The 57,671-nt window shown below is 55.6% G+C and carries 50 protein-coding genes and 7 tRNA genes (2 of these 57 running past the window's edge); 37 read left to right on the top strand and 20 right to left on the bottom strand.

Going from position 1 to position 57,671, the window contains the following annotated elements; all coding sequences use genetic code 11:
- The 5 genes from sucA to sdhC all read right to left on the bottom strand — a co-directional run.
- A protein-coding gene (sucA, locus tag HB664_RS09465) for a 2-oxoglutarate dehydrogenase E1 component (RefSeq protein ID WP_033144953.1) crosses the window boundary here: on the bottom strand, positions 1 to 2,363 show its 5' portion. It extends 445 nt beyond the left edge of the window; only the first 2,363 of its 2,808 coding nucleotides appear in the window; the start codon lies at positions 2,361 to 2,363; the stop codon falls past the left edge of the window.
- A 219-nt stretch (positions 2,364 to 2,582) separates the two neighbouring features.
- Entirely contained in the window at positions 2,583 to 3,299 is a 717-nt protein-coding gene (gene sdhB, locus HB664_RS09460) for a succinate dehydrogenase iron-sulfur subunit SdhB (protein WP_008501090.1), read from the bottom strand.
- 15 nt (positions 3,300 to 3,314) lie between these two features.
- A complete protein-coding gene (gene sdhA, locus HB664_RS09455) occupies positions 3,315 to 5,081 on the bottom strand; it encodes a succinate dehydrogenase flavoprotein subunit (protein WP_023310789.1) in 1,767 nt (588 codons plus the stop codon).
- Positions 5,081 to 5,428: a succinate dehydrogenase membrane anchor subunit gene (gene sdhD / locus HB664_RS09450; RefSeq protein ID WP_008501088.1), complete on the bottom strand. Its 348-nt coding sequence runs from the start codon at positions 5,426 to 5,428 to the stop codon at positions 5,081 to 5,083. The genes sdhA and sdhD overlap by 1 nt, the downstream gene beginning before the upstream one ends.
- Positions 5,422 to 5,826 carry a succinate dehydrogenase cytochrome b556 subunit gene (gene sdhC / locus HB664_RS09445; protein ID WP_219940817.1) on the bottom strand — a complete coding sequence of 135 codons (405 nt, stop codon included), beginning with the start codon at positions 5,824 to 5,826 and terminating at the stop codon, positions 5,422 to 5,424. Before sdhC ends, sdhD begins: the two co-directional genes overlap by 7 nt.
- 639 nt (positions 5,827 to 6,465) lie before the next feature.
- Here sdhC and HB664_RS09440 point away from each other — a divergent pair.
- Positions 6,466 to 7,749, top strand: coding sequence for a citrate synthase (locus tag HB664_RS09440; protein WP_023334930.1), 1,284 nt, complete (start codon positions 6,466 to 6,468; stop codon positions 7,747 to 7,749).
- A 99-nt stretch (positions 7,750 to 7,848) separates the two neighbouring features.
- Here the strand turns inward: HB664_RS09440 and nei are convergent, their stop codons facing one another.
- The 7 genes from nei to HB664_RS09405 all read right to left on the bottom strand — a co-directional run bounded on the left by nei (position 7,849) and on the right by HB664_RS09405 (position 13,748).
- Positions 7,849 to 8,640: an endonuclease VIII gene (nei, locus tag HB664_RS09435; RefSeq protein ID WP_219940700.1), complete on the bottom strand. Its 792-nt coding sequence runs from the start codon at positions 8,638 to 8,640 to the stop codon at positions 7,849 to 7,851.
- Positions 8,641 to 8,659: 19 nt separating this feature from the next.
- Positions 8,660 to 9,400 (bottom strand): 5-oxoprolinase subunit PxpA, encoded by a 741-nt coding sequence (pxpA, locus tag HB664_RS09430; RefSeq protein ID WP_033144950.1) that lies wholly within the window; start codon positions 9,398 to 9,400, stop codon positions 8,660 to 8,662.
- Positions 9,387 to 10,319 carry a 5-oxoprolinase subunit PxpC gene (gene pxpC / locus HB664_RS09425; RefSeq protein ID WP_033144949.1) on the bottom strand — a complete coding sequence of 311 codons (933 nt, stop codon included), beginning with the start codon at positions 10,317 to 10,319 and terminating at the stop codon, positions 9,387 to 9,389. The genes pxpA and pxpC overlap by 14 nt, the downstream gene beginning before the upstream one ends.
- The gene (gene pxpB, locus HB664_RS09420) at positions 10,313 to 10,969 is read right to left on the bottom strand and encodes a 5-oxoprolinase subunit PxpB (RefSeq protein ID WP_039261304.1); all 657 of its coding nucleotides are present in this window, start codon (positions 10,967 to 10,969) and stop codon (positions 10,313 to 10,315) included. The genes pxpC and pxpB overlap by 7 nt, the downstream gene beginning before the upstream one ends.
- A 14-nt stretch (positions 10,970 to 10,983) precedes the next feature.
- Complete coding sequence (locus HB664_RS09415) at positions 10,984 to 11,727, bottom strand: type 2 GTP cyclohydrolase I (RefSeq protein WP_023310783.1); 744 nt, start codon at positions 11,725 to 11,727, stop codon at positions 10,984 to 10,986.
- Positions 11,728 to 11,737: 10 nt separating this feature from the next.
- Positions 11,738 to 13,150, bottom strand: coding sequence for a deoxyribodipyrimidine photo-lyase (gene phrB, locus HB664_RS09410; protein ID WP_219940699.1), 1,413 nt, complete (start codon positions 13,148 to 13,150; stop codon positions 11,738 to 11,740).
- 391 nt (positions 13,151 to 13,541) lie between these two features.
- The gene (locus HB664_RS09405) at positions 13,542 to 13,748 is read right to left on the bottom strand and encodes a YbfA family protein (protein ID WP_023310781.1); all 207 of its coding nucleotides are present in this window, start codon (positions 13,746 to 13,748) and stop codon (positions 13,542 to 13,544) included.
- Positions 13,749 to 14,056: 308 nt separating this feature from the next.
- Here HB664_RS09405 and kdpF point away from each other — a divergent pair, with 308 nt between their 5' ends.
- From kdpF to potE, 9 genes are all read left to right on the top strand, one after another.
- Positions 14,057 to 14,146 (top strand): K(+)-transporting ATPase subunit F, encoded by a 90-nt coding sequence (gene kdpF / locus HB664_RS09400; protein WP_014069365.1) that lies wholly within the window; start codon positions 14,057 to 14,059, stop codon positions 14,144 to 14,146.
- Entirely contained in the window at positions 14,146 to 15,825 is a 1,680-nt protein-coding gene (kdpA, locus tag HB664_RS09395) for a potassium-transporting ATPase subunit KdpA (RefSeq protein WP_182931640.1), read from the top strand. Before kdpF ends, kdpA begins: the two co-directional genes overlap by 1 nt.
- Positions 15,826 to 15,843: 18 nt before the next feature.
- Positions 15,844 to 17,892, top strand: coding sequence for a potassium-transporting ATPase subunit KdpB (gene kdpB, locus HB664_RS09390; RefSeq protein WP_219940698.1), 2,049 nt, complete (start codon positions 15,844 to 15,846; stop codon positions 17,890 to 17,892).
- Positions 17,893 to 17,904: 12 nt separating this feature from the next.
- Complete coding sequence (gene kdpC, locus HB664_RS09385) at positions 17,905 to 18,480, top strand: potassium-transporting ATPase subunit KdpC (protein WP_023310778.1); 576 nt, start codon at positions 17,905 to 17,907, stop codon at positions 18,478 to 18,480.
- Complete coding sequence (gene kdpD, locus HB664_RS09380) at positions 18,481 to 21,168, top strand: two-component system sensor histidine kinase KdpD (RefSeq protein WP_023310777.1); 2,688 nt, start codon at positions 18,481 to 18,483, stop codon at positions 21,166 to 21,168.
- Positions 21,165 to 21,842, top strand: a complete 678-nt coding sequence (gene kdpE, locus HB664_RS09375) for a two-component system response regulator KdpE (RefSeq protein WP_219940697.1) — start codon at positions 21,165 to 21,167, stop codon at positions 21,840 to 21,842. Before kdpD ends, kdpE begins: the two co-directional genes overlap by 4 nt.
- Positions 21,843 to 22,121: 279 nt before the next feature.
- A complete protein-coding gene (gene speFL, locus HB664_RS09370) occupies positions 22,122 to 22,226 on the top strand; it encodes a leader peptide SpeFL (protein WP_003858645.1) in 105 nt (34 codons plus the stop codon).
- Positions 22,227 to 22,480: 254 nt separating this feature from the next.
- Positions 22,481 to 24,679, top strand: a complete 2,199-nt coding sequence (speF, locus tag HB664_RS09365; protein ID WP_219940696.1) for an ornithine decarboxylase SpeF — start codon at positions 22,481 to 22,483, stop codon at positions 24,677 to 24,679.
- Positions 24,676 to 25,989, top strand: coding sequence for a putrescine-ornithine antiporter (gene potE, locus HB664_RS09360; RefSeq protein WP_023619027.1), 1,314 nt, complete (start codon positions 24,676 to 24,678; stop codon positions 25,987 to 25,989). The genes speF and potE overlap by 4 nt, the downstream gene beginning before the upstream one ends.
- A gap of 143 nt (positions 25,990 to 26,132) precedes the next feature.
- Here potE and pgm read toward each other — a convergent pair whose 3' ends face one another.
- Both pgm and seqA read right to left on the bottom strand, forming a co-directional pair.
- Positions 26,133 to 27,773 carry a phosphoglucomutase (alpha-D-glucose-1,6-bisphosphate-dependent) gene (pgm, locus tag HB664_RS09355; RefSeq protein ID WP_219940695.1) on the bottom strand — a complete coding sequence of 547 codons (1,641 nt, stop codon included), beginning with the start codon at positions 27,771 to 27,773 and terminating at the stop codon, positions 26,133 to 26,135.
- Positions 27,774 to 27,797: 24 nt separating this feature from the next.
- Entirely contained in the window at positions 27,798 to 28,346 is a 549-nt protein-coding gene (seqA, locus tag HB664_RS09350) for a replication initiation negative regulator SeqA (protein WP_008501070.1), read from the bottom strand.
- A gap of 183 nt (positions 28,347 to 28,529) precedes the next feature.
- Here seqA and ybfF point away from each other — a divergent pair, with 183 nt between their 5' ends.
- The 4 genes from ybfF to fur all read left to right on the top strand — a co-directional run bounded on the left by ybfF (position 28,530) and on the right by fur (position 31,142).
- Positions 28,530 to 29,303 carry an esterase gene (gene ybfF / locus HB664_RS09345; RefSeq protein ID WP_033144939.1) on the top strand — a complete coding sequence of 258 codons (774 nt, stop codon included), beginning with the start codon at positions 28,530 to 28,532 and terminating at the stop codon, positions 29,301 to 29,303.
- 128 nt (positions 29,304 to 29,431) lie between these two features.
- Positions 29,432 to 29,719 carry a LexA regulated protein gene (gene ybfE / locus HB664_RS09340; protein ID WP_028019455.1) on the top strand — a complete coding sequence of 96 codons (288 nt, stop codon included), beginning with the start codon at positions 29,432 to 29,434 and terminating at the stop codon, positions 29,717 to 29,719.
- A gap of 155 nt (positions 29,720 to 29,874) precedes the next feature.
- The gene (fldA, locus tag HB664_RS09335; RefSeq protein ID WP_008501067.1) at positions 29,875 to 30,405 is read left to right on the top strand and encodes a flavodoxin FldA; all 531 of its coding nucleotides are present in this window, start codon (positions 29,875 to 29,877) and stop codon (positions 30,403 to 30,405) included.
- A gap of 290 nt (positions 30,406 to 30,695) precedes the next feature.
- On the top strand, positions 30,696 to 31,142 hold the full coding sequence (fur, locus tag HB664_RS09330; RefSeq protein WP_014169146.1) for a ferric iron uptake transcriptional regulator: 447 nt from the start codon (positions 30,696 to 30,698) through the stop codon (positions 31,140 to 31,142).
- A gap of 138 nt (positions 31,143 to 31,280) precedes the next feature.
- Here fur and chiQ read toward each other — a convergent pair whose 3' ends face one another.
- The 4 genes from chiQ to nagE all read right to left on the bottom strand — a co-directional run bounded on the left by chiQ (position 31,281) and on the right by nagE (position 37,359).
- Positions 31,281 to 31,607, bottom strand: coding sequence for a ChiQ/YbfN family lipoprotein (gene chiQ / locus HB664_RS09325; protein WP_033146507.1), 327 nt, complete (start codon positions 31,605 to 31,607; stop codon positions 31,281 to 31,283).
- A gap of 47 nt (positions 31,608 to 31,654) precedes the next feature.
- Positions 31,655 to 33,052 carry a chitoporin gene (chiP, locus tag HB664_RS09320; RefSeq protein WP_219940694.1) on the bottom strand — a complete coding sequence of 466 codons (1,398 nt, stop codon included), beginning with the start codon at positions 33,050 to 33,052 and terminating at the stop codon, positions 31,655 to 31,657.
- Between the two features lie 448 nt (positions 33,053 to 33,500).
- The gene (glnS, locus tag HB664_RS09315) at positions 33,501 to 35,168 is read right to left on the bottom strand and encodes a glutamine--tRNA ligase (RefSeq protein ID WP_029740147.1); all 1,668 of its coding nucleotides are present in this window, start codon (positions 35,166 to 35,168) and stop codon (positions 33,501 to 33,503) included.
- 169 nt (positions 35,169 to 35,337) lie between these two features.
- Positions 35,338 to 37,359, bottom strand: a complete 2,022-nt coding sequence (nagE, locus tag HB664_RS09310; protein WP_024907027.1) for an N-acetylglucosamine-specific PTS transporter subunit IIBC — start codon at positions 37,357 to 37,359, stop codon at positions 35,338 to 35,340.
- 328 nt (positions 37,360 to 37,687) lie between these two features.
- Between nagE and nagB the strand changes: the two genes are divergently transcribed.
- From nagB to HB664_RS09250, 12 genes are all read left to right on the top strand, one after another.
- Positions 37,688 to 38,488, top strand: a complete 801-nt coding sequence (gene nagB / locus HB664_RS09305) for a glucosamine-6-phosphate deaminase (RefSeq protein ID WP_023310765.1) — start codon at positions 37,688 to 37,690, stop codon at positions 38,486 to 38,488.
- 55 nt (positions 38,489 to 38,543) lie between these two features.
- Positions 38,544 to 39,692 carry an N-acetylglucosamine-6-phosphate deacetylase gene (nagA, locus tag HB664_RS09300; RefSeq protein ID WP_219940693.1) on the top strand — a complete coding sequence of 383 codons (1,149 nt, stop codon included), beginning with the start codon at positions 38,544 to 38,546 and terminating at the stop codon, positions 39,690 to 39,692.
- Positions 39,693 to 39,700: 8 nt separating this feature from the next.
- Complete coding sequence (locus tag HB664_RS09295; protein WP_219940692.1) at positions 39,701 to 40,921, top strand: N-acetylglucosamine repressor; 1,221 nt, start codon at positions 39,701 to 39,703, stop codon at positions 40,919 to 40,921.
- Positions 40,922 to 40,966: 45 nt separating this feature from the next.
- A complete protein-coding gene (nagD, locus tag HB664_RS09290) occupies positions 40,967 to 41,719 on the top strand; it encodes a ribonucleotide monophosphatase NagD (RefSeq protein ID WP_023310763.1) in 753 nt (250 codons plus the stop codon).
- A gap of 249 nt (positions 41,720 to 41,968) precedes the next feature.
- Positions 41,969 to 43,633: an asparagine synthase B gene (gene asnB, locus HB664_RS09285; RefSeq protein ID WP_023310762.1), complete on the top strand. Its 1,665-nt coding sequence runs from the start codon at positions 41,969 to 41,971 to the stop codon at positions 43,631 to 43,633.
- 226 nt (positions 43,634 to 43,859) lie between these two features.
- Positions 43,860 to 43,936: transfer RNA gene (locus HB664_RS09280), tRNA-Met, on the top strand.
- A gap of 8 nt (positions 43,937 to 43,944) precedes the next feature.
- Positions 43,945 to 44,029 (top strand) — tRNA-Leu (locus HB664_RS09275).
- 23 nt (positions 44,030 to 44,052) lie between these two features.
- A tRNA-Gln gene (locus HB664_RS09270) sits at positions 44,053 to 44,127 on the top strand.
- Between the two features lie 32 nt (positions 44,128 to 44,159).
- A tRNA-Gln gene (locus HB664_RS09265) sits at positions 44,160 to 44,234 on the top strand.
- A 17-nt stretch (positions 44,235 to 44,251) separates the two neighbouring features.
- Positions 44,252 to 44,328 (top strand) — tRNA-Met (locus HB664_RS09260).
- Positions 44,329 to 44,368: 40 nt separating this feature from the next.
- Positions 44,369 to 44,443, top strand: a tRNA-Gln gene (locus HB664_RS09255).
- A 36-nt stretch (positions 44,444 to 44,479) separates the two neighbouring features.
- Positions 44,480 to 44,554: transfer RNA gene (locus tag HB664_RS09250), tRNA-Gln, on the top strand.
- Between the two features lie 110 nt (positions 44,555 to 44,664).
- Here the strand turns inward: HB664_RS09250 and ubiF are convergent.
- Entirely contained in the window at positions 44,665 to 45,840 is a 1,176-nt protein-coding gene (gene ubiF / locus HB664_RS09245; RefSeq protein WP_219940691.1) for a 3-demethoxyubiquinol 3-hydroxylase, read from the bottom strand.
- Positions 45,841 to 45,975: 135 nt separating this feature from the next.
- On the opposite strand from ubiF, the gene miaB reads away from it, so the two are divergent.
- The 10 genes from miaB to rihA all read left to right on the top strand — a co-directional run bounded on the left by miaB (position 45,976) and on the right by rihA (position 56,201).
- Positions 45,976 to 47,400 (top strand): tRNA (N6-isopentenyl adenosine(37)-C2)-methylthiotransferase MiaB, encoded by a 1,425-nt coding sequence (miaB, locus tag HB664_RS09240; RefSeq protein WP_033144935.1) that lies wholly within the window; start codon positions 45,976 to 45,978, stop codon positions 47,398 to 47,400.
- Between the two features lie 163 nt (positions 47,401 to 47,563).
- Positions 47,564 to 48,610 (top strand): PhoH family protein, encoded by a 1,047-nt coding sequence (locus HB664_RS09235; protein WP_008501053.1) that lies wholly within the window; start codon positions 47,564 to 47,566, stop codon positions 48,608 to 48,610.
- Positions 48,607 to 49,074 carry an rRNA maturation RNase YbeY gene (gene ybeY, locus HB664_RS09230; RefSeq protein WP_008501052.1) on the top strand — a complete coding sequence of 156 codons (468 nt, stop codon included), beginning with the start codon at positions 48,607 to 48,609 and terminating at the stop codon, positions 49,072 to 49,074. Before HB664_RS09235 ends, ybeY begins: the two co-directional genes overlap by 4 nt.
- An 89-nt stretch (positions 49,075 to 49,163) precedes the next feature.
- Positions 49,164 to 50,042: a CNNM family magnesium/cobalt transport protein CorC gene (corC, locus tag HB664_RS09225; RefSeq protein ID WP_021242574.1), complete on the top strand. Its 879-nt coding sequence runs from the start codon at positions 49,164 to 49,166 to the stop codon at positions 50,040 to 50,042.
- Between the two features lie 5 nt (positions 50,043 to 50,047).
- Positions 50,048 to 51,586, top strand: coding sequence for an apolipoprotein N-acyltransferase (gene lnt / locus HB664_RS09220; protein WP_193138912.1), 1,539 nt, complete (start codon positions 50,048 to 50,050; stop codon positions 51,584 to 51,586).
- Positions 51,587 to 51,938: 352 nt separating this feature from the next.
- Entirely contained in the window at positions 51,939 to 52,844 is a 906-nt protein-coding gene (locus HB664_RS09215) for an amino acid ABC transporter substrate-binding protein (RefSeq protein ID WP_008501049.1), read from the top strand.
- Positions 52,845 to 52,999: 155 nt separating this feature from the next.
- A complete protein-coding gene (locus HB664_RS09210; protein ID WP_023310756.1) occupies positions 53,000 to 53,740 on the top strand; it encodes an amino acid ABC transporter permease in 741 nt (246 codons plus the stop codon).
- Positions 53,740 to 54,414, top strand: a complete 675-nt coding sequence (gene gltK / locus HB664_RS09205) for a glutamate/aspartate ABC transporter permease GltK (protein ID WP_014883002.1) — start codon at positions 53,740 to 53,742, stop codon at positions 54,412 to 54,414. The genes HB664_RS09210 and gltK overlap by 1 nt, the downstream gene beginning before the upstream one ends.
- Positions 54,414 to 55,139, top strand: coding sequence for an amino acid ABC transporter ATP-binding protein (locus HB664_RS09200; protein ID WP_014883001.1), 726 nt, complete (start codon positions 54,414 to 54,416; stop codon positions 55,137 to 55,139). The genes gltK and HB664_RS09200 overlap by 1 nt, the downstream gene beginning before the upstream one ends.
- Before the next feature lie 120 nt (positions 55,140 to 55,259).
- Positions 55,260 to 56,201 carry a pyrimidine-specific ribonucleoside hydrolase RihA gene (gene rihA / locus HB664_RS09195; RefSeq protein WP_047061346.1) on the top strand — a complete coding sequence of 314 codons (942 nt, stop codon included), beginning with the start codon at positions 55,260 to 55,262 and terminating at the stop codon, positions 56,199 to 56,201.
- Positions 56,202 to 56,257: 56 nt separating this feature from the next.
- Here rihA and HB664_RS09190 read toward each other — a convergent pair whose 3' ends face one another.
- Positions 56,258 to 56,740: a zinc ribbon-containing protein gene (locus tag HB664_RS09190; RefSeq protein WP_029740138.1), complete on the bottom strand. Its 483-nt coding sequence runs from the start codon at positions 56,738 to 56,740 to the stop codon at positions 56,258 to 56,260.
- Between the two features lie 214 nt (positions 56,741 to 56,954).
- On the opposite strand from HB664_RS09190, the gene leuS reads away from it, so the two are divergent.
- A protein-coding gene (gene leuS / locus HB664_RS09185) for a leucine--tRNA ligase (RefSeq protein WP_033144930.1) crosses the window boundary here: on the top strand, positions 56,955 to 57,671 show its 5' portion. 1,866 nt of this gene lie beyond the right edge of the window; 717 of the gene's 2,583 nt are visible here — the first part of the coding sequence; the start codon lies at positions 56,955 to 56,957; its stop codon lies off the right edge, out of view.

Below are 57,671 nucleotides of genomic sequence, written 5' to 3'. Positions count from 1 at the left end.
AGCGGGTGACGCAGCAGGGATTTCGGCGACATCACCACCAGCGGACGGCGCATACCGCGCAGCGCCTGACGACGCAGCATGTGGTAGACCTGAGCCGGGGTGGACGGTACGCAGACCTGCATGTTCTGCTCGGCGCAGAGCTGCAGATAACGTTCCAGACGCGCGGAGGAGTGCTCCGGACCCTGACCTTCATAACCGTGCGGCAGCAGCATCACCAGGCCACACATGCGGCCCCACTTCTGCTCGCCGGAGGAGATGAACTGGTCGATAACCACCTGCGCGCCGTTGGCGAAGTCACCGAACTGCGCTTCCCAGATGGTCAGGGTGCGTGGTTCAGCGGTGGCATAACCGTATTCGAAGGCCAGAACCGCTTCTTCAGACAGCACGGAGTCCCAGACCTTGAACTGGCCCTGACCGTTGTGCACGTGCTGCAGCGGGGTGTAGGTTGAACCGTTGGACTGGTTGTGAACAACCGCGTGACGGTGGAAGAAGGTCCCACGGCCCGCATCTTCACCGGACAGACGAACAGGAATGCCTTCGTCAACCAGCGTTGCGTAAGCCAGCGTTTCAGCGCCGCCCCAGTCGAACAGCTTCTCGCCTGCCGCCATGGACTGACGGTCAGCGTAAATTTTCGCCACGCGAGACTGCATCTCGATAGCGTCCGGTACGGTGCTGATGCGTTTAGCCAGCTCCTGCAGGCGCTTCATCTCAACCTTGTTCGGGTAGCTCTCATCCCACTCGTGGTTGAGGTACGGCGACCAGGTAAAGGAGTGCATGTTCATCGGGCGCAGTTCTTTCACCACGCATTCACCCGCATCCAGCGCGTCGCGGTAGAGGTTGACCATTTCGGTCGCATCTTCCAGCGTCGTCACTTTGTCGCTCTCCAGCTTGTCAGCATAGATTTTGCGCGGGGTCGGGTGTTTTTTGATTTTCTGATACATCAACGGCTGGGTTGCACTTGGCTCGTCCGCTTCGTTGTGGCCGTGACGGCGGTAGCAGAAGAGGTCAATGAACACATCGCGTTTAAAGGTATTACGGAAGTCCAGCGCCAGACGGGTCACGAAAGCAACGGCTTCCGGGTCATCCGCGTTAACGTGGAAGATCGGTGCCTGCACCATCTTACCGATGTCGGTGCAGTACGGGGTAGAACGCGCGTCCAGCGGGTTAGAGGTGGTGAAGCCCACCTGGTTGTTGATCACGATGCGAACGGTACCGCCCACTTCATAACCACGCGCTTTCGACATGTTCAGGGTTTCCTGAACCACGCCCTGCCCTGTTACCGCCGCATCGCCGTGGATGGTAATTGGCAGAACTTTATTGCTGCTCGGCTCGTCCAGACGATCCAGACGCGCACGCACGGAACCGATAACCACCGGGCTAACGATTTCCAGGTGTGACGGGTTAAATGCCAGCGCCAGGTGAACCAGACCGCCTTCGGTTTCGATATCCGACGAGAAGCCCATGTGGTACTTCACGTCGCCGGTGCCGAGGTGTTCTTTATGTTTGCCCGCGAATTCGTCGAACAGGTCCTGCGGTTTTTTACCCAGCACGTTGACCAGCACGTTCAGACGACCACGGTGCGCCATGCCCAGTACCACTTCACGGGTGCCGCTCTTGCCTGCGTGACGAATCAGCTCTTTGAGCATCGGCACCAGCGCGTCGCCGCCTTCCAGCGAGAAGCGTTTTGCGCCCGGGAATTTCGCGCCCAGATAGCGCTCAAGCCCTTCCGCTGCAGTCAGTTCGTTCAGGAAGCGTTTTTTCTCGTCAGCCGAGAAGGTCGCGTGGCCCGCTACGGATTCGATGCGCTGCTGGATCCAGCGTTTCTCTTCGGTAGAGGTAATGTGCATGTATTCCGCGCCGATGGAGCCGCAGTAGGTTTGCTTGAGCGCGTCAATCAGATCGCCCAGCTTCATCGTGTCTTTGCCGATGGCAAAGGAACCTACGTTAAAGCTTTCCTGGAAATCGGCCTCGGTCAGATCGTGATACGCCGGATCGAGATCGGCCACACGGTCTTGCTGCCACAGTCCCAGCGGATCGAGATTCGCATGCTGGTGACCGCGGAAGCGATAAGCGTTGATAAGCTGCAGGACTTTTACCTGCTTCGCATTAGTGTCAGGGTCGGAAATCGCAGAAGAGTAACGTGAGGCATCCTTCGCCAGACGACGGAAATAATCACGTGTTTTGGAATGGAATTGATCCGGTTTGACCCCTGTGCCAGGCAACTGCTGGAACATGGAACGCCAGTTTGCGTCCACTGAGTCAGGATCGGTTAAGAAGTCTTCATAGAGCTGTTCAATCCAGCTCTGGTTCGCACCAGAAAGGAAAGAAGAGTCCAGCCAGGCTTTCATTGCGCCGTTCTGCATCGTGATCCCTTAAGCATTTTTATGCTTACTTTCGCCGTAGAAACTACCACGCACACCACGTGTACGTGCCGGGGTTCACCTGCGAGCTCTTTGTGGCCCGCGAAGGAACCTTTAGAAACTGTCTAGACTTCAGGGCAGTTTTTAAAGGTTTCTGCAAACTGTCCCCTCTCCCTTGGGGAGAGGGTTAGGGTGAGGGGAACAGCGCTCCCCTCTCACTACTTACGCACTGCGCTGCAACAGCATCGACTTAATATGGCCGATGGCGCGCGTCGGGTTCAGCCCCTTCGGACACACACTGACGCAGTTCATGATGCTATGGCAGCGGAATACGCTGAAAGCGTCACTCAGCCCTTCCAGACGGCTGTCGGTTTCGGTGTCGCGGCTATCGATCAGGAAGCGATAGGCAGCCAGCAGACCGGCCGGGCCGATAAACTTGTCCGGGTTCCACCAGAACGACGGGCAGGACGTTGAACAGCATGCGCAGAGAATACACTCGTACAACCCATCGAGTTTTTCACGCTGCTCAGGAGACTGTAAGTGCTCGCGAGCGGGTGGATTTTGCCCATTATTCAATAAGTAAGGCTTAATCTTCTCATATTGTGCATAGAATTGCCCCATGTCTACCACCAAATCACGCACGACCGGCAGGCCTGGCAGAGGACGGATAACAATTTTCTGACCAGGACGCTGCAGCGCTGAAATTGGCGTGATGCAGGCCAGGCCATTTTTGCCGTTCATGTTCACACCGTCAGAGCCACAAACCCCTTCACGGCAGGAGCGGCGGAACGACAGCGTAGGATCTTTTTCTTTCAGCTGGATTAAGGCATCCAGCAGCATCATGTCGCGACCTTCTTCCGCTTCCAGGGTGTAGTCCTGCATACGCGGAGCGTCATCAACATCCGGATTATAACGATAAACTGAGAATTCGAGTTTCATTATCCTGTCTCCGCATTAGTAAGTACGAATCTTCGGCGGGAACGCCGGACGCAGTTTCGGTTCCATGTTGACGCTACGACGCGTCATGGATTCCGACTCTGGCAGATACAGGGAATGGCACAGCCAGTTTTCGTCATCACGATCCGGGAAGTCGAAGCGGCTATGCGCGCCACGGCTTTCGGTACGGAAGTTTGCCGACATCGCCGTCGCGAACGCGGTTTCCATCAGGTTATCCAGCTCCAGGCACTCAACGCGCTGGGTGTTGAATTCGCTGGAGGTATCGTCCAGACGGGCATTTTTCAGACGCTCGCGGATTGCTTTCAGCTGCTCAAGACCTTTGGCCATCGCGTCGCCTTCGCGGAATACCGAGAAGTTGTGCTGCATGCATTCCTGCAGCGCTTTACGGATTTCCACCGGATCTTCGCCGTTACGGTTACCGTTCCAGCGGTTGAGGCGCTCAAGAGAGGCATCAATTTCGTCGTCGGTTGCGTCACGCAGCGCGCCCTGCTCGGCAATGGATTCCTGCAGATGCAGACCGACTGCGCGACCAAACACCACCAGGTCCAGCAGAGAGTTACCGCCCAGACGGTTTGCACCGTGTACGGATACGCAGGCAATTTCGCCTACCGCGAACAGGCCAGGAATGACCACGTCTTCGCCCTGCTCGTTTACGGTGAGCGCCTGACCGGTCACTTTGGTCGGAATACCGCCCATCATGTAGTGGCAGGTTGGGATAACCGGAATCGGCTCTTTCACCGGGTCGACGTGTGCGAAGGTGCGGGACAGCTCCAGGATGCCCGGCAGACGGGACTCCAGAACTTCTTTACCCAGGTGGTCGAGCTTCAGCTTCGCGTGTGGACCCCATGGGCCGTCACAGCCGCGGCCTTCACGGATTTCGATCATGATGGAACGCGCCACCACGTCACGACCCGCCAGGTCTTTCGCATTCGGGGCATAACGCTCCATGAAGCGCTCGCCGTGCTTGTTCAGCAGGTAACCCCCTTCACCGCGGCAGCCTTCTGTTACCAGAACGCCCGCACCGGCGATACCGGTTGGGTGGAACTGCCACATCTCCATATCCTGCACCGGCACGCCCGCGCGGATAGCCATACCGACACCGTCACCGGTGTTGATGTGGGCGTTGGTGGTGGACTGATAGATACGGCCTGCGCCGCCGGTAGCCAGCACGGTAGCGCGGGCTTTGAAGTAAACCACTTCACCGGTTTCGATGCACAGCGCGGTACAGCCGACGATTGCGCCATCGGCGTTTTTCACCAGATCCAGCGCGTACCACTCGGAGAAGATGGTGGTGTGGTTTTTCAGGTTCTGCTGATACAGGGTGTGCAGCAGTGCGTGACCGGTACGGTCAGCCGCCGCCGCGGTACGTGCCGCCTGCTCGCCGCCGAAGTTTTTCGACTGGCCGCCAAACGGACGCTGATAGATGGTGCCATTTTCCAGACGGGAGAACGGCAGACCCATGTGGTCCAGCTCCAGAATCGCTTCCGGGCCGGTTTTACACATATATTCGATGGCATCCTGGTCGCCGATGTAGTCGGAACCTTTTACCGTGTCGTACATGTGCCATTCCCAGTTATCTTCATGGGAGTTGCCCAGCGCAACGGTGATACCGCCCTGCGCAGACACAGTGTGGGAACGGGTCGGGAAAACTTTAGAGAGCAGCGCACAGGTCTGGCCGCTCTGGGAAATTTGCAGTGCGGCACGCATACCTGCGCCACCGGCACCAATTACAACAGCATCAAATTCTCTGACTGGCAGTTTCATTACACACCCCACACCACAACGAATCCATAAATAACGTAAACCACCAGTGCAACAACAATGGCCAGCTGCAGTGGGAGGCGAATCGCCAGCGGTTTAACGTAATCGGTCAACACCTGCCACATGCCAATCCAGGCATGAATAAGGATGGAGAACAGAGCCAGCAGGGTGAACACTTTGGTGAAGGCGGATCCGAAGAACCCACTCCAGATTTCCCACGTCAGCGTGCCGCTGGTCGCGAAGAAACCGATCATATAGATGATGTAAAGAGTGAGAACGATGGCGGTAGCACGGACCAGAATGAAGTCATGTACGCCGTTGCGTCCTAATGCGGAGGCGTTGCTTACCATACGAGAACTCCTGCGAGAAGTGAAAGCACGACAGTAATCACAAATGAAATGTTAGCGGAGCGTTTCCCGGCTTCGAAAGTCTCTTCCAGGTAGCCAAAGTCCATCAGCATATGGCGAACACCGACGACGACGTGGTACGCCAGCGCGGTCAGAATGCCCCACATGATAAATTTCACGAAGAAGCTGTTCATGGTGGCGGAGGCCTGGAGGAATCCTTCAGGGGAAGAGAGGCTGGTGCCCAGTAACCACAGCAAAATACCAACCGCCACAAACGTAATCACACCAGAAACACGGTGCAGAATGGACGCTATTGCTGTTACAGGGAACCGGATCGTTTTGAGATCCAGATTGACAGGTCTTTGTTTTTTCACATTTCTTATCATGAATAACGCCCACATGCTGTTCTTATTGTTTCCTTCCTCCGGACTGCGATGCGGGTCAAGCAGCGTTCCTTTTCTATAACTGCGCGTCATGCAAAACACTGCTTCCAGATGCTTAAACGACACGTTACAACGCTGGGTGGCTCGGGATTGCAGGGTGTTCCGGAGACCTGGCGGCAGTATAGGCCGTTCACAAAATCATTACAATTAACCTACATACAGTTTGTCGGGTTTTCTCTGGAACAGTGATCAGGGTCACGATAACAACATCTTTTTAATTTTTAATCATCTGATTTGACAAATGTTAAACAATATTGTTACAAACGTCATCAGAAAAGGCATATAATGCGCAAAAGTTATGAGGTCTCTCTTTCACCTGACAAATAGTTATGTAACAGTGTGATGGTATTGACCGAAGTTATCAGGACAGTTATTAGTGATATACAGGTTTGAATAATTCGGACTGCAAAAACGCTGATTTGCTGTTGTTTCACTGATATTTCATTCGTTTACCTGCAAGGCGCCATAGCTCTGTACCCTGGTTTGTCCTCGTGAGCTGAGCGGTAAGCCAAATAACAATCTGGTAACGGTGATTAACAGCTGAAAGCAAATCCGGTAAAGCGCAGTCTTAAGCATAAGGCGCTAAGGAGACCGTAAATGGCTGATACAAAGGCAACGCTCACCCTAAATGGTGACACTGCTATTGAACTGGATGTGCTAAAAGGCACGCTCGGTCAGGATGTTATTGATATCCGTACGCTGGGCTCTAAAGGTGTATTCACCTTTGACCCTGGATTTACCTCTACCGCATCTTGCGAATCCAAAATCACCTACATTGACGGTGACGAAGGTATCCTGCTCCATCGCGGCTTCCCCATCGATCAGTTAGCCACCGAATCCAACTATCTGGAAGTGTGCTACATCCTGCTGAACGGCGAAAAACCGACGCAGGCGCAGTACGATGAATTCAAAACCACCGTGACCCGTCACACCATGATCCATGAGCAGATTACTCGTCTGTTCCATGCGTTCCGCCGTGACTCTCACCCGATGGCGGTGATGTGCGGTATCACTGGTGCGCTGGCGGCGTTCTACCACGACTCCCTTGACGTGAATAACCCGCGTCACCGCGATATCGCGGCGTTCCGCCTGCTGTCAAAAATGCCTACCATGGCGGCGATGTGTTACAAATACTCCATCGGCCAGCCGTTTGTGTATCCGCGCAACGACCTCTCCTACGCGGGTAACTTCCTGCGCATGATGTTCTCCACGCCGTGCGAAGAGTACGAAGTGAACCCGGTGCTGGAACGCGCGATGGACCGTATTCTGATCCTGCACGCTGACCACGAACAAAACGCCTCTACCTCTACCGTCCGTACCGCGGGCTCTTCAGGCGCGAACCCGTTCGCCTGTATCGCTGCGGGCATCGCCTCCCTGTGGGGACCGGCGCACGGTGGCGCGAACGAAGCGGCACTGAAGATGCTGGAAGAGATCAGTACCGTTGAGCACATTCCTGAGTTCGTGCGTCGTGCGAAAGACAAGAATGACTCCTTCCGCCTGATGGGCTTCGGTCACCGTGTTTACAAAAACTACGACCCGCGCGCTACCGTTATGCGTGAGACCTGCCACGAAGTGCTGAAAGAGCTGGGTACCAAAGATGACCTGCTGGAAGTGGCGATGGAGCTGGAACACATCGCGCTGAACGACCCGTACTTCATTGAGAAGAAACTCTACCCGAACGTCGATTTCTACTCTGGCATTATTCTGAAAGCGATGGGCATTCCGTCTTCCATGTTCACCGTGATCTTCGCCATGGCCCGTACCGTAGGCTGGATTGCGCACTGGAACGAAATGCACAGCGAAGGCATGAAAATCGCCCGTCCTCGTCAGCTGTATACCGGCTACGAGCAGCGTGATTTTAAGTCTGATATTAAGCGCTAACAGGAGTTCGGTGCGGCCTGATGCCCTCACCCCGGCCCTCTCCCACAGGGAGAGGGTGAACACCTTAAAAACGGTAACCCCTGAGTTACCGTTTTACTTTTATTTCTGGCAGTGCGGGCACCAGTAAAAGGGTCTCGAAGAGATCATAATCCTGTCAATAATCCCGCCGCATCGCTCGCACTTTTCCCCCGCCCGATGAAACACCTTAAAGCGGAACAGCGCCCCGTGATGCGTGTTCTCATTCACCACGCCGCGCGTGTTGTACGACAGCCGCGGAATATCCAGCAGCGCGTGGGATAACGCCTCCAGCTGTTCATCATTCAGCTGAGACGCTTTATGCTGCGGCGCCAGCCCGACTTCCCATAAGATTTCAACCCGCAAATAGTTGCCTAAGCCAGCCAGGAAAGCCTGATCGAGCAATAACCCGGAAAACTGCCGGTTGCGGAATTTTGGGGATAGCAGTCGGGCCTTCACGTCGCTTGCCGTCAGGCGCATGTCCAGCACGTCCGGCCCGACCCGCTGCAGAAACGGGTGCGTCAGCAGCTGCTCCGGCGTTAACATTTCGATATCCGACGCGCTATAGAGCAGGATCGCCTTATCCGCCGTTTGCAGCCTGACGCGCAGCACGCGGGTGGTTTGCGGCTGCTCGTCTGCCTCCACAACCCGCCAGACGCCGTAAAGCTGGTTATGGCTATATAACGTCAGGTTATGAGAAAAGTGCGTGAGCAAGGCCTTGCCGCGCGTTTCAATATGGGTCACCGTCTGGCCCACCAGCTGTGATTCAAACGGTTTTAGCTGAGGAAAAGCAAACCAGACATCCGTCAGGGGTTTGCCCTTTATCGCCGCCTCCAGGCTATCCGCCGCGCGGCGGATCTCCGGACCTTCAGGCATTTTTGTGTCCTTATCGTCATTATTCGGCGCTGACGAGGATACCCTCTTCAGAAAACGCTGCCCGCAAGCGGCGTGCGAACTGGAGCGCATGCTCGCCGTCGCCGTGTAAACATACCGTATCGGCCTGAACATTTGCCGGTGTTCCATCCACGGCGATCACCCGCCCGGCGCGCACCATCTCCAGCGTCTGCGCCAGCGCTTTGCCTTCATCGGTAATCAGCGCCCCGGCCTGCGTCCGCGGCACCAGGCTGCCGTCCGGCTGGTATCCACGATCGGCAAACACTTCCTGACGCGTGGTCAGCCCCAGCCGTTGTCCGGCGCGAATCAGCTCGCTTCCCGCAAGGCCTACCAGAATCAGCTGCGGATTACAGTCCCGCACCGCGCGGGCAATCGCCTCCGCCAGCGCCGGATCTTTCGCCGCCTGGTTATAGAGCATGCCGTGCGGCTTCACGTGGCGCATCACGCCGTTCTGGGCGCGCACCATCGCCTCCAGCGCGCCGATCTGGTAGAGCACCTGCGCGTAGACCGTCTCAGGGGGCAGATCCATCGCCGTACGGCCAAAGTTTTCCCGATCGGGAAAGCTGGGGTGAGCCCCAATCGCGACGCCGTTTTTAATGGCATTACGCACGCTCTCCAGCATGGTTTGCGCATCGCCCGCGTGAAAGCCGCAGGCGATATTGACCGAGGTGACCAGGGTCATCAGTTCCGCATCAGCGCGGCTTCCCTCCCCCAGATCGGCGTTCAAATCAATCTTTACCATCAAGCCTCCACGCCAGCTGTTCGAGATAACGCTGCTGATCCTGCCGCGCTTTTAGCGCCTCCTCCAGCGAACACTGCACGAAGTGAATCGGCTGACCGAGGGGAATTTGCGCCAGATGGTAGCGATCCGCTTCAATGATGCAGGCAATTCGCGGATAACCGCCGGTAGTTTGCGCATCGTTCATTAACACGATGGGCTGACCGTTCCCCGGCACCTGAATAACCCCCGGCAATAAACCGTGGGAGAGCAGTTCCCGGTCCGTCGTGCGGGTCAGCGGCTGACCCTGCAGGCGGTAGCCCATGCGGTTACTCTGCGGGCTGATCTTCCACGGCGCGCGCCAGAAGGACTCTTTAGAGGCCTCGTCGAACTCATGATATTCCGGCCCCGGTAAGGCGCGGATCTGGTTTCCCCACAGCAGCTGTTTTACGCCCTGCGTGGTCGAGAAATGGCGCGCGGAGGCTTTGATTGCCAGCCGATCGCCGTCGCGCAACAAACGTCCTTCGTGACCGCCGATCCCGGCTTTTTGATCGGTACTGGATGAACCCAGCACCTCCGGCACGTCGATGCCGCCAGCCACCGCGAGATAGCTACGCACGCCGTGCAGCGGACGTTTGAGCGTCAGGCGCTGCCCGGCTTTCGCCCGCAGCCGCCAGCCGGTCCACACCGCTTTGCCATCCAGCGTCGCATCACACCCTGCGCCGGTTAAGGCAAACCAGGTCTCCTGACCAAACTCAATCACACACTGACCCAGCGTAATTTCTAGCGCCGCCGTGCTGCCTGGGTTGCCCACAAGCAGGTTAGCAATCTCCAGCGAAGGACGGTCAAGCGCACCGCAGTAGCTCACGCCCGACTGGCGAAGACCAAAGCGCCCGGCATCCTGTACGGAGGTGTAAAGCCCGGCGCGAATAAGCGTTAACATACCCCCTCCTTCTGCGGGATAAAGCGAAGGGTATCGCCGGGACGCAGGAGTATTGGCGTCTCCAGCCCGGGTTCAAATAACGGTGTAGCGGTATGCCCAATAAGCTGCCAGCCGCCGGGCGATGTCAGGGGATAAACGCCGGTCTGCTCGCCGCCGATAGCCACCGTTCCCGCCGGCACGCTCACGCGCGGCTCGGCACGGCGTGGCGTATGCAGCCGGGGAGATAATCCGCCCAGATACGGGAACCCGGGCTGAAATCCCAGGAACCAGACCACGTAGTCAACCGAGCTGTGCAGCTCAACAACCTGCTTTTCGGTTAATCCGCAGTGATCTGCCACCACGCCAAGATCCGGCCCACCCGTACCGCCATAAACGACCGGGATCTCAATGGCGCGCGATTCCGGCTCCAGCGCCTCGCTCTCTTCCCACCAGCGCTGCAAACGCTCAATGGCATCCAGCGCCAGGGTATGCGGGCTACGCAGCACCACTGTGATGTTATTCATCCCCGGAATGGCTTCAACCACCTCCGGTAGTTCGGCCAGACGCTGGGTCAGCCGCCAGATACGCTTTTGCGTGGCAAGCGTCACCGGTGGTTCAAGCTCCAGAACCACGGCGGTTTCACCCAGAAGATAACAACGCGCTCGCTGCACTTAACTACCTCTCGTCAGGCTGGGTTAGGGATATCAATAAAGGTCACATCCAGATCGGTATTTTCCGTCAGCCACTCGCTGAGGGCACGAATGCCGCCGCGCTCGGTGGCGTGATGGCCAGCCGCGTAAAAATGCAGCCCCTGTTCACGCGCCGAATGAATGGTCTGCTCGGAAACCTCGCCGGTGATAAAAGCATCGACGCCGAAACGCGCGGCGCTGTCGATAAAGCCCTGACCACCGCCGGTACACCATGCGACACGCTTCACCGTATCCGGACCGGTATCACCGCTCCACAGCGGGCGACGGCCCAGGCGCGCTTCAATCCATGAGGCCAGCTCCAGCCCCGGAACCGGCATCGCCAGCTCGCCCCACGGCACCAGCGGCTCAATTTCACCCATCACGGTAATTCCCAGTAGCTGCGCCAGCTGGACGTTGTTGCCGAGCTCCGGGTGCGCATCCAGCGGCAGATGATAGCCGTACAGGTTTATGTCATTTGCCAGCAGCGTTTTCAGGCGATTGCGCTTCATCCCACGAATAATCGGCGATTCGTTTTTCCAGAAGTAACCGTGATGAACAATCACCGCGTCGGCGTTCTGACGAACGGCCTCGTCCAGCAGCGCCTGGCTTGCCGTCACGCCGGTGATAATTTTTTGCACCGTCTCACGGCCTTCAACCTGGAGCCCGTTCGGGCCGTAATCGCTGAAAGAGGTACTGTTCAGTTTTTCGTTAATCAGGCTTTCCAGTTCGCTGTTTTTCATCATCACTCTCTTATGCTTTGCGGGCAGCTTCGTACGCCGCCAGCGTGGCGACACGCGCCTGTTTATGGTCGACAATCGGACGAGGGTAATCCAGCTTTACACGCTGTTTATCCGCCCATGCCCACGGTTCGTGGATCGCTTTAGCAGGTATGCCGTTAAGTTCAGGAACCCAGCGGCGGATAAACTCGCCGTCCGCATCAAATTTTTGCCCCTGCGTGGTCGGATTGAAAATCCGGAAATAGGGCGCGGCATCGGTGCCGGTAGAGGCTGCCCACTGCCAGCCGCCGTTATTCGCCGCGAGATCGCCATCGATCAGCTGAGAGATAAAATAGCGCTCTCCGATACGCCAGTCGATAAGCAGATCCTTCACCAGAAAGCTGGCGGTAATCATCCGCAGGCGGTTATGCATCCACCCCGTCTCGTTAAGCTGACGCATGGCGGCATCGACTATCGGGTAACCCGTTTGCCCGCTTTGCCAGGCTTTAAGCTGCTTATCATTCGATTGCCACTTTACGTTATCGGTCCAGCCAATGAAGGGCCGATGCTTACATAAACCTGGATGAAAGGTCATCAGATGGCGATAAAACTCGCGCCAGATAAGTTCATTCAGCCAGACAGAGCCTGCGCCACCCTCCAGCGCCTGCGGCTGCTCCGCCAGCAGACGATGCAAACACTGGCGCGGTGAGATCGCGCCCAGCGCCAGACAGGCCGACAGGCGGCTGGTGCCCTCTATGGCGGGAAAATCCCGACGCGCGTCGTAATATCCCGCGTCCTGCTTGCAGAACTGGCGCAGTTGGGCGATGGCCGATTTCTCATCGGCGGGGAACAGCGTTTTATCAAACGGCTGCTGAGGGTAATCAAACGTCAGCTCAGGCAGATCCTTTATGGCTTCGCCTCGTACGGCAGGCGCGGCAACGCACTCCGGCAGCGCCTCTTTCAGACGTTTGATAAAGGCATTTTTGAACGGCGTAAAAACTTTATACATCTCGTGGTTGCCGGTCATCACGCTGCCCGGTGCCAGCATCACGCTGTCATCAAACCCTTCACAGACCACCCCTTCCAGCATCTTCTCCAGCTGACGGTCGCGCTGCTGTTCGTTGAATTCGTACTGATAGTTGTAAAAAAGATGCGTGACGTTGTGCTGCTTACATATCTCCTGCACCGTCTGAAGCTGTGCGGCAAAATCACTCACCTCTTTATAGAGAAGCGGTATGCCTTTTCCAGCGAGCGAGTGCTGCAGATCGTTCAGATACGCCCGGAGCAAGGCCGCCTGCCGGGGGGCCATATCGTGCTGCCGCCACTGCTCGGGCGTGGCCATAAACAGGGCCAGTACGTTAGCGTCTTTGGCGCGGCAGGCTGCCGCAAGGGCGATGTTGTCATGTACGCGCAGGTCCGCGCGAAACCAAACCAGATGGGTGGGCATAAAACTCCAGGCAATTATCCATTATGTCCGTAAGGGCATGCCGTAAAAGGAAAAAGCATGCATTGAACTACTTTGCCATGAAGTGTAGACGGGATGAAATAAAAAAGGCCGCCCGAGGCGGCCTTACAGACTGCTAACAAAGTGCTTGATGTGCGTTTCGCCCGGCGGCGCTACGCTTGCACGGGCCTACAATGAAACATGCAATACTTGATATCTTTGCACTGTGTAGGCCGGGTAAGCGCAGCGTCACCCGGCAAGAAAGAGGGCTAAATATATGTCTGTAACCTCTGACGAAGGCCTGAAGCCACCCAACGGACCGCGAATCCGGAGGGACAAAAAAACCGCCACATTGCTGTTGGCGGTTTTTTTATTGCTATGTGTAGTCTTCGTATCAGTAGAAATCGCAGGTCGCTTTCTCGGCCTGATCCATCCACACCGGCTTCTCGCTGGTTTTCGCCCAGACGCGATGCAGATAGCTGTAAAAACGTGCACGATCTTTCCAGAACAGCATCACCGGCAGAGCCAGCACGCCAGCCACTACGGCGAAAGCGCGGCGCAAAAACACGATATGAGCCGGATACTCTTTATAAAGATCCATATTTTCTCCCCTATAGTTGGCCGGAAACGTCATCCGGAAAATTCAAAATCTGTGACCTGGCTAAAATAATATCGCTTTGTTTGTAATTTTACTACTCATCCGACCACTTATTTTTGCCCATTTAGTGAATATTTACATTCACGCCGTAATTAAGTTACAAAAAAGTTAACAGTTTACTTATCAATAGTTAAATTGTGGGTTTTGCCATTTTTATACTTTTTTTACACCCGCCCTCCCCATTTTTGCGAAATCTTTGCGCCGGAAATCCTACCGTTAGTACAACAACGAAAGTCACCTGGAGGTGGATTGTGAGTGCAGGTCTTATTGCCGGCATCGTGCTGGTGTTCCTGTTATTGGGTTATCTGGTCTATGCCCTGATAAATGCGGAGGCCTTCTGATGGCTGCTCAGGCGTTTCTGCTTATTGCCAGCTTCTTAGTGGTACTGTTCATTCTGGCAAGGCCACTGGGATCGGGACTGGCACGATTGATCAACAACGTTCCTTTGCCCGGCACGGGAAGCGTTGAAAAAGGGATCTGGCGCGTGCTGGGAATAGACGATCGGGAGATGAACTGGCGTCAGTATCTGATCGCCATTCTGCTGCTGAATATCGTTGGGCTCATTGCGCTTTTTGCCATGCTGATGCTGCAGGGCATCCTGCCGCTGAATCCGCAACAGTTACCGGGCCTGTCCTGGCATCTTGCGCTGAACACGGCGGTGAGCTTTGTCACTAACACCAACTGGCAGTCCTACGCCGGTGAAACCACGCTGAGCTATTTCAGCCAGATGGTCGGGTTAACCGTGCAAAACTTCCTCTCGGCCGCCAGCGGTATCGCGGTGATCTTCGCGCTGACGCGTGCGTTTGCGCGTCAGAAAATCAATACCCTGGGTAACGCGTGGGTGGATTTAACCCGAATTACGCTGTGGATCCTGCTGCCAATTGCGCTGCTGATCGCGCTGTTCTTCATCCAGCAGGGCACCCTGCAAAACCTGATGCCTTACGCGCCCTATACCTCGCTGGAAGGTGCAAAACAGCTCCTGCCGATGGGGCCAGTAGCGTCACAGGAAGCCATCAAAATGCTCGGGACGAACGGGGGTGGCTTCTTCAACGCCAACTCGTCGCATCCGTTTGAAAACCCTACCGCATTGACCAATTTTGTGCAGATGCTGGCGATTTTCCTGATCCCCGCCGCGCTCTGCTTCGCCTTTGGTGACGTGGTTAACGATCGCCGTCAGGGCCGCACCCTGCTCTGGACGATGTCGCTGATCTTTGTGGTCTGCGTGGCGCTGGTGATGTGGGCTGAATGGAACGGCAACAGCCATTTCATGCAGCTAGGGGCCAACAGCAATATCAACATGGAAGGTAAAGAGAGCCGCTTTGGCATTCTCGCCAGCAGCCTGTATGCGGTAGTCACCACGGCGGCCTCGTGCGGGGCAGTTAACGCCATGCATGATTCTTTTACGGCGCTGGGTGGCATGATCCCGATGTGGCTGATGCAGATTGGCGAAGTCGTCTTTGGCGGCGTGGGTTCGGGTCTTTACGGCATGCTGCTGTTCGTGCTGCTGGCGGTGTTTATTGCCGGTTTGATGATTGGCCGCACTCCGGAATACCTCGGTAAAAAAATCGACGTCCGCGAGATGAAATTAACCGCGCTGGCGATTCTGGTCACCCCTGCGCTTGTGCTGCTCGGCACCGCGCTGGCGCTGATGACCGAGACCGGACGCAGCGGCATCTTTAACCCCGGCATTCACGGTTTTAGCGAAGTGCTGTATGCCGTCTCCTCTGCCGCCAACAACAACGGCAGCGCGTTTGCGGGCTTAAGCGCCAACTCACCGTTCTGGAACTGCCTGCTAGCGTTCTGCATGTTTGTGGGTCGCTTTGGGATCATTGTGCCGGTGTTGGCGATTGCCGGATCGCTGGTGAATAAAAAAATCCAGCCGACCACCACCGGGACATTACCAACCCACGGCGCGCTGTTTATCGGCCTGCTGACGGGTACCGTGTTACTGGTCGGCGCCCTGACCTTTATCCCCGCCCTCGCGTTAGGCCCGGTCGCGGAATACCTCTCTTTACGCTGATTTTGCGGAGAAATTGTCATGAGTCGTAAACAACTGGCCCTGTTCGAACCGTCATTAGTTCGCCAAGCGCTCATGGATGCGGTGAAAAAGCTGAGTCCGCGCGTGCAGTGGCACAACCCGGTGATGTTTATTGTCTGGGCGGGAAGCGTCCTGACCACCGCCCTGGCGATTGCCATGGGAACGGGCCACATGCCGGGAAATGCAACGTTTACCGGCGCCATCAGCCTGTGGCTGTGGTTTACCGTGCTGTTCGCCAACTTTGCGGAAGCGCTGGCGGAAGGCCGGAGTAAAGCCCAGGCCAACAGCCTGAAAGGGGTGAAGAAAACCGCCTTCGCGCGCAAGCTGCGTGAACCGAAATATGGCGCGCAGATGGACCACGTTCCGGCGGATGAACTGCGCAAAGGCGATGTGGTGCTGGTGGAAGCCGGTGACATTATCCCTTGCGACGGTGAAGTCATCGAAGGGGGTGCCTCGGTGGATGAAAGCGCCATTACCGGGGAGTCCGCGCCGGTTATCCGTGAGTCCGGCGGCGATTTCGCCTCCGTGACGGGCGGGACGCGCATTCTCTCCGACTGGCTGGTGATCCAGTGTAGCGTTAACCCGGGGGGAACCTTCCTCGACCGGATGATCGCCATGGTGGAAGGCGCCCAGCGCCGTAAAACACCGAACGAGATCGCCCTGACCATCCTGCTGGTGGCCCTGACCATCGTCTTCCTGCTGGCAACCGCGACCCTGTGGCCGTTCTCCGCCTATGGCGGCACCGCGGTCACCATCACGGTGCTGGTGGCGCTGCTGGTCTGCCTGATCCCCACCACCATTGGTGGCCTGCTGTCAGCCATCGGCGTAGCCGGCATGAGCCGTATGCTCGGTGCCAACGTCATCGCCACCAGCGGGCGTGCGGTTGAAGCCGCCGGTGACGTGGACGTCTTACTGCTGGATAAAACCGGGACCATTACCCTCGGTAACCGCCAGGCGTCAGATTTCCTGCCCGCCCCGGGCGTGGATGAAAAAACGCTGGCGGATGCCGCGCAGCTCTCTTCGCTTGCAGATGAAACCCCGGAAGGCCGCAGTATCGTGATCCTCGCCAAGCAGCGCTTTAACCTGCGCCAGCGCGACGTTCAGAGCCTTCACGCTACTTTCGTGCCCTTCACGGCGCAAACCCGCATGAGCGGCATTAACATTCAGGATCGCATGATCCGTAAAGGCTCTGTTGACGCCATCCGTCGCCACATTGAGGCCAACAACGGCCACTTCCCGCCGGAAGTGGACAGCCTGGTCGAAAGCGTGGCCCGTCAGGGGGCGACGCCGCTGGTGGTGGCCGAAGGGGCACACGTGCTGGGGGTAATTGCCCTGAAGGATATCGTCAAAGGCGGCATCAAGGAGCGCTTTGCCCAGCTGCGTAAAATGGGGATCAAAACGGTGATGATCACCGGGGATAACCGTCTTACCGCCGCGGCGATTGCCGCCGAAGCGGGCGTGGATGATTTTCTTTCTGAAGCCACACCGGAAGCAAAACTGGCGCTGATTCGTCAGTATCAGGCGGAAGGCCGTCTGGTGGCGATGACGGGCGACGGTACCAACGATGCCCCTGCCCTGGCGCAGGCCGACGTGGCGGTGGCGATGAACTCCGGTACCCAGGCGGCAAAAGAGGCGGGAAACATGGTCGACCTCGACTCTAACCCGACCAAGCTGATTGAAGTGGTGCACATCGGCAAGCAGATGCTGATGACGCGCGGGTCGCTGACTACGTTCAGTATCGCCAACGACGTGGCGAAATATTTCGCCATCATTCCGGCGGCGTTTGCTGCGACCTACCCGCAATTAAACGCGTTGAACGTGATGCACCTGCACTCTCCGGCATCGGCCATTCTGAGCGCAGTGATCTTTAACGCCCTGATTATTGTCTTCCTGATCCCGCTGGCGCTGAAAGGCGTGAGCTATAAGCCGCTCACGGCCGCCGCCATGCTGCGCCGCAACCTGTGGATTTACGGCCTGGGCGGGCTGGTGGTGCCCTTCATCGGTATCAAGGTTATCGACCTGCTGTTGACGCTGTTCGGCCTGGTTTAAAAGGTGAATCAAATGACGATGTTACGCCCCGCTATACTTCTGTTTATTCTGCTGTCTCTCATTACCGGCGGGCTGTACCCGCTGGTGACCACCGCGCTGGGACAGTGGTGGTTTAAGGATCGGGCCAACGGCTCGCTGATTATGCAAAACGGTGAAAACCGCGGTTCGCGCCTGATTGGTCAGAACTTTACGGATGCCCGTTACTTCCAGGGACGCCCTTCCGCCACTGCCGAAAGCCCGTATAATCCGATGGCATCCGGCGGCAGTAACCTGGCGGGCAGCAACCCCGAGCTGGACAAAGCCGTTGCTGAGCGCGTGGCAGCCCTGCGCGCCGCTAATCCGCAGGCCAGCCGTGAGGTGCCCGTAGAGCTGGTGACCGCCTCGGCCAGCGGGCTGGACTACAGCCTGACGCCGGCAGCCGCGGCATGGCAAATCCCGCGCGTCGCCGCCGCCCGTCAGCTGACCGTCGAACAGGTTAGCCAGCTGGTTGCAGAGCACACGCAAAAGCCGCTGGTCAGCTTTATCGGCATGCCCGTGGTGAATATTGTTGAGCTGAATCTGGCGCTGGACGCGCTAAGGAAAAACTAAATGACCGACGAGCCCATGCGCCCGGATCCGGACAGGCTGCTTGAACAGACGGCCGAAGCCCATCGCGGCAAACTGAAAATTTTCTTTGGCGCCTGCGCAGGCGTCGGGAAAACCTTCGCCATGCTGACGGAAGCCCAGCGGCTTCGGGCGCAGGGGCTCGATATATTGATAGGCGTGGTAGAAACCCACGGACGCAAAGAGACCGCATCGCTGCTGAAGGGGCTGGCCACCCAGCCGCCCCGCCGCATCAGCCACCGCGGTCGGCTAGTCACCGAATTCGATCTCGATGCCGCCCTCGCCCGCCGTCCCGCCCTTATCCTGATGGACGAACTGGCGCACAGCAATGCGCCAGGCTCACGCCACCCAAAGCGCTGGCAGGATGTAGAAGAGCTGCTCGAAGCCGGCATCGATGTATTCACGACGGTTAACGTTCAGCATCTCGAAAGCCTGAACGACGTGGTCAGCGGCGTGACCGGCATTCAGGTGCGCGAGACGGTGCCCGACCCCTTCTTTGATTCCGCCGATGAAGTGGTGCTGGTTGACCTGCCCCCTGACGATTTGCGCCAGCGCCTGCACGAAGGCAAGGTTTATATTGCCGGCCAGGCCGAGCGCGCCATCGAACATTTCTTCCGTAAAGGTAACCTGATTGCCCTGCGCGAGCTGGCCCTGCGTCGTACTGCCGATCGCGTCGACGATCAGATGCGCGCCTGGCGCGACCTGCAGGGCCAGGAGCGCGTCTGGCATACGCGAGATGCCATCCTGCTGTGCGTAGGCCACGGCAGCGGCAATGAAAAGCTTGTCCGCACCGCCGCGCGCCTGGCGGCCAAATTTGGCAGCGTCTGGCATGCGGTGTATGTCGAAACGCCGCAGCTGCACGCGCTCCCCGAGAACCAGCGCCGCGCGATATTGAGTTCGCTTCGCCTGGCGCAGGAGCTGGGTGCCGAAACCGCCACCCTTTCCGACCCTCAGGAAGATAAAGCCATCCTGCGCTACGCCCGTGAGCACAATCTCGGGAAAATCGTGATTGGCCGTCGCCAGCATCGCCGCTGGTTTAGCCGCGAATCATTTGCCGACAAGCTGGCCCGCCGCGCACCGGATCTGGACCTGGTGATCGTGGCGCTGGATGATAAGCCGACGCCGTTACCCAGCCGCGCGCCGGACAGCCGTGCCTTCAGCGATAAATGGCGCATTCAGCTGCGCGGCTGTCTTGTCGCCGTCGTGCTCTGCGCCCTGATTACCGTGATTGCCAGCCAGTGGCTGATCGCATTTGATGCCGCCAACCTGGTGATGATCTACCTGCTTGGCGTAGTGGTGGTGGCGCTCTTTTACGGGCGCTGGCCGTCGGTACTGGCGACGGTGATTAACGTCATCAGCTTCGATCTGTTCTTTATTGCCCCCCGCGGGACGCTCGCCGTATCGGATGTGCAGTACATTCTCACCTTCGCGGTGATGCTCACCGTCGGGCTGGTAATCGGGAATCTGACGGCGGGCGTGCGCTACCAGGCGCGTATTGCCCGCTATCGCGAACAGCGCACGCGCCATCTCTATGAGATGTCGAAATCGCTGGCGGTGGGCCGCACGCCGCTGGATATCGTGCAGACCAGCGAGCAGTTCATTCGCTCGACGTTTCATGCCAGCAACCTGATTTTACTCCCTGACGAACACGGCAAGCTGCGCCCGCTGACGTCGGCCTCAGGCATGACGCCCTGGGACGAAGCCATCGCGCGCTGGAGCTTTGATAAAGGGTTACCTGCGGGCGCAGGGACCGACACCCTGCCCGGCGTGCCCTACCAAATTCTGCCGCTGCGCAGCGCCGATAAAAATCAGGGGCTGGTAATTGTTGAGCCCTCAAACCTGCGCCAGCTGATGATCCCCGAACAGCAGCGGCTGCTGGAGACCTTTACGCTGCTGGTTGCCAGCGCGCTGGAGCGGCTGGCCCTCACCGCCAGCGAAGAGCAGGCCAGGCTGGCGAGCGAGCGTGAAAGCATTCGTAACTCGCTGCTGGCGGCGCTCTCTCACGATCTGCGAACCCCGCTCACCGTCCTGTTTGGTCAGTCAGAAATCCTGACGCTGGACCTGGCGGCCGAAGGCTCTAAACACGCCCTTCAGGCCAGCGAGATCCGCCAGCATGTGCTGAATACCACGCGTCTGGTGAATAACCTGCTCGATATGGCGCGTATCCAGTCAGGCGGTTTTAACCTCAAAAAAGAGTGGCTCACGCTTGAAGAGGTAGTGGGCAGCGCCCTGAAAATGCTCGAACCCGGCCTGGGCGGGCGGCATATTGCGCTGAACATGCCCGAGCCCCTGACCTTAATTCACGTTGATGGTCCGCTGTTTGAACGGGTGCTGATCAACCTGCTGGAAAATGCCGGCAAATATGCGGGCGCCAGCGCGCAAATTGGCGTAGATGCAACGGTGGACGACGGCACGCTTCATCTTGACGTCTGGGATACCGGACCCGGCATTCCAGCCGGGCAGGAGTTGGCTATTTTCGAAAAATTCGCGCGCGGCAATAAGGAGTCTGCCATTCCGGGCGTGGGGCTGGGGCTGGCGATTTGCCAGGCGATCATTGACGTCCATGGCGGGTCCATCTCCGCAGAGAATCGCCCCGAAGGCGGCGCGCGGTTTTGTGTTACACTTCCTCTGGAAACCCCGCCAGAACTTAATGAATTACCAGAGGATTTGTGATCAACGTTCTGATTGTTGAAGATGAGATCGCCATTAGCCGTTTTCTGCGCGCTGCGCTGGAAGGGGATGGTCTGCGCGTTCATGATGCGGGCACGCTTCAACGGGGTTTAATTGAAGCCGCCACCCGCAAGCCGGACCTGGTGATCCTCGATCTTGGTTTGCCGGACGGCGACGGCATCGATTTTATCCGGGAAGTGCGTCAGTGGAACCAGATGCCGATCCTCGTGCTCTCCGCGCGTACGGAAGAGACGGATAAAATCGCGGCGCTGGATGCCGGGGCGGATGACTATCTGATTAAACCTTTTGGTATCGGCGAGCTTCAGGCTCGCCTTCGCGTGGCGCTGCGTCGCCACAGCGCAACCACGCCAGCTGACCCAACCTACACGTTTGGGGATATCCGGGTTGACCTGGCCGCGCGGCGTATTGTGCGCGGTGAAGAAGAAATCCATCTGACGCCAATAGAATTTCGCCTGCTCGCCGTACTGCTCAACAACCACGGCAAGGTACTCACCCAACGCCAGCTGTTAAGTCAGGTGTGGGGGCCCAACGCGGTGGAACATAGTCATTATTTACGCATATATATGGGACACCTTCGTCAGAAACTCGAAGTTGACCCCGCTCGCCCCCGCCATTTATTAACTGAAACCGGTATCGGTTATCGGTTTATGCTTTGAATAACCATTCATTTTATTTTTAAATAAAAACGAAATCCCTCAGACAATATTTCACAAATAACCCATAAATTATTTTTACGGGCTATTTTCGCTCATTTAAAACATTGACAACACAACCTGTTAACGCATCATCAACAAATCAGAATTTTGATCTGCGATATTCATCTAAAACGAATATTTATTTCTGATTTGATCGGTTAACAGTGATCTACCTCACGGTTAATCGTCTTTCCCTGGATAAAATGACCATGCTTTCAATTACTGAAAGGAAAATGAAACATGGAAAACAACAATCGCTTAATGCCCCATATAAGGCGGACAACACATATCATGATGTTTGCCCACCGAAACTGCTTTGACTTTCATCTCTTTAATGCCCGGTAGTCCTTCGACTTCTGGCGCACTCGCTTACAGGTTATCCTGAAATACCTTATTTTACAGGCCATTGCCTGTGAACTCGTGCGCTCATTCATTTTAATTCAGACTCATCCGCACCGGGCGGACTGAATTTCAATCATCAAAAAAGCAATTCACTGATTTTAATCAGCGGCCACCCTTTGCTTTTTTTCCGGTAAATTATCGATTTCTTTCTTGCAAGAAATCGAGGGACGCTTATTACCTAAAATAAAGAGAGAAAGATGAAAAGTTTAAAAATCGCAGCCAGCCGTGCATGTCCGGATTGCTTTACTACCCAGCGTGAACTGGTAGATGTCCGCGCCTCTGATTATATTGATGTTGCCGCCATTGTTCTGGCGGTCACGGATATTGCCAGCGGTATCCTGGACGAAATAGAAGCCACCGGTTTTGGCATTCCTGTTTTTGTCGCGACGCACAAAGAAGAGTTCATCCCGGCAGACTATTTATCGCGCATTCACGGCGTATTTGAGTATTCAGACACCAGCAACGACTTTTATGGACGCCAGCTGGAAGCGGCAGCGCTGAAGTATGAAACCCAGCTGCGCCCGCCGTTTTTCCGCGCCCTTGTCGACTATGTGAAGCAGGGCAACAGCGCGTTTGACTGCCCGGGGCATCAGGGTGGCCAGTTCTTCCGCCGCCATCCTGCCGGTAATCAGTTTGTCGACTTCTTTGGTGAGACGCTTTTCCGCTCCGACCTGTGTAACGCCGACGTGGCGATGGGCGATCTGCTGATCCACGAAGGCGCACCGTGCATCGCCCAGCAGCATGCTGCAAAAGTCTTTAATGCTGATAAGACCTACTTCGTGCTGAATGGCACCTCGTCATCCAACAAAGTGGTGCTTAACGCCCTGCTCACCCCGGGCGACCTGGTGCTGTTCGACCGTAACAACCACAAATCCAACCATCACGGAGCCCTCCTCCAGGCTGGCGCAACGCCGGTCTATCTGGAAACCGCGCGCAACCCGTACGGCTTTATTGGCGGCATTGACGCCCTCTGTTTTGAAGAAAGTTATCTGCGCGAGCTGGTGGCAGAGGTGGCGCCTGGCCGTGCACGCGATGCGCGTCCGTTCCGTCTGGCGGTGATCCAGCTGGGTACCTACGATGGCACCATCTATAACGCTCGTCAGGTGGTGGATAAGATTGGACACCTGTGTGATTACATCCTGTTTGATTCGGCCTGGGTGGGTTACGAGCAGTTTATTCCGATGATGGCCGACTGTTCTCCGCTGCTGCTGGAGCTGAACGAAAACGATCCGGGGATCCTGGTCACCCAGTCCGTGCATAAACAGCAGGCTGGCTTCTCGCAGACCTCGCAAATCCATAAGAAAGACAGCCACATCAAAGGGCAACAGCGCTATGTCCCGCACAAGCGGCTGAACAATGCCTTTATGATGCACGCCTCCACCAGCCCGTTTTATCCGCTGTTCGCTGCGCTGGACATCAACGCCCGTATGCACGAAGGCCAGAGCGGCCGCAACATGTGGATGGACTGCGTGGTGAACGGTATCGAAGCGCGCAAGCTGATCCTGGAGAACTGCCGGTATCTGCGCCCCTTCGTGCCGGAAACGGTGGATGGCCGTCCGTGGGAAAGCTGGGACACGGCGGAAATTGCGACCGATCTGCGCTTCTTCCACTTCGTACCGGGTGAAAACTGGCACGCTTTTGAAGGCTACGCTGAGCATCAGTATTTTATCGACCCGTGCAAGCTCCTGCTGACCACGCCGGGTATTAACGCCCGCACCGGGGAGTATGACGACTTCGGCGTGCCCGCCACTATCCTCGCCAACTTCCTGCGTGAAAACGGCATCGTGCCGGAAAAATGCGATCTCAACTCGATCCTGTTCCTGCTCACGCCTGCGGAAGATATGGGAAAACTGCAGCAGCTGGTGGCGCAGCTGGTGCGCTTCGAAAAACTGCTCGAGAGCGATGTTCCGCTGAAAGACGTCCTGCCATCTCTCTACAAACAGCATCCGGAACGTTACGCGGATTACACCCTGCGCCAGATCTGCCAGGAAATGCATGACCTGTACGCCCGCCACAACGTGAAACAGCTGCAGAAAGAGATGTTCCGCAAGTCTCACTTCCCACGCGTGATGATGAACCCGCAGGACGCGAACTACGCCTATCTGCGCGGTGAAGTTGAACTGGTCTCCCTGCGCGACGCGGAAGGCCGCATCGCCGCCGAAGGCGCGCTCCCTTATCCGCCAGGGGTGCTGTGCGTTGTCCCAGGGGAAGTCTGGGGCGGTTCCGTGCTGCGCTACTTTGCCGCGCTGGAAGAAGGCATCAATCTGCTGCCGGGCTTCGCGCCGGAGCTGCAGGGTGTGTACGTCGAGGAGTGTGAGGGTCGCAAGCAGGTTCGCTGTAACGTCATCAAACAACCCGCCGCTCAGCCCGCGCTGCTGAAAGGAGAGAAATTATGAGTAAGTCCAACAAGATGGGCGTGGTGCAGCTGACCATCCTCACCATGGTGAACATGATGGGCTCCGGGATTATCATGCTGCCCACCAAACTGGCAGAGGTGGGCACCATCTCTATCATCTCCTGGCTGGTGACGGCAGTCGGTTCAATGGCGCTGGCGTGGGCGTTTGCCAAGTGCGGAATGTTCAGCCGTAAGTCAGGCGGCATGGGCGGCTATGCCGAATACGCCTTCGGCAAGTCGGGCAACTTTATGGCCAACTATACCTACGGGGTATCGCTGCTGATCGCCAACGTGGCGATTGCCATCTCCGCCGTGGGTTACGGTACGGAGCTGTTTGGCGCGACGCTCAGCCCGGTGCAAATTGGGCTGGCGACCATCGGGGTGCTGTGGATCTGTACCGTGGCTAACTTTGGCGGCGCGCGTATTACCGGACAGCTCTCCAGCATCACCGTCTGGGGCGTGATTATCCCGGTTGTCGGCCTGTGCATCATCGGCTGGTTCTGGTTCAGCCCGACACTCTACGCCAACTCCTGGAACCCGCACCATGTGCCGTTCTTTACCGCGGTCGGCTCTTCTATCGCCATGACGCTCTGGGCCTTCCTGGGTCTGGAATCCGCCTGCGCGAACGCGGAAGTGGTAGATAATCCGGAAAAGAACGTGCCGATTGCGGTCCTCGGCGGCACGCTGGGCGCGGCGGTGATCTATATCGTCTCGACTAACGTGATTGCAGGCATCGTACCGAATATGGATCTGGCTAACTCCACGGCGCCGTTCGGTCTGGCCTTCGCGCAGATGTTCACCCCGGAAGTCGGGAAGGTGATTATGGGTCTGATGGTGATGTCCTGCTGCGGTTCACTCCTCGGCTGGCAGTTCACCATCGCACAGGTGTTTAAATCCTCGGCTGATGAAGGTTACTTCCCAAAAATCTTCTCCCGCGTGACCAAAGCGGATGCGCCGGTGCAGGGGATGCTGGCGATTGTCATCTTCCAGAGCGGATTGTCGCTGATGACCATTAGCCCGTCGCTGAACAGCCAGTTCAACGTGCTGGTTAACCTGGCGGTGGTGACGAACATCATTCCGTATATTCTGTCGATGGCAGCGCTGGTGATCATCCAGAAGGTGGCGAAGGTGGATCCACGCAAAGCGCGTGCGGCCAATATCGTGGCGCTGATCGGGGCAATCTACAGCTTCTATGCGCTCTACTCATCCGGCCAGGAAGCGATGCTCTACGGGGCAATGGTGACCTTTATGGGCTGGACGCTGTACGGTCTGGTGTCACCACGGTTTGAATTGAAGAATAAGCATAGTTAAAAAAAAGCCCGGTGGCGCTAGCGCTTACCGGGCCTACGAGGTAAAAGCAAAACGGCAACCCAGGGGTTGCCGTTTTTAGTGTTTTCTCCCTCTCCCTGTGGGAGAGGGCCGGGGTGAGGGCATCAGCCCGCCCCGAACATCACTTACGCGTTTTTCAGCACTTCGCTGACAATCTCTACCGCTTCTTTCTCAATCTGCTGACGGTGCTCAGCGCCGAGGAAGCTTTCGCAATAGATTTTATACGCATCTTCCGTACCGGACGGACGCGCGGCGAACCAGCCGTTCTCAGTCATCACTTTCAGACCACCAATGGATGCGCCGTTGCCCGGTGCAGCCGTCAGACGCGCGGTGATCGGATCGCCCGCCAGGGTGCTTGCGCTGACCATCTCCGGAGAGAGTTTGGACAGGGCCGCTTTCTGGGCTGACGTCGCGCTCGCCTGAATACGGTTATAGCTTGGTGCACCAAAGCGTGCCGCCAGGTCGTTGTAGTGTTCCTGCGGGTTCTTACCGGTGACCGCGGTGATCTCCGCCGCCAGCAGGCACATGATGATGCCGTCTTTATCGGTTGACCATGGCGTGCCGTCGAAACGCAGGAAAGATGCGCCCGCGCTCTCTTCACCGCCGAAGCCGAAGCTGCCGTCGTGCAGACCGTCAACGAACCATTTGAAGCCGACCGGCACTTCCACCAGCTTGCGGCCCAGCGCCTCGACCACGCGGTCGATCATCGCGGAGGAAACCAGCGTTTTACCGACGGCCACCTCTTTGCCCCACTGCGGGCGGTGCTGGAACAGATAGTTAATTGCAACAGCCAGATAGTGGTTCGGGTTCATCAGCCCGGCAGGGGTGACGATACCGTGACGGTCATAATCCGGGTCGTTAGCAAACGCCAGATCGAATTTATCACGCAGCGCCAGCAGGCCCGCCATCGCGCACTCGGATGAGCAGTCCATGCGGATCGCGCCGTCTTTGTCCAGGTGCATAAAGCGGAAGGTCTGATCGACGTGATCGTTCACGATGGTCAGATCCAGCTTGTAGTGCTCGGCGATACGTTTCCAGTATTCGATACCGGAGCCGCCCAGCGGATCCACGCCCAGCTTCAGGCCGGCTTTCTGGATGGCCGCCATATCGACGATATCCGCCAGCCCTTCCACGAACGGCTGAACCAGATCCTGCTCTTTCACGTGACCGGACGCCATGGCATCATCCAGAGAAATACGCTTCACGCCTTTCAGACCGTCAGCCAGCAGCGCGTTCGCACGATCTTCCACCACTTTGGTGACGTTAGTGTCGGCCGGGCCACCGTTAGGCGGGTTGTATTTGATACCACCGTCTTCCGGCGGGTTGTGGGATGGCGTGATAACGATACCGTCCGCCAGCGCGCCACCTTTTTTGTTGTGCACCAGGATGGCGTTAGAGACCGCAGGCGTTGGGGTGAAGCCATTGTTCTCCTGAACAATCACATCGACGCCGTTTGCCGCCAGCACTTCCACAACAGAGATGAACGCCGGTTCAGACAGGGCATGGGTATCTTTCCCCACGTAGCACGGACCGGTAACGCCGTTTTTAGCGCGCTCTTCCGCAATGGCCTGAGCAATGGCCAGAATATGCGGTTCGTTAAAGCTGTGGCGCGCCGCGCTGCCGCGGTGACCAGATGTACCAAACTTCACTGCGTGTTCTGCGTTGCCCACGACCGGTTTCAGCACGTAATACTGCGCGGTCAGCTGAGCGACGTTAATCAAATCGCTTTGTTGTGCAGGTTGGCCTGCACGGCTGTGATTTGCCATTACCGGGTCCTTCTGATGCAAGGGTTAAATTGTACCGCAAACCTTTTCAATCAATTCCGCCGGGAACTGCATGGACTGCATGATGTGTTCAATCATGCTGCACTTGCGGCCCGTATTGGTATTGGTGATCACCCAGTACGGGGTGCCAGGAACATGTTTAGGTTTGGTTTGATTGCCATTTTGCAGCAGCGTCTGCTCGTCGCCCGCGAAGTAGACGCGAGTACGGCCGTGAAGCGACTCGGTCGCTTCAGCAAACGCTTTGTTATCCAGTGAATAAAGTGTAGACAGCACCAGCATAAAGCGGTTAACCGCCTTTTTCTGCTCCGCGTATTCATCGGAGAGCAGCAGCTCGCGCATCGCGCGCACTTTATCTTTTGCCGGCGTCACGGCAGGTTTTGCTTGTGCAACAACGCTCGGCTGAGACACGACATCTTTGGTGACTGGGGTAGCAGGCTGTGAAGCGGCGGAAATTTTAAGCATGCGCCGTAAAATGTCGGACGCGCTCTCCCCGATATGCCGCGTCTGGCTGGCAATATACTGATAGAGTTCGTCATCAACTTCGATTGTTTTCATCTTAATCCAGTGCGATATCTTATCTGAATACAAGTCATTGGGATTATAAGGTCAAATCCCAACAGCGGATAGCGTCAAACCAGGTTGGCCGCAAAAGTCAGATTAAACTGGAACCTTGCAGCCGGGCGGCAGAATGGTCAACATGATACCCTAACCTGACATACGTAAAAAAAGAACTTTGCCATGAAATTGAATACCCGAGCGCAAACTGCACAATCGCCGAACAATAATTCTCCCATCGTACTGGTTCACGGGCTTTTTGGCAGTCTGGATAACCTGGGCGTGCTGGCGCGCGATCTGGTTACCGACCACGATATTTTACAGGTCGATATGCGCAATCATGGTCTTTCCGGGCGTTCCGACGAGATGACCTACGCGGCGATGGCGCAGGATCTGCTGGATACGCTGGATGCCCACGACCTGCAAAAGGTGACCCTCATCGGGCATTCAATGGGTGGCAAAGCGGTGATGGCCCTGACGGCACTGGCCCCGGACCGTATTAGCGGCCTGGTGGTGATTGACGTCGCGCCCGTGGATTATGACGTCCGCCGTCACGACGAGATTTTTGCCGCCATCAATGCGGTCACAGAAGCGGGTGTCGCGACGCGCCAACAGGCGGCTGCCGTCATGCGTGAGCATCTTGATGAAGAAGGCGTCGTGCAGTTCCTGCTGAAGTCGTTTGTTGACGGCCAATGGCGTTTTAACGTGCCGGTACTCTGGGAGCAGTACAATAACATCGTGGGCTGGGAAACCGTCCCGGCCTGGCCACACCCTACCCTCTTTATTCGCGGTGGAAACTCGCCTTACGTTACCGACGCGTACCGCGACACGCTGCTGGCCCAATTCCCGCAGGCTCGCGCCCACGTGATTGCCGGTGCCGGGCACTGGGTGCATGCGGAAAAACCGGATGCTGTACTGCGCGCCATTCGCCGCTATCTCACTGATACTGCAAATTGATTAAAAAGAAAGCGACTGGAAGGCTGCGGGCTTCCAGTCGTTGGCGTGCCGTTTTTGGTGATGTATGATGGCGCGCTTATCGCCCGGGCATTAGCAGGGCGGCGTGTTTCCCCCGAAGTCTCAGAATCATGGCCAAAGAACAAACGGACCGTACGACACTAGATCTGTTCGCGAATGAGCGTCGCCCGGGACGACCCAAGACGAATCCGCTTTCGCGCGATGAACAGCTGCGTATCAATAAACGCAACCAGCTTAAACGCGATAAAAATCGTGGGCTTAAGCGTGTCGAACTGAAGCTTAACGCCGACGCCGTCGACGCGCTGAACGAGCTGGCTGACGCGCGAAATATCAGCCGCAGCGAGCTCATTGAAGAGATGTTGCTCGTCCAGCTTGAGACGTTACGCAGCCAGGCATAAGTCTGAAAATCCCCTTTCTCACCCTTTTCATGTAGCACAGAGTGCAGTCCTGCGCGATAGCTGTTTCCGCAGGGTTGCCAGTTCTGCTATTATTGCCCTTATCCGTGGCCGAATTGCGCCACCATACTATTAAGTTTCAAGAGGTTATTTTACTCATGGCAATCATCGGCATTTTCTTTGGCAGTGATACCGGCAATACCGAAAATATCGCAAAAAACATTCAAAAACAGCTCGGTAAAGACGTTGCTGATGTGCATGACATCGCCAAGAGCAGCAAAGAAGATCTGGAAGGCTATGACATTCTGCTGCTGGGTATCCCAACCTGGTACTACGGTGAAGCCCAGTGCGACTGGGATGATTTCTTCCCGACGCTGGAAGAAGTGGACTTCAACGGTAAGCTGGTCGCCCTGTTTGGCTGTGGCGATCAGGAAGACTACGCCGAATACTTCTGTGACGCACTGGGCACCATCCGCGATATCATTGAGCCGAACGGCGCGGTTATCGTAGGCCACTGGCCGACCGCCGGTTACCACTTCGAAGCGTCTAAAGGCCTGGCCGATGACGATCATTTCGTAGGCCTGGCCATCGACGAAGATCGTCAGCCAGAACTGACCGCAGAGCGCGTTGAGAAGTGGGTGAAGCAGATCCGCGAAGAACTGCACCTGGATGATATTCTGAACGCCTGATTTTATCGCGGCGCAACTGCGGTTGCGCCCATGCTCCAGGTCAAACCGATTAAATTAATCGCTACAATCTTTTAACTTTTTCGCCCAGACCTGTACAATGTCTCCCTGATAAAACGTGGTTTTCCATTGAGCAAGTTTGTTGGTGATACCACGTTTTTATAAGCATATTTTGCCTGAGACTTGCAGTTTTCATTTAGCCATGGCAGTTCTATAATGAGACGCATTATCCCGGGTGCATTTTCTGTCACTTCCTACAGAAGTGAATCGTTTAGCAACAGGACAGATTCCGCATGACTGACAACAATACCGCATTAAAGAAGGCTGGCCTGAAAGTTACGCTTCCTCGGTTAAAAATCCTTGAAGTGCTTCAGGGTCCAGACAATCACCATGTCAGTGCGGAAGACCTTTATAAACGTCTTATCGACATGGGTGAAGAGATTGGGCTGGCTACCGTCTATCGCGTGCTGAACCAGTTTGATGACGCGGGCATTGTTACCCGTCATAATTTCGAAGGCGGTAAATCCGTTTTCGAACTGACCCAGCAGCAGCACCACGATCACCTGATCTGCCTCGATTGCGGCAAGGTCATTGAATTCAGCGATGATTCCATCGAAGCGCGCCAGCGTGAAATCGCGGCGCGTCATGGCATCCGCCTGACGAACCACAGCCTGTACCTTTACGGTCACTGCGCTGAAGGCGACTGCCGCGAAGACGATCACGCGCACGACGCGAAATAATAAGATTCATACTCTGAGCCAGCCGAAAGGCTGGCTTTTTTTTGCCTAAAAAAGCCCGGTGGCGCTGCGCTTACCGGGCCTACGGGCTATAACACCTTTGTAGGCCCGGTAAGCGCAGCGCCATCGGGCGTAAAGCACTTAATTATTGTTATTGCGTATCTCGTTCCAGATCTTATCGCAACGCTTCGCCACTTCCTGATCGTTACCGGTTTTACGCGCCTGAATACAGGCCTGGTAATCCATCACGCGGACGTTCTCCTGCGTCGCGAACTGCTCATGCGCTTTCTCTTTCTTCAGCACGTTCAGCACGCTCTGACAGGCTTGAATTTTCTCCGGCGATCCTTCCGCAGTATTTATGCAGGCGCTATACGCCTCCTTCAGACGGGAGTCCTCTTTCGGCGCCTGATTCTGAGCACACGCCGCCAGCCCTGATGCCAGCAACGCGACGATTACGATTTTTTTCATCATGTGCAGTCTCCATGCCGGCGGGACTCAGCCCGCCGGTGCGTTCATCAGAAGATGGTGAATGGGGCAATAACCATGAATTTCACGTCACGCTCATCCTGGAAGATGTTGCCGTAACCGCCCGCATAGCTCGGGATATCGGAGTGGTTGTCATACTGGGTGAAGTGCAGTTTGATCATCGTGCCTTTCGCACGGCCATCCTGCAGGGTATAGATAGCATCAAGGCTGTAGGAAGACTCTTTCAGGCGATAGTTGGGATCGTAGTATGCGTCCGGCGTGGCCATATCGGCAGGTTTTGCGTCCCAGGCGTAAGCGTAAGAAGCGCCCACCGCCCAGCCAGGCAGGTTCCAGTTTTTCAGGTCATACATTGCGCCGAAGAAGACCGCTTTCTCGCCGTCGGCGTTGAAGTCTGAGCGATTATCCCACCAGATATCAAGACGACCGTTGGAGGAGGCGTAGGTCGGGGTCATACGCTGCAGGAAGTAGCCCTGCTGCCCTTCTGCCTTCACCCATGTGCCTTCCAGACGCAAATCAACCTGACCGACCTTGTAGCCGAAGGTTAACGCCTGCAGCCACGCGGTGCCGTCATAAATGTCGTTTACGCCACCGTTGCTGACCTTGTCGCGCGTACCGTAGAATTGGTAGCTGGTGCTCAGCGGGCTACCCGCGACATCAAATTTATAGCTGGCCTTGGCAAAATACTGATCGACATAGCCCTGTGCCTGACCAAATGCCGCTTCCAGCACCAGATCGTTTTTGAAGTCGTACTTCGCGCCCAACGAGTGCAGGTAATCGACTTTGGTTTTTTTATCGTTCTGGTAGAACTTGTCCATCTCGATGTGCCACGGTGCTTTGTACTCGTTGGTCCACATATAGGAGAAGCTCAACGCACCCGCATCACCGTAGTCAAAGTTCGCCCCGGCTTCGGCACCCTGATAGGTACCCGGCATAAAGCTCCAGTGCGGTGCTAACAGAGTCTGGCCAGTTGGCTGAATATAACCACCGCGCGCCCAGACCGGACCGTATTTAAATTTTGCAGCGGCTTTGTAAAGGCTAATGCCGCTCTTATCCCCGGACCAGTCTTCTTTATAGGCTTTGTTGCTGGAGGAGAAGGCAATTTCGTTCGGGTGGGCGCTGTCGCCGTTTTCCGCCATTTCAATCGCGGTAAACGCAGCAATATCCAGACCGAACATATCCGCGGCATAGCCTGACTGGAAGTCCAGGTTGGCGTTCCAGGTGGAGTGCGAAAGGTTGGTTTTGTATTTGTCTTCGGTGACGTCTTTACGGTCACGTTCACGCTGCCAGTAATAAATACCGCCCGTGAGGGTAGAATCATCGATGAAGCCCGCCGCTTTCGCTTCAGGTGTCACCACCAGACCCGACATTGCTGTCACACCGGCAATAGCCAGCGCCAGCGCACTACGTTTGCCACTGAACGTACGCATAGATTATTCCTCTTTGACGAATTAAAACGCCTGAAGCGGCGTAAATAAAAAAGACCAAATGGTCAGGGGTAGCTTTAAATACCCTCGAATTAACTACCGTCTTTAGGTTATTTTTCGCGACGCGAATTATCAATGCTTTTTAGCGGACAAAAGTCAGGATTATGACGAAGTGCACATAATTGGTAGCGCTTTGTAACATTTGTGAGGAGGCGAGGAATGGCGGGGAATTATCAGGTATTTCAGTGGCTAGACGTGAGAATTCTTTCCTTTTTTAAAACCTTTTTAATTTCCGCAATGACACAAACTTTTTTTTTGAAAAATAAGTAGCACCTCATTGACCTGATATTTTTATCACGCCTTTTTAGGCCCTGTCTTAATACCCTGATCGTTAAATAAAAAAAACGCCGCATAGTGCGGCGTTTGTCTCTCATTGACCAGAGCAGCAATATTATTCGCCGATCTTCGTCCAGGTATCACGCAGGCCTACGGTACGGTTGAATACCGGTTTTTCCGCCGTGCTGTAACGGCTGTCCAGGCAGAAGTAACCTTCACGTTCGAACTGGAACGCTTTGCCCGCTTCAGCGGCTTTCAGAGAAGGCTCCGCATAACCCTGCTTGATCACCAGGGATTCCGGGTTGATGGTCGCCAGGAAGTCTTCCGCTGCACCTGGGTTAGGCACGCTGAACAGACGATCGTACAGACGGATTTCTACCGGCAGCGCGTGGGAAGCGCTCACCCAGTGAATCACGCCTTTCACCTTGCGGCCATCCGCCGGATCTTTGCTCAGCGTTTCAGCGTCATAAGAACAGAAGATGGTGGTGATATTCCCTTCCGCATCTTTCTCTACGCGCTCGGCTTTGATGACGTAGGCATTACGCAGACGCACTTCTTTACCCAGCACCAGACGCTTGTACTGCTTGTTGGCTTCTTCGCGGAAGTCAGCGCGGTCAATCCAGATGTCACCGCTGAACGGCACGTCACGGCTACCCATTTCCGGTTTGTTCGGATGGTTAGGCATGGAGACCAGCTCGCTTTCACCCTGCGGATAGTTTTCGATAACCAGTTTCACCGGGTCGATAACGGCCATCGCGCGCGGGGCGTTTTCGTTGAGATCTTCGCGAATGCAGGATTCAAGGGAGGCCATCTCGATGGTGTTGTCCTGCTTGGTCACGCCGATGCGTTTGCAGAACTCACGAATAGAGGCGGCAGTGTAACCACGACGGCGCAGACCCGAGATGGTTGGCATACGTGGGTCATCCCAGCCTTCAACGTGCTTGTCGGTCACCAGCAGGTTCAGCTTACGCTTGGACATCACGGTGTATTCCAGATTCAGACGAGAGAACTCGTACTGGCGCGGATGTACAGGAATGGTGATGTTGTCCAGAACCCAGTCGTACAGACGACGGTTGTCCTGGAACTCCAGCGTACACAGGGAGTGCGTAATGCCTTCCAGCGCATCGCTGATGCAGTGGGTAAAGTCGTACATCGGGTAGATGCACCACTTGTTGCCGGTCTGATGGTGTTCCGCAAACTTAATGCGGTACAGCACCGGATCGCGCATCACGATGAACGGAGACGCCATGTCGATTTTGGCACGCAGGCACGCTTTGCCTTCTTCGAAGCCACCGGCACGCATTTTTTCAAACAGCGCAAGGTTCTCTTCCACGCTGCGATCGCGGAACGGGCTGTTTTTGCCCGGGGCGGTCAGCGTACCGCGATATTCACGGATTTCATCAGCAGACAGTTCGTCAACATACGCCAGACCCTTGTTGATCAGTTCAACCGCGTAGGCGTACAGCTGATCAAAATAGTCAGAGGAGTAGCAGATATCGCCAGACCAGTTGAAGCCCAGCCATTGCACGTCATTCTTGATGGACTCAACGTATTCGATGTCTTCTTTTACTGGGTTGGTGTCATCGAAACGCAGGTTGCACTGTCCCTGGTAGTCTTGTGCAATGCCAAAGTTCAGGCAGATGGACTTCGCATGCCCGATATGCAGGTAGCCGTTCGGCTCCGGCGGGAAGCGGGTATGAACTGTGGTGTGCTTACCACTAGCCAGATCTTCATCGATGATCTGACGAATAAAGTTACTCGGGCGGGCTTCTGCCTCACTCATCGTGGATTCCTCAAAGCGTAAACAACGTATAACGGCATATGATCTTATAAGCCGGACGTAGTGACAACCCTTAAAACGTCTCTGAAGAAAATAATGGGGGCTTTTGCTGCAAAAAAAAGCGGCGGAGGATATCCCCCGCCGCTTAAGGCATGACTCTACTCAGGAGCGATTACTTGCCTTTAATCTCATACAGCGGCGTTTGACCCGCAACAACCTGACCTTTCGCCTGAATGACCAGGCCACTGAAGTCATCGATGTTGCTGCAAACGACCGGGCTTATCATGGAGCGCGCGTTGGCGTTCAGGAAGTCCAGATCCATTTCCAGAATCGGCTGCCCGGCCACCACTTCAGCGCCCTCTTCCACCAGGCGAGTAAAGCCCTGACCGTTCAGCGCAACGGTATCGATACCCATGTGGACAACGATCTCCGCGCCATTTTCGGTTTCGAGGCAGAACGCGTGGTTGGTGTTGAAGATTTTCACGATGGTACCGGCCGCCGGAGACACAACGGTTTTTTCCGTTGGTTTCACCGCCACACCGTCACCAACCGCTTTGCTGGCGAAGGCTTCGTCAGGCACCTGCTCAATCGCAACCACTTCACCTGTTACCGGTGAAACCAGCGCGGCTACCGTTTTGGCGTTCGGTACCGCCTGCGGTTTTGCAGCCGCTGGCGCGGCGGCAGGTGCGGCAGAAGCTTCTGCTGCGGCTACCGGACCAGTGGTTTTCATGGCATTAGCAATTTTCTCTGCCACGAAGCCAACGATAATCTGCACGCTGGTTTTGTTCAGGCGAATAACACCGGAAGCACCCAGACGTTTAGCCAGCGCTTCGTTCACCAGGGAAGAGTCTTTGACGTTCAGACGCAGACGAGTGATACAGGCGTCGATACCGGTCAGGTTGTCAGAACCGCCGACAGCGGCGATGTACTGACGCGCCAGGCCTGAAACGTCCTGATCCTGAGCACCGCTCACGTTCACATCCTGACCATCCGCTTCGCTACCGGCCACGGCCAGTTCACGACCCGGGGTCATCAGGTTGAATTTGGTGATAGTGAAACGGAACACCATGTAGTAGATCGCGAAGAACACCAGACCTTGCGGGATCAGCATCCACCAGTGGGTCGCCAGCGGGTTACGGGACGACAGCACCATATCCACCAGACCGGCGCTGAAGCCGAAACCGGCAATCCAGTGCATGCTGGCAGCGATGAACACGGAGATACCGGTCAGCACGGCGTGGATCACATACAGAACCGGCGCCACGAACATGAAGGAGAACTCCAGCGGCTCGGTGATACCGGTGAAGAAGGCCGCGAACGCCCCCGCCATCATGATACCCAGCACTTTCGCTTTGTTCTCTGGACGCGCGCAGTGGTAGATAGCCAGCGCAGCACCCGGCAGACCAAACATCATGATCGGGAAGAAGCCCGCCTGGTAACGACCGGTGATACCGACAACCGCTTTACCTGCTTCGATGGACTGTGCGCCACCCAGGAAATTAGGGATATCGTTAATACCGGCAACGTCGAACCAGAATACGGAGTTCAGCGCGTGGTGCAGACCGACCGGGATCAGCAGACGGTTGAAGAACGCGTACACGCCCGCACCGACAGAACCCAGTTTCTGGATGTGCTCACCGAAGTTCACCAGACCGTCGAAAATCATCGGCCAGACGTACATCATGATGAACGCGACAACGATCATCACAAACGAGGTCAGGATAGGAACCAGGCGGCGACCGCTAAAGAAGGAGAGCGCTTTTGGCAGCTCTACGCTGCTGAAGCGGTTATACAGTTCGGCGGAAATAATACCCACAAGGATACCGACAAACTGGTTGCTGATCTTACCGAACGCCGCCGGAACCTGGTCCGCCGGAATTTTTTGGATCATGGCCACCGCTGCAGGCGAGCAGAGGGTGGTTAACACGAGGAAACCGACAAAACCGGTGAGCGCAGCGGCGCCGTCTTTGTCTTTGGACATACCGTAAGCCACACCAATCGCGAACAACACGGACATGTTGTCGATAATGGCGGAACCTGACTTGATAAAGAACGCCGCCAGCGCGCTGGTATTACCCCAGCCGTTGGGGTCGATCCAGTAGCCGACACCCATCAGGATGGCTGCGGCAGGCAGCGTGGCGACCGGCACCATAAGCGCGCGGCCAACCTTTTGTAAATAACCTAGAATACTCACTTTCTTCCCCCTATGAGACCCCGTTTAAGGCATGTTCTCAGCTCTGTTTTTTATTGTGTCACGAACTATAGATACAGTTGATGCTTCACTGGCATTGTGAGTGTGTGAAAAATTAATTCGTATCGCAAATTAAACGCGTACTTTTTGTGATTTTTGTCACCAAATATCGTTATTCACCCTCCCTCATACTGGCTAACAGCGAAAACTTATTTTATCATTCAAAAAATCAAGACGGATTGATCCGGCCTGAAAGTTTCCAGGTTACGCTTAAGTATCAGGTCCAGATAGCCATCCGCCCACTCTTCTACTTAAACTCTTGAGGTGAACAATGAGACTGATTCCCCTGGCAACTGCTGAACAAGTCGGTAAATGGGCCGCTCGCCATATCGTTAACCGTATTAACGCCTTTAAACCGACCGCCGATCGTCCTTTCGTTCTTGGACTTCCGACAGGCGGCACGCCGCTAACCGCCTATAAGGCGCTGGTTGAGATGCATAAAGCAGGCCAGGTTAGCTTTAAACATGTTGTGACCTTCAATATGGATGAATACGTTGGCTTACCGAAAGACCACCCGGAAAGCTACCATAGCTTTATGCACCGCAATTTCTTTGATCACGTTGATATTCCATCTGAAAATATTAACCTGCTGAATGGAAACGCGCCTGATATTGACGCAGAATGCCGTCAGTATGAAGAAAAAATCCGTTCTTACGGTAAGATCCACCTGTTCATGGGTGGTGTAGGTAATGATGGTCATATCGCGTTTAACGAACCGGCGTCATCTCTGGCTTCCCGCACCCGTATTAAAACGCTGACCCATGACACGCGCGTGGCAAACTCCCGCTTCTTTGACGGCGATGTTAACCAGGTTCCAAAATACGCCCTGACCGTAGGCGTAGGCACCCTGTTGGATGCCGAAGAAGTGATGATTCTGGTGCTGGGCGGCGTGAAAGCGCAAGCGCTCCAGGCTGCCGTTGAAGGCAACGTTAACCATATGTGGACCATCAGCTGCCTGCAGCTGCATCCGAAATCAGTCATCGTCTGCGACGAACCGTCCACGATGGAGCTGAAGGTTAAAACGCTGAAATACTTCAACGAGTTAGAAGCTGAGAACATCAAAGGTCTGTAATTGAATAACCGCCTCTTCATCAAGAGGCGGCCGCTTTTTTTAACCGGGGGTCGTTATGTACGCTTTAACCCACGGTCGGATTTATACCGGCCATGAAATTCTGGATGACCATGCGATTGTTATCGCTGATGGCCTGATTGAACGTGTTTGCCCGCTGGCAGAACTGCCGCTGGAGATTGAACAGCGCTCACTCAATGGAGCAGTAATCTCCCCCGGTTTCATCGACGTACAGCTCAACGGCTGCGGCGGTGTGCAATTCAATGACACCGCGGATGCGGTGACGGTCGAAACGCTGGAGATCATGCAGAAAGCCAACGAGAAATCGGGCTGCACGAGCTATCTGCCAACGCTCATCACCAGCAGTGATGACCTCATGAAGCAGGGTATCCGCGTGATGCGCGAATACCTGGCCAAACACCCTAACCAGGCGCTGGGTCTGCACCTTGAAGGGCCATGGCTGAATATGGTCAAGAAAGGAACGCATAACCCGAATTACGTGCGTAAACCTGATGCGGAGCTGGTTGACTACATGTGTGCGAACGCCGATGTGATCACCAAAGTGACGCTGGCACCTGAAATGACGGGTACGGATGTCATCAGCAAACTGGCTGGTGCCGGGATTATCGTTTCAGCAGGCCACTCAAACGCGACGCTGAAAGAAGCGAAAGCCGGTTTCCGCGCGGGCATTACTTTCGCAACGCACCTTTACAACGCTATGCCGTATATCACAGGCCGTGAACCGGGTCTGGTCGGGGCGATTCTGGATGAGCCAGACGTCTACTGCGGCATTATTGCCGACGGCTTACATGTCGATTACACCAACATCCGCAACGCTAAGCGGCTGAAAGGTGACAAGCTTTGTCTGGTGACGGATGCCACCGCACCGGCAGGTGCAAATATTGAGCAGTTCATTTTTGCCGGTAAAACAATATACTACCGCAATGGACTGTGTGTGGATGAAAACGGTACGCTGAGCGGTTCCTCTTTAACCATGATTGAAGGGGTGCGTAACCTGGTTGAACATTGCGGGATTGCGCTTGATGAAGTCCTGCGTATGGCCACCCTTTATCCGGCGCGCGCAATGGGCGTGGATAAACAGCTCGGCGAAATTGCACCAGGTATGGTTGCAAACCTGACGGCATTCACACACGATTATAAAATTATTAAGACCATCGTTAATGGTAACGAGGTCGTCACTGAGTAAGTAAAAGTATGACACCTGGCGGACAAGCTCAAATCGGTAATGTCGATCTCGTTAAACAACTTAACAGTGCGGCGGTATACCGCCTGATTGACCAGCACGGACCAATCTCGCGAATTCAGATAGCCGAACAAAGCCAGCTTGCTCCCGCCAGCGTGACAAAAATTACCCGCCAGCTCATTGAGCGCGGTCTGATCAAAGAAGTCGATCAGCAGGCCTCCACCGGGGGCCGCCGCGCGATCTCCATTATTACCGAAACCCGCAATTTTCAGGCCATTGGCGTCCGTCTGGGCCGCCATGACACCACGCTCACGCTGTACGATCTGAGCAGTAAAGCGATTGCGGAAGAGCACTACCCTCTTCCGGAGCGCACCCAGGAGACGCTGGAGCATGCGCTGCTGAATACCATTGCGCAGTTTATTGAAAGCTGTCAGCGCAAGATCCGTGAACTCATTGCCATCTCCGTGATTCTGCCCGGCCTGGTCGACCTGGAAAGCGGCGTGATCCGCTATATGCCGCACATTCAGGTTGAAAACTGGGGGCTGGTCGACGCGCTGGAAAAGCGTTTTAAAGTGACCTGCTTTGTGGGCCACGACATTCGCTCTCTGGCGCTGGCAGAGCACTACTTTGGTGCGAGCCAGGACTGTGAAGACTCTATTCTGGTGCGCGTTCACCGCGGAACGGGCGCCGGTATTATCTCTAACGGCCGTATTTTTATTGGTCGCAACGGTAACGTTGGCGAGATCGGCCATATTCAGGTTGAACCCCTCGGGGAGCGCTGCCACTGCGGCAACTTCGGCTGCCTTGAAACGATTGCCGCCAACACGGCCATCGAGCAGCGCGTTCGCCATCTCCTTGAACAGGGTTACCAAAGCCGCGTCACGCTGGACGATTGCAAGATAGGCACCATCTGCAAAGCCGCCAATAAAGGCGACGCGCTGGCCTGTGAAGTGATCGAGCAGGTAGGCCGCCATCTGGGGAAAACCATCGCCATCGCCATTAACCTGTTTAACCCCCAGAAAGTGGTGATCGCCGGTGAAATTGTGGAGGCGGAAAAGGTGCTGCTCCCCGCCATTGAAGGCTGTATTAACACCCAGGCGCTGAAAGCATTCCGCCAGAACCTCCCGGTGGTTCGTTCAAAGCTCGATCATCGCTCGGCGATTGGCGCGTTCGCGCTGGTCAAACGCGCCATGCTCAACGGAATTCTGCTGCAGCATTTGCTGGAAAGTTGATCGGACCTTATAGTAACGCCTTCTTTTTTTGATGTCGGACTGTCCATGACCATTAAGAATGTAATTTGTGATATCGACGGCGTGCTGATGCACGACAACGTTGCCGTGCCGGGTGCTGCGGAGTTTCTTCACCGCATCATCGACAAAGGAATGCCTCTGGTTCTGCTCACGAACTACCCTTCCCAAACCGGTCAGGATCTGGCTAACCGCTTTGCCACGGCGGGCGTCGACGTTCCGGACAGCGTGTTTTATACCTCGGCAATGGCCACGGCGGATTTTCTGAAGCGTCAGGAAGGGAAAAAAGCCTACGTGGTGGGTGAAGGTGCGCTGATACACGAGTTGTACAAAGCTGGCTTTACCATCACTGACGTGAACCCGGACTTCGTGATTGTCGGCGAAACGCGCTCCTTTAACTGGGAGATGATGCATAAGGCAGCATACTTTGTCGCCAGCGGCGCGCGCTTTATCGCGACCAACCCGGATACGCACGGCCGTGGTTTTTATCCGGCCTGCGGCGCGCTGTGCGCCGGTATCGAAAAAATCTCAGGTCGTCAGCCGTTTGTAGTCGGTAAACCGAGCCCGTGGATCATTCGTGCCGCGCTCAACAAGATGCAGGCCCACTCTGAAGAAACCGTTATTGTCGGCGACAACCTGCGCACCGATATTCTGGCCGGATTCCAGGCGGGTCTGGAGACGATTCTGGTCCTCTCCGGCGTCTCTCAACTTGATGACATTGATTCGATGCCGTTCCGGCCAAGCTGGATTTACCCCTCCGTCGATGAAATCGACATCATCTGATACCGAACCACGCCTCAGGGCGTGGTTTTTCATTTATGGCCTACAAAAATAAATTCTCATCTAACAAAAAGCACGTTTCATTGCATAATCATCAATAAAAGAATTTCTGGCGTGCTCTTTTTTCACTATTCCGCAATCACTGTTGCACTATTTCCGTTTTCACCCGTAAAACGCTTGCGCGCCCTGCCCCTTTGCGGCATTTTCATAAGCAAGCAACATTACAAAGCAACAGGGTTAACGGAGAAGGTTATGTGTTCAATTTTTGGCGTACTGGATATTAAAACTGACGCGGGCGAACTGCGTAAAAAGGCACTCGAACTGTCCCGCCTGATGCGCCATCGCGGACCAGACTGGTCAGGCGTTTACGCCAGTGATAAAGCGATTCTGGCTCACGAACGTCTGTCCATTGTTGACGTCAACGCCGGTGCACAGCCGCTGTATAACGAGAAAAAAACGCACGCGCTGGCTGTCAACGGTGAAATCTACAACCACCAGGCGCTGCGCGCCGAATACGGCGACCGCTACGCGTTCCAGACCGGTTCTGACTGTGAAGTGATCCTGGCGCTGTATCAGGAGAAAGGGCCCGAGTTCCTGGACGACCTGCAGGGCATGTTCGCCTTCGCCCTGTACGACAGCGAAAAAGACGCGTACCTGATTGGCCGTGACCACATCGGCATTATCCCGCTGTACATGGGCCACGATGAGCACGGCAACTTCTACGTGGCCTCTGAAATGAAAGCCCTGGTGCCGGTATGCCGCACCATTAAAGAATTCCCGGCGGGCAGCTATCTGTGGAGCAAAGACGGCGAGATCCGCTCCTATTACCAGCGTGACTGGTTCGACTATGATGCGGTAAAAGACAACGTCACGGACAAAGCCGAGCTGCGCCAGGCCCTTGAAGACTCCGTGAAAAGCCACCTGATGTCTGACGTGCCCTACGGCGTGCTGCTCTCCGGCGGTCTGGACTCCTCCGTGATCTCCGCGATCACCAAGAAATTCGCGGCCCGTCGCGTGGAAGATCAGGAGCGCTCAGAAGCCTGGTGGCCACAGCTGCACTCTTTTGCCGTTGGCCTGGAAGGGGCTCCTGACCTGAAAGCCGCGCAGGAAGTGGCGAACCACCTCGGCACCGTGCACCATGAGATTCACTTCACCGTGCAGGAAGGTCTGGATGCGATCCGCGATGTGATCTATCACATTGAAACCTATGACGTGACCACCATCCGCGCCTCTACGCCGATGTACCTGATGTCGCGTAAGATCAAAGCGATGGGCATCAAGATGGTGCTCTCCGGTGAAGGTTCTGACGAAGTGTTTGGCGGCTACCTGTACTTCCACAAAGCGCCGAACGCCAAAGAGCTGCACGAAGAGACCGTGCGTAAGCTGCAGGCGCTGCACATGTTCGACTGTGCGCGTGCCAACAAAGCGATGTCGGCCTGGGGCGTGGAAGCGCGCGTGCCGTTCCTGGATAAGAAATTCCTCGACGTGGCGATGCGCATCAACCCGCAGGACAAGATGTGCGGCAACGGCAAAATGGAAAAACATATCCTGCGTGAGTGTTTTGAATCCTACCTGCCGGCGAGCGTGGCATGGCGTCAGAAAGAGCAGTTCTCTGATGGCGTTGGTTATAGCTGGATCGACACCCTGAAAGAGGTCGCGGCGAAACAGGTTTCTGACCAACAGCTGGAAACCGCGAGCTTCCGCTTCCCGTACAACACGCCGGGCTCGAAAGAGGCCTATCTGTATCGTGAAATTTTTGAAGAGCTGTTCCCGGTTCCGAGTGCCGCGGAGTGCGTACCGGGTGGCCCGTCCGTCGCCTGCTCTTCTGCCAAAGCGATTGAATGGGATGAATCTTTCAAATCCATGAACGATCCGTCAGGACGCGCGGTAGGCGTTCATCAGTCAGCCTACAAATAATCACTCAGATCGCAATCAGGCCCCTCAGGGGCCTGATTTTTTTGCCTCACATTTCACCGTCTAAATCTGATTAATAACCAATAATTGCCGAATATTCGGCCACGCTGTTCGCAACCTAACCAAACAGTCACATTCCGGCTATTTTCGTTGAAAAAGGTGTTGACGCTGCAAGGGTCTATACGCATAATGCGCCCCGCAACGCCGATAAGGTAACGCGAAAAAAGATGGCTACGTAGCTCAGTTGGTTAGAGCACATCACTCATAATGATGGGGTCACAGGTTCGAATCCCGTCGTAGCCACCATCTTTTTTGCGGGAGTGGCGAAATTGGTAGACGCACCAGATTTAGGTTCTGGCGCCGCAAGGTGTGCGAGTTCAAGTCTCGCCTCCCGCACCATTCCCGGGTAAGCGTTGCACGGATGGGGTATCGCCAAGCGGTAAGGCACCGGTTTTTGATACCGGCATTCCCTGGTTCGAATCCAGGTACCCCAGCCATATTTCTTCGATTTTGCGGTTCTCCGCGGTATTGGGGTATCGCCAAGCGGTAAGGCACCGGTTTTTGATACCGGCATTCCCTGGTTCGAATCCAGGTACCCCAGCCATCGAAGATTGCAGTACTGGCTACGTAGCTCAGTTGGTTAGAGCACATCACTCATAATGATGGGGTCACAGGTTCGAATCCCGTCGTAGCCACCAAATTAAGATTGTCGATTTTTCGGTAATCAAGACAAATTGTTGGGGTATCGCCAAGCGGTAAGGCACCGGATTCTGATTCCGGCATTCCGAGGTTCGAATCCTCGTACCCCAGCCAATTTAAAAAGTCGTTAAGCAGTTTGTTTAACGCAATTGGGGTGTCGCCAAGCGGTAAGGCTCTGGTTTCTGATACCAGCATTCCGGGGTTCGAATCCCTGCACCCCAGCCACTTAAGTAACAAAAAAGCCCGCTCTGCGGGCTTTTTTGTTTTTGTTGTTCAGGATGGTGCGGCCTGATGCCCTCACCCTGCCCCTCTCCCACTGGGAGAGGGGCAAAAGATTAGAGTCCCAGCGCGTATTTCAGCGCCTGTCGCTTCAGACCACCGGCACGTTCCGCTGCCATCAATCCAATATTACGCAGAATGCGCACCGGGGCTAAGTCATTGCTGAACCCGGCATAGAACAGATCCATCCCCGACTGCATAATAAAGTTATCCGCCATGCGTCGCGTCTGGTAACGCTTCAGAATCTGATGGCTGGCCCAGTTTTCCGCGTGCCCGCGGGCGCTGCCCAGCACATCCAGTAACGCATCGACATCACGGTACCCCAGATTCACGCCCTGCCCGGCCAGCGGATGAATGGTGTGTGCCGCATCGCCCACCAGCGCCAGCCCTTCACGGGCATACTGCAAAGCGTGACGTCGCGTGAGGGGAAACGCCCCGGCAGCCACCGGCGTAACGTTGCCCAGACGGCCCGGGAAATGCAGGCGGATTTCCCGCTGCAATTGTTCCATTGAAAGCCCCTGCAGCTGACGAATGCGTGCCGGTTTGTCGTACCAGACCAGCGATGCCCAGTTATCAAACAGCGGTAAAAACGCATGCGGGCCATTCGGCGTAAAGTGCTGCCACGTGCTTTCTCCCGGCGCATGCTCGCACTCGACGGTAATCAGCATGCAGGACTGCTCATACTGCCAGGCATGAACGCCAATTCCCGCCATCTGTCTGACCTGCGAGTTAGCGCCGTCCGCTCCGACGACGAGCTTCACGGCCAGTTCATCGCCGCTGTCGAGCGTCAGCAAATACCCGCTCTCGTGAGGATGCAGTGCCTTAATCGACGCCGGAACGCGCAGCGTCACCTTCGGATGCGCCTCCAGCGCCAGCCAGAGCGCCTGCTGGAGCACATTGTTTTCCACCATATAACCCAGGCGCGGCAGCTTCAGCTCAGCGGCATCAAACGCGACGTGGGCATTTTCCCACTCCCAGGTTTCAAGACGGCTGTAAGGATGGGCGCGCATCGCCAGCACCGCCTCCCAGACGCCCAGCCCGCGCAGCAGATCGACGGACGCCGCGCTGATCGCGGATATGCGCACATCCGGTTTGCTCGCGGGATCGAATGCAGGCGGAGCAGCCTGTTCAATTACCGTTACCTCAAATCCCTGCTGCGCCAGCCCCAGCGCCAGCGCGCCGCCGACCATACCGCCGCCGACAACGGCAACTTCGGTGTGTAGGAGTGTCATGGTCAATTTTCCTTATTGGAGAATCCCTTAAGTTTACCGGATTTTTGCGGTCCTGAGACACATAACCTTCATACTGGTCACAACCCCACCAAAGCATTACAATACGCGGCTTGCAATCCTGAGCTGAGCAAGTCGATGACTAAAAAACTCCATATAAAAACCTGGGGCTGTCAGATGAACGAATACGATTCATCCAAGATGGCCGATCTGCTGGATTCAACCCACGGATACCAGCTGACTGAAAATGCGAAAGAAGCGGACGTGCTGCTGCTGAACACCTGTTCGATTCGTGAAAAAGCGCAGGAAAAAGTCTTTCACGTGTTAGGCCGCTGGAAGCTACTCAAACGAAAAAATCCGGATCTGATCATCGGGGTGGGTGGCTGCGTCGCATCGCAGGAAGGTAAGCTGATCCGCCAGAGAGCCCCGTATGTGGATATCGTCTTTGGCCCTCAGACCCTGCACCGCCTGCCGGAGATGATAAATCAGGTTCGCGGCAACCGTAGCCCGGTCGTTGACGTCAGCTTCCCGGAAATCGAAAAGTTTGACCGTCTGCCGGAGCCGCGCGCCGATGGCCCGACCGCCTTCGTCTCCATCATGGAAGGCTGCAACAAATACTGCACTTACTGCGTGGTGCCTTACACCCGTGGTGAAGAAGTCAGCCGTCCGGCAGACGATATTCTGTTTGAAATCGCGCAGCTTGCCGCACAGGGCGTTCGCGAAGTGAACCTGCTGGGCCAGAACGTAAACGCCTGGCGCGGAGAAAACTACGACGGCACCACCGGCAGCTTTGCCGAGCTGCTGCGTCTGGTGGCCGCGATTGACGGTATCGACCGCATTCGCTTTACCACCAGCCACCCGATGGAGTTTACCGACGACATCATTGACGTGTATCGCGATACGCCAGAGCTGGTGAGCTTCCTGCACCTGCCGATTCAGTGTGGCTCTGACCGCGTGCTGAACCTGATGGGCCGCCCGCATACGGTGCTGGAGTACAAGTCCACCATTCGTAAGCTGCGTGAAGCGCGTCCGGATATCCAGATCAGCTCCGACTTCATCGTCGGCTTCCCTGGCGAAACCGCTGATGACTTCGAGCGCACCATGAAGCTCATCGGTGAAGTGAATTTTGACGTCAGCTACAGCTTCATCTTCTCTGCGCGTCCTGGAACACCTGCGGCCGATATGGTTGACGATGTGCCGGAAGAAGAGAAAAAGCAGCGTCTGTATATTCTGCAGGAGCGTATTAACCAGCAGGCCAACGCGTGGAGCCGCCGTATGCTCGGCACCGTTCAGCGCATTCTGGTGGAAGGCACCTCCCGCAAGAGCATTATGGAACTCTCCGGTCGTACCGAAAACAACCGCGTGGTGAACTTTGAAGGCACCCCGGATATGATCGGTAAATTCGTGGACGTCGAGATTGTCGAAGTGCTGACCAACTCGCTGCGCGCGAAGCTGGTACGCACCGAGGACGAAATGGGCCTGCGTATTGCCGAGTCACCGGAATCCGTGATCTCTCGTACCCGTAAAGAAAACGATTCTGGCGTGGGGATTTACCAGCCTTAATCCTCCTGGCCTGCCTTTCCGGCAGGCCTTGTATTTCCTTTCATCGTCCCCAATATCTTCCGCAACGCTTGCGCCTTTATTCTGTGGCGTGAATAATTTCGGTAATGACCGTTTTATTACGTCCTATCGCAATGGGTCAGTTAACCAATTAAAGAGGAACAGTTTGAATATAGATACGCGTGAAATTAGCCTTGAGCCAGCAGACAACGCTCGCCTGCTGAGCCTGTGCGGGCCGTTTGATGACAACATCAAACAACTGGAGCGACGTCTGGGTATCGAAATCAATCGTCGCGATAATCATTTCAAACTTACCGGACGCCCTATCTGCGTCAACGCCGCTGCGGACATTCTGCGTAGCCTGTATGTGGATACATCACCCATGCGCGGCGAAATTCAGGATATCGAACCGGAACAAATTCACCTCGCCATTAAAGAGGCGCGCGTGCTTGAGCAGAGCGCGGAAAGCGTGCCGGACTACGGCAAGGCCATTAACATCAAGACCAAACGTGGCGTTATTAAGCCGCGTACGCCAAACCAGGCGCAGTACATCGCCAATATCCTCGACCACGACATCACCTTCGGGGTGGGCCCTGCGGGGACGGGTAAAACCTATCTCGCCGTTGCCGCTGCGGTAGATGCGCTGGAACGCCAGGAGATCCGTCGTATTCTGCTGACCCGTCCGGCCGTTGAAGCGGGCGAAAAGCTGGGCTTCCTGCCGGGCGATCTGAGCCAGAAGGTCGACCCGTATCTGCGCCCGTTATACGATGCGCTGTTCGAAATGCTGGGCTTTGAGAAGGTCGAGAAGCTCATTGAGCGTAACGTTATCGAAGTGGCCCCGCTCGCCTACATGCGCGGTCGTACGCTGAACGATGCGTTCATCATTCTCGATGAGAGCCAGAACACCACCATCGAACAGATGAAGATGTTCCTGACGCGTATCGGCTTTAACTCGAAAGCGGTCATTACCGGTGACGTCACCCAGATCGACCTGCCACGCAGCACCAAATCCGGCCTGCGCCACGCCATTGAGGTGCTGGCCGAGGTCGACGAAATCAGCTTTAACTTCTTCCACAGTGAAGACGTGGTACGCCACCCGGTGGTCGCGCGTATCGTTAACGCCTATGAAGCCTGGGAAGAGGCGGATCAGAAGCGTAAGGCCGAACTGGCCGCAGAACGTAAGCGCGAAGCGCAGGAGCAAGAACAGAAATGAGTCAGGTGATCCTCGATTTACAGCTGGCCTGTGAAGACAATTCCGGCATGCCAGATGAGGCACAGTTTCAGAAATGGCTGGATGCCGTTATTCCTCAGTTTCAGGAAGAATCAGAAGTCACGATTCGCCTGGTGGATGAAGCAGAAAGCCATGAGCTTAACCTGACCTATCGCGGGAAAGATAAGCCGACCAACGTGCTCTCTTTCCCGTTCGAAGCGCCGCCGGGCATTGAGATGCCGCTGTTGGGCGATCTGATCATCTGCCGTCAGGTGGTTGAACAGGAAGCCAAAGAGCAGCAAAAGCCGCTTGAGGCCCACTGGGCGCATATGGTGGTACACGGCAGCCTGCACCTGCTCGGCTACGATCACATTGAAGATGACGAAGCGGAAGAGATGGAGTCCCTCGAGACAGAGATAATGCTTGCTCTGGGCTATGAGGATCCGTACATTGCCGAGAAAGAATAGTCCGTCACCTGACGGACTCACATGCCGCCACGAAAGGATATCGCGTGGCGGTAAACGTTGAACTAACAAGAGAACCCTTAACAAACGCCATGAGCGACGACAATTCACACAGTAGCGACACGACAACCAGTAAAAAGGGATTTTTCTCCCTCATTCTGAACCAGCTTTTCCACGGCGAACCCAAAAACCGTGATGAACTGCTGGAGCTGATTCGTGATTCCGGGCAGAACGACCTTATCGACGAAGATACGCGCGAAATGCTCGAAGGGGTTATGGACATCGCCGACCAGCGCGTTCGCGATATCATGATCCCCCGCTCGCAGATGATCACCCTGAAACGTAACCAGACCCTGGACGAGTGCCTCGATGTGATCATCGAATCCGCCCACTCGCGTTTCCCGGTCATCAGCGAAGACAAAGATCACATCGAAGGGATTTTGATGGCCAAAGATCTGCTGCCGTTTATGCGCAGCGATGCCGAAGCCTTCAGCATGGAAAAAGTGTTACGCCAGGCCGTGGTTGTGCCGGAAAGTAAACGTGTGGATCGGATGCTGAAAGAGTTTCGCTCTCAGCGTTACCACATGGCGATTGTTATTGATGAGTTTGGTGGCGTTTCCGGTCTGGTCACGATCGAGGATATTCTTGAGCTGATCGTGGGCGAAATCGAAGACGAGTACGACGAAGAAGAAGATATCGACTTCCGGCAGCTTAGCCGCCACACCTGGACCGTGCGCGCGCTGGCCTCTATTGAGGACTTTAACGACGCCTTCGGTACCCACTTCAGCGATGAAGAGGTCGATACCATTGGCGGGCTGGTGATGCAGGCCTTTGGCCACCTCCCGGCGCGCGGTGAGACCGTTGACATTGACGGTTACCAGTTCAAAGTGGCAATGGCCGACAGCCGACGTATTATACAGGTTCACGTCAGAACGCCGGACGACTCACCGGTGCCAAAACTGGAAGATTAATGTAAATGGCATTTGCCCCACTGCTTGAACGCCAGCGCATCCGTTTGCTGCTGGCGCTGTTACTCGGAGCCAGCGGTACGCTGGCTTTTTCTCCTTACGATATCTGGCCCGCCGCCATTCTCTCCCTGATGGGGCTTCAGGGCCTGACCCTGAATCGTCGTCCGGTACAGGCTGCGGCTATCGGTTACTTCTGGGGACTGGGGCTGTTTGGCTCAGGCATCAACTGGGTCTATGTCAGCATCGCCCAGTTTGGCGGTATGCCTGGCCCGGTTAACGTCTTCCTGGTGGTATTGCTCGCCGCGTATCTCTCGCTCTATACCGGTCTGTTCGCCGGCATCCTTTCTCGCCTGTGGCCAAAAACCACCTGGCTGCGCGTCGCCATTGCCGCGCCGGTGGTCTGGCAGATAACCGAGTTCCTGCGCGGCTGGGTGCTGACGGGCTTCCCGTGGCTGCAGTTCGGCTACAGCCAGATTGACGGCCCCCTGAAGGGTTTGGCGCCGGTAATGGGCGTTGAGGCCATCAACTTCCTGCTGATGGTGGTCAGCGGCCTGCTGGTCCTGGCGCTGGTCCAGCGCTGCTGGAAGCCGCTGGCTGTGGCGCTGGTGCTGTTTGCCCTGCCCTTCCCGCTGCGCTATATCCAGTGGTTCACGCCTGAGCCAGAGCGCACCCTGCAGGTGTCCATGGTGCAGGGGAATATTCCGCAGTCTATGAAGTGGGATGAGAAAGAGCTGCTGAATACGCTGAAGATCTACGCCAACGCCACCGAAGAGGTGATGGGTAAATCCCAGCTGATTATCTGGCCGGAATCTGCGATCCCCGATCTGGAAATTAACCAGCAGCCGTTCCTCAACATGATGAACGACCTGCTGCTGGCGCACGGCAGCACGCTGATCACCGGGATTGTCGATGCGCGTCTGAATCAGCAGAACCGCTACGACACCTACAACAGCATCATTACGCTCGGGAAAGATAGCGAGTACAGCTACCACTCCACTGACCGGTACAACAAGAACCACCTGGTGCCGTTTGGTGAATTTGTCCCGCTGGAGTCGATTCTGCGCCCGCTGGCCCCGTTCTTTGACCTGCCGATGTCCTCTTTCAGCCGCGGCCCGTACGTACAGCCTCAGCTGCACGCGCACGGCCTGGCCCTGACGGCGGCCATCTGCTACGAAATCATTCTCGGCGAGCAGGTACGCGATAACTTCCGCCCGGATACTGACTATCTGCTGACCATCTCCAACGACGCCTGGTTTGGTAAGTCAATCGGCCCGTGGCAGCACTTCCAGATGGCACGTATGCGCTCTCTGGAGCTGGCGCGTCCGCTGCTGCGCAGCACCAACAACGGCATCACCGCCGTGATTGGTCCGCAGGGCGAGATTCAGGCGATGATCCCGCAGTTTACCCGTGAGGTACTGACCACTAAAGTCACGCCAACCACCGGGCTGACGCCATACGCGCGCACCGGCAACTGGCCGCTGTGGATACTGACCGTGCTGTTCGGCTTTGGCGCGGTGCTGATGAGCCTGCGTCAGCGTCGGAAATAACCTTCCCTTCTGTTGTCGGGTGGCGTAGCCGCCACCCGACAATTTTCTCCAGACTCCCATTCTGGCACGCCTATTGCTTTGTTTATTCAGGTAAACGCAGTTTGGCTTAACGTGCAACTTTGTCGCACCAGCGTAGATCATCGGTAGCACCGAAACGGTGCAACGGGAGATATTTGCCTCTGAATGGTGCGGCGCGCTTCGCAAAAATAAACAATAACGCAGCAAAATCTTTACATTAAGCCAGACTAAATGTTAACAAGCTTGCATAACACTGCACTCGCACTGCGCGAGATATAACAACATCACAATGGGTATCAATGCGTCGCTGGCGCTGATAAAAAAGGAGTTGGGTATGCAATTACGTAAACTGGCCACAGCAATGCTGGTTATGGGAATGTCTGCAGGCGTGGTTCACGCTGAAGATGCGCCTGCAGCAGGCAGCACTCTCGACAAGATTGCCAAAAACGGCGTCATCGTGGTCGGCCACCGTGAATCTTCAGTCCCGTTCTCTTACTACGACAACACGCAAAAAGTCGTGGGCTATTCACAGGATTATTCCAACGCCATCGTTGAAGCTGTGAAGAAAAAGCTGAACAAACCTGACCTGCAGGTGAAGCTGATCCCAATCACTTCACAGAACCGTATTCCACTGCTGCAAAACGGCACCTTTGACTTCGAGTGTGGCTCCACCACCAACAACCTCGAGCGTCAGAAACAGGCTGCCTTCTCTGACACCATCTTTGTCGTGGGCACTCGTCTGCTGACGAAGAAAGGCGGCGAGATCAAAGACTTCGCTGACCTGAAAGGCAAAGCGGTTGTTGTGACCTCCGGTACCACGTCAGAAGTGCTGCTGCATAAGCTGAACGACGAGAAGAAAATGGATATGCGCATCATCAGCGCGAAAGACCATGGCGACTCCTTCCGTACCCTGGAAAGCGGTCGTGCCGTCGCGTTTATGATGGATGACGCCCTGCTGGCGGGCGAACGTGCGAAAGCGAAGAAACCAGACAACTGGGATATCGTCGGTACCGCGCAGTCCAAAGAAGCCTACGGCTGTATGCTGCGTAAAGACGATCCGCAGTTCAAAAAGCTGATCGATGACACCATCGCTCAGGTGCAGACCTCCGGCGAAGCGGAAAAATGGTTCGACAAATGGTTCAAGAACCCGATTCCACCAAAAAACCTGAACATGAATTTTGAACTGTCTGACGACATGAAAGCGCTGTTCAAATCTCCAAATGACAAGGCTCTTAACTAATTAGAACAACAGGGGCGGGATCTCCTGCCCTCTCGATTGTCGGGAAGCATGGACAGACTATACGTTGAGTGGTCGTTCCCCACTCAGCGCGAAAAATGAGCTTCTCACCAATCTTCGAGGGTAGCGCTGCTACCCTTTTTTTTCTGGAGTTTATTATGTCAATAGACTGGAACTGGGGCATATTCCTGCAACAAGCCCCGTTCGGCAACACCACCTATCTTGGCTGGCTGTGGAGCGGCTTTCAGGTCACCGTGGCACTATCGATAACGGCGTGGATTATCGCGTTTCTTGTCGGTTCTCTGTTCGGTATTCTGCGCACCGTCCCTAACCGTTTTCTTTCAACGCTTGGCACCCTGTATGTGGAACTGTTCCGTAACGTTCCGCTGATCGTGCAATTCTTTACCTGGTATCTGGTCATCCCGGAACTGCTGCCGGAAAATATTGGCATGTGGTTCAAGTCGGAACTGGATCCGAACGTGCAGTTCTTTGTCTCCTCCATGATGTGTCTGGGGCTGTTTACCGCTGCGCGCGTTTGCGAGCAGGTGCGTGCCGCCATTCAGTCATTGCCGCGCGGACAAAAAAACGCGGGCCTGGCAATGGGCCTGACGCTGCCCCAAACCTACCGCTACGTGCTGCTGCCTAACGCCTACCGCGTTATCGTTCCACCGATGACCTCCGAGATGATGAACCTGGTGAAAAACTCGGCCATCGCCTCGACTATCGGCCTGGTCGACATGGCCGCGCAGGCGGGCAAGCTGCTGGATTACTCCGCTCACGCGTGGGAATCCTTCACCGCGATCACGCTCGCGTATGTTCTGATTAACGCTTTCATCATGCTGGTGATGAACCTGGTTGAACGCAAAATCCGCCTGCCGGGTAATCTGGGGGGCAAATAATGTACGAATTTGACTGGAGTTCTATCGTTCCATCCATGCCTTACCTGCTTGATGGCCTGGTGATTACCTTAAAAATCACCGTTATTGCCATCATCATTGGTATCGTCTGGGGCACCCTGCTGGCCGTTATGCGCCTGTCGAGCTTTAAGCCGCTCGCCTGGTTTGCGACCGCCTACGTTAACGTGTTCCGCTCCATCCCGCTGGTGATGGTGCTGCTGTGGTTTTACCTGATTGTGCCCGGCTTCCTGCAGAACGTGCTGGGGCTGTCGCCGAAAACCGATATCCGTCTGATCTCCGCCATGGTGGCGTTTTCAATGTTCGAGGCCGCTTACTACTCGGAGATTATCCGAGCGGGCATTCAGAGTATCTCCCGCGGGCAATCCAGCGCCGCGCTGGCGCTGGGGATGACGCACTGGCAGTCCATGCAGCTCATTATTCTGCCGCAGGCGTTTCGCGCCATGGTTCCGCTCCTGCTGACCCAGGGCATCGTGCTGTTCCAGGATACCTCGCTGGTCTACGTTCTGAGTCTGGCAGACTTCTTCCGTACCGCGTCAACCATCGGTGAACGTGATGGTACGCAGGTCGAGATGGTGCTCTTTGCGGGTGCGGTCTATTTTGTGATTAGTTTAAGCGCGTCGCTGTTGGTCAGCTGGCTGAAGAAAAGGACGGTATAATGATTTCCCTGAAAAATGTTTCTAAATGGTATGGGCACTTTCAGGTGCTGACCGACTGCTCCACCGAAGTCAAAAAAGGCGACGTGGTGGTGGTATGCGGGCCGTCCGGCTCCGGTAAATCGACGCTGATTAAAACCGTCAACGGACTGGAGCCGGTGCAGCAGGGTGAGATCGTCGTCAACGGCACCAAAGTCAACGATAAGAAAACTAATCTCGCCCAGCTTCGCTCTCACGTTGGCATGGTGTTCCAGCACTTTGAGCTGTTCCCTCACCTCTCCATTATTGAGAACCTGACGCTGGCGCAGGTAAAAGTGCTGAAGCGTGATAAAAAAGCGTCGCGCGAGAAAGGTCTGAAGCTCCTGGAACGCGTTGGGCTTTCGGCGCATGCCGATAAGTTCCCGGCACAGCTTTCTGGCGGCCAACAGCAGCGTGTGGCGATCGCCCGCGCGCTGTGCATGGATCCGGTGGCAATGCTGTTTGATGAGCCAACGTCGGCGCTCGATCCAGAGATGATCAATGAAGTGCTGGACGTAATGGTCGAGCTGGCGCACGAAGGGATGACCATGATGGTGGTGACCCACGAAATGGGCTTTGCCCGTAAAGTGGCCAACCGCGTAATCTTTATGGACGAAGGGAAAATTGTCGAAGACTCACCGAAAGAAGAGTTCTTCGCTAACCCGAAATCAGAGCGTGCGAAAGATTTCCTCGCGAAAATCCTGCACTAACCTTCCCGGTGCGCAATCTGCGGATTGCGCACTGCTTCACGCTTTCACTCAGTTCCTCTCGTCGGCGTCACATTGCAGCGTTAACCTTGTCACAAAATAACGCTACGTATGGAGAACGCTATGGCACAGCCTATTATTCTCGACTGCGATCCGGGTCATGACGACGCGATCGCGCTCGTCCTCGCTCTTGCCTCCCCTGAACTCGAGGTAAAAGCCGTCACCTCGTCCGCCGGAAACCAGACGCCGGACAAAACCCTGCGCAACGTGCTGCGCATGCTCACGCTGCTCAAACGCACCGACATTCCTGTCGCCGGCGGGGCCGTGAAGCCGCTGATGCGCGAGCTGATTATTGCCGACAACGTTCATGGTGAAAGCGGGCTGGACGGTCCGGCACTGCCGGAGCCGGGTTTCACGCCGCAAAACTGTACCGCCGTGGAGCTGATGGCGAAGGTTCTACGTGAGAGTGCAGAACCGGTAACGCTGGTGGCAACCGGACCGCAAACCAACGTTGCGCTGCTGCTGAACAGCCATCCTGAGCTGCATAATAAAATTGCCCGAATTGTGATTATGGGCGGGGCCATGGGGCTGGGGAACTGGACGCCTGCGGCGGAGTTCAACATCTTTGTCGACCCGGAAGCCGCAGAAATTGTCTTCCAGTCCGGCTTACCGATTGTAATGGCAGGACTGGACGTTACCCACCGCGCGCAGATTATGGCGGACGATATTGAGCGATTCCGCTCCGTGGGAAATACGGTTGCGACAACCGTGGCCGAGCTGCTCGACTTCTTTATGGAGTATCACAAAGCCGAGAAGTGGGGCTTCCACGGCGCGCCGCTGCACGACCCGTGCACCATTGCCTGGCTACTGAAGCCGGAGATGTTCACTACGGTGGACAGATGGGTTGGTGTTGAGACGCAGGGAAAATACACCCAGGGAATGACGGTGGTGGATTACTACTCGCTGACGGGGAATAAACCGAATACCACGGTGATGGTGGACATCGACCGCGAGGCGTTTGTGGATTTGCTGGCGGAGAGACTGGCTTACTATTGTGCGGTCTGATGCCCTCACCCCAACCCTCTCCCACGGGGAGAGGGAGCAGAGAGTTTTGCTTTTATTTAGGGCTCAAACGGCCGACGCTGGAACTGATCGTGGCCGCATTTCGGACACATCGGCAGGACATCCGGCGTATATACCGCAATATGATGGTGGCAATTCTCACATACCAGATTTCCCAAGCCGACCACCTCACCACTGTGATACACACCGTGATGGTTCAAATCCTGAAAGACCTCGCGCCACTCCAGCTGCGTTTTATCCGTGATGTCGGCCAACTCTTGCCACAGGCTCTCTTTAATCACCCGCATAAAAACGCTGTCCGTGACCTCCTCCTGACTCTCCTGGTAGCTGCGCGCGAACTCTTCCAGATCGCGACGCACGGCGCGCGTCACCTCTTCCACTTCGGTTCGCGTTAACTCACCCGTTTGCGTCACGCGGGCACGCGCCTGCTCCACCAGCGCGTCGATATCTCGCTCGCCGTTACGCAGCCGTTCCGTCAGTGTCGCCACCAGTTCGCGGTAAAATTGAGCAACCTTGTTCATCATTTTGCCTCCCGGGTAAGTAACTATTTCTAATAATAGACCTTATTTCATCGCCGCTTTGTCAGGTGAAGCACAGACCCGGTAAATTCCTGCAAAGCGCATTTGTGCGAAAGGCTGTTTTGACGCGGGCGTTTGGGCTATGCTATGCGGATCTGAATTACCACATCCATTGGCTACATTTGTAGCTGTATTGAAAACAGGACCACTGGCTGCCATGCAAGAGCAATACCGCCCGGAAGAGATAGAATCAAAAGTCCAGCAACACTGGGACGAGAAGCGCACCTTTGAAGTAACCGAAGACGAGAGCAAAGAGAAGTATTACTGCCTGTCGATGCTTCCCTATCCTTCTGGTCGACTACACATGGGCCATGTGCGTAACTACACCATCGGCGATGTGATTGCACGCTACCAGCGCATGTTGGGTAAAAACGTTCTGCAGCCTATCGGCTGGGATGCGTTCGGTCTGCCTGCGGAAGGCGCGGCGGTCAAAAACAACACCGCACCGGCGCCGTGGACGTACGACAATATCGCGTACATGAAAAACCAGCTCAAGATGCTGGGCTTTGGCTATGACTGGAGCCGCGAGCTGGCAACCTGTACCCCGGAATACTATCGCTGGGAGCAGAAGTTCTTCACCGAGCTGTATAAAAAAGGCCTGGTGTATAAGAAGACCTCTGCCGTTAACTGGTGTCCGAATGACCAGACCGTTCTCGCGAACGAACAGGTTATCGACGGCTGCTGCTGGCGCTGTGACACCAAAGTTGAGCGTAAAGAGATCCCACAGTGGTTTATCAAAATCACCGCTTACGCTGATGAGCTGCTGAACGATCTGGATAACCTCGACCACTGGCCAGATACCGTTAAGACCATGCAGCGCAACTGGATTGGCCGTTCTGAAGGCGTGGAGATTACCTTCAACGTTGAGAACTAC

Origin of the sequence: Enterobacter sp. DNB-S2, from assembly GCF_019443845.1 — a bacterium.
GTDB lineage: Bacteria > Pseudomonadota > Gammaproteobacteria > Enterobacterales > Enterobacteriaceae > Enterobacter > Enterobacter asburiae_B.
Note: the sequence above shows the minus strand (reverse complement) of the source record. Positions and strands in the feature narration are given on the sequence as shown.

Excerpts from the sequence above, each read along its gene's own strand:
- sdhA (WP_023310789.1), bottom strand. The coding sequence starts at position 5,081 with ATGAAACTGCCAGTCAGAGAATTTGATGCTGTTGTAATTGGTGCCGGT.
- ybeY (WP_008501052.1), top strand. The coding sequence starts at position 48,607 with ATGAGTCAGGTGATCCTCGATTTACAGCTGGCCTGTGAAGACAATTCC.
- HB664_RS09405 (WP_023310781.1), bottom strand. The coding sequence starts at position 13,748 with ATGGATCTTTATAAAGAGTATCCGGCTCATATCGTGTTTTTGCGCCGC.
- HB664_RS09415 (WP_023310783.1), bottom strand. The coding sequence starts at position 11,727 with ATGAAAAACAGCGAACTGGAAAGCCTGATTAACGAAAAACTGAACAGT.
- potE (WP_023619027.1), top strand. The coding sequence starts at position 24,676 with ATGAGTAAGTCCAACAAGATGGGCGTGGTGCAGCTGACCATCCTCACC.
- HB664_RS09295 (WP_219940692.1), top strand. The coding sequence starts at position 39,701 with ATGACACCTGGCGGACAAGCTCAAATCGGTAATGTCGATCTCGTTAAA.
- sdhB (WP_008501090.1), bottom strand. The coding sequence starts at position 3,299 with ATGAAACTCGAATTCTCAGTTTATCGTTATAATCCGGATGTTGATGAC.
- nagB (WP_023310765.1), top strand. The coding sequence starts at position 37,688 with ATGAGACTGATTCCCCTGGCAACTGCTGAACAAGTCGGTAAATGGGCC.
- speFL (WP_003858645.1), top strand. The coding sequence starts at position 22,122 with ATGGAAAACAACAATCGCTTAATGCCCCATATAAGGCGGACAACACAT.
- ubiF (WP_219940691.1), bottom strand. The coding sequence starts at position 45,840 with ATGACACTCCTACACACCGAAGTTGCCGTTGTCGGCGGCGGTATGGTC.
- ybfF (WP_033144939.1), top strand. The coding sequence starts at position 28,530 with ATGAAATTGAATACCCGAGCGCAAACTGCACAATCGCCGAACAATAAT.
- nagD (WP_023310763.1), top strand. The coding sequence starts at position 40,967 with ATGACCATTAAGAATGTAATTTGTGATATCGACGGCGTGCTGATGCAC.
- HB664_RS09440 (WP_023334930.1), top strand. The coding sequence starts at position 6,466 with ATGGCTGATACAAAGGCAACGCTCACCCTAAATGGTGACACTGCTATT.
- lnt (WP_193138912.1), top strand. The coding sequence starts at position 50,048 with ATGGCATTTGCCCCACTGCTTGAACGCCAGCGCATCCGTTTGCTGCTG.
- sdhC (WP_219940817.1), bottom strand. The coding sequence starts at position 5,826 with ATGTGGGCGTTATTCATGATAAGAAATGTGAAAAAACAAAGACCTGTC.
- HB664_RS09215 (WP_008501049.1), top strand. The coding sequence starts at position 51,939 with ATGCAATTACGTAAACTGGCCACAGCAATGCTGGTTATGGGAATGTCT.
- phrB (WP_219940699.1), bottom strand. The coding sequence starts at position 13,150 with ATGCCCACCCATCTGGTTTGGTTTCGCGCGGACCTGCGCGTACATGAC.
- chiQ (WP_033146507.1), bottom strand. The coding sequence starts at position 31,607 with ATGAAAAAAATCGTAATCGTCGCGTTGCTGGCATCAGGGCTGGCGGCG.
- pgm (WP_219940695.1), bottom strand. The coding sequence starts at position 27,773 with ATGGCAAATCACAGCCGTGCAGGCCAACCTGCACAACAAAGCGATTTG.
- HB664_RS09190 (WP_029740138.1), bottom strand. The coding sequence starts at position 56,740 with ATGAACAAGGTTGCTCAATTTTACCGCGAACTGGTGGCGACACTGACG.
- ybfE (WP_028019455.1), top strand. The coding sequence starts at position 29,432 with ATGGCCAAAGAACAAACGGACCGTACGACACTAGATCTGTTCGCGAAT.
- sdhD (WP_008501088.1), bottom strand. The coding sequence starts at position 5,428 with ATGGTAAGCAACGCCTCCGCATTAGGACGCAACGGCGTACATGACTTC.
- speF (WP_219940696.1), top strand. The coding sequence starts at position 22,481 with ATGAAAAGTTTAAAAATCGCAGCCAGCCGTGCATGTCCGGATTGCTTT.
- fur (WP_014169146.1), top strand. The coding sequence starts at position 30,696 with ATGACTGACAACAATACCGCATTAAAGAAGGCTGGCCTGAAAGTTACG.
- nei (WP_219940700.1), bottom strand. The coding sequence starts at position 8,640 with ATGCCTGAAGGTCCGGAGATCCGCCGCGCGGCGGATAGCCTGGAGGCG.
- gltK (WP_014883002.1), top strand. The coding sequence starts at position 53,740 with ATGTACGAATTTGACTGGAGTTCTATCGTTCCATCCATGCCTTACCTG.
- kdpC (WP_023310778.1), top strand. The coding sequence starts at position 17,905 with ATGACGATGTTACGCCCCGCTATACTTCTGTTTATTCTGCTGTCTCTC.
- seqA (WP_008501070.1), bottom strand. The coding sequence starts at position 28,346 with ATGAAAACAATCGAAGTTGATGACGAACTCTATCAGTATATTGCCAGC.
- HB664_RS09210 (WP_023310756.1), top strand. The coding sequence starts at position 53,000 with ATGTCAATAGACTGGAACTGGGGCATATTCCTGCAACAAGCCCCGTTC.
- kdpA (WP_182931640.1), top strand. The coding sequence starts at position 14,146 with ATGGCTGCTCAGGCGTTTCTGCTTATTGCCAGCTTCTTAGTGGTACTG.
- glnS (WP_029740147.1), bottom strand. The coding sequence starts at position 35,168 with ATGAGTGAGGCAGAAGCCCGCCCGAGTAACTTTATTCGTCAGATCATC.
- fldA (WP_008501067.1), top strand. The coding sequence starts at position 29,875 with ATGGCAATCATCGGCATTTTCTTTGGCAGTGATACCGGCAATACCGAA.
- nagA (WP_219940693.1), top strand. The coding sequence starts at position 38,544 with ATGTACGCTTTAACCCACGGTCGGATTTATACCGGCCATGAAATTCTG.
- kdpD (WP_023310777.1), top strand. The coding sequence starts at position 18,481 with ATGACCGACGAGCCCATGCGCCCGGATCCGGACAGGCTGCTTGAACAG.
- pxpA (WP_033144950.1), bottom strand. The coding sequence starts at position 9,400 with ATGGTAAAGATTGATTTGAACGCCGATCTGGGGGAGGGAAGCCGCGCT.
- corC (WP_021242574.1), top strand. The coding sequence starts at position 49,164 with ATGAGCGACGACAATTCACACAGTAGCGACACGACAACCAGTAAAAAG.
- HB664_RS09200 (WP_014883001.1), top strand. The coding sequence starts at position 54,414 with ATGATTTCCCTGAAAAATGTTTCTAAATGGTATGGGCACTTTCAGGTG.
- miaB (WP_033144935.1), top strand. The coding sequence starts at position 45,976 with ATGACTAAAAAACTCCATATAAAAACCTGGGGCTGTCAGATGAACGAA.
- chiP (WP_219940694.1), bottom strand. The coding sequence starts at position 33,052 with ATGCGTACGTTCAGTGGCAAACGTAGTGCGCTGGCGCTGGCTATTGCC.
- kdpB (WP_219940698.1), top strand. The coding sequence starts at position 15,844 with ATGAGTCGTAAACAACTGGCCCTGTTCGAACCGTCATTAGTTCGCCAA.
- asnB (WP_023310762.1), top strand. The coding sequence starts at position 41,969 with ATGTGTTCAATTTTTGGCGTACTGGATATTAAAACTGACGCGGGCGAA.
- pxpC (WP_033144949.1), bottom strand. The coding sequence starts at position 10,319 with ATGTTAACGCTTATTCGCGCCGGGCTTTACACCTCCGTACAGGATGCC.
- rihA (WP_047061346.1), top strand. The coding sequence starts at position 55,260 with ATGGCACAGCCTATTATTCTCGACTGCGATCCGGGTCATGACGACGCG.